The following is a 56,351-nucleotide window of genomic DNA, read 5'->3' as shown; positions in this document are numbered from 1 at the left end:
CAACGGGTCGTCGAGACCATGCTCGCCTACGGCACGTAGCGTGCGCGGCTCTGACCTGCGCTCACCAGAACGCGGGTCAGGGCTGCCACCTTGGTTGTTCAGCGCGGCCCGATCACCGATCTCACGGCGCTTGAACGCGATCCCAGGTTCGGGATCGGGTTCGTTCTCAGCCTTGCGGGCACCCAGCACCCGGTCAACCCACGGTCACAAACCCAACCCCGCCACCAGCGAAAGCTGAACCCGCACCACACAAACACACAGATCAACGCCTCGCCCACCACGGAAAACGCCACATAGTGAACACAATGAACGCGGAACCGTCGCGAATGATGACCAGCGCTAGACACCACCGACCACTGCCGGCTGATCCACCCCGAGGACTGCCCAGGGTTCGGTTGACACTCTGACCTGCCCCAGAGTTTCTTACCCGTTTCGGTGTGAAGATCGGGCCTTGCTGAAAGGCTGCGATCCATGCCCCGACCGTATCCACCGGAGTTCCGCTTTCGGGCCGTCGCGCTCGTCCGTGCCGGGAAGCCGATCACTGTCGTTGCCACTGAGCTGGACATCAGCGCCGGCGCCCTGCACAACTGGGTCCGCCAAGACCAGATCGACCGCGGTGAACGCCCCGGGACCACCAGCCGTGAGAATGCCGAGCTGACGAAGGCCAACAGGCGTATCCGGCAGCTCGAAGAGGAAGTCGAGATCCTCCGCAAGGCCGCCAAATTACTCGGGGAAGACCGTCCCGACCCAAAAGGATTCACCCGGTGATCGATGCTCTCGTCGAGGCCGGACACCCGGTCAAGGTCTGCTGCCGCGTGCTCGGGGTCAGCAGCCCGGGCTATTACCAGTACAAGAACCGGCCGATGTCGCCGACGAAGATGCGCCGCCAGTGGCTGACCGGCTTGATTCGGGAGGTCCACGACGCCTCACGCAAGACCTACGGGTCCCGTCGCGTGCACGCCGAACTGACACGCGGCATGGGCATCGCGGTCAGTGTGAACTTGGTCGGCGAACTCATGCGGCTCGCCGGGATCGCCGGCCTTCCAGGTCCGGTCAAGGTCAAGCGGTTGAAAGGCGTTGCCACAGCGGACGATCTCGTCCATCGGAAGTTCCATCGACTGTCACCCAATGAGTTGTGGGTCACCGATATTACCGAACATCCCACCCGCGAAGGAAAAATCTACTGCTGCGCGGTGATGGATACGTTCAGCCGCAAGATCGTCGGATGGTCGATCGACAACTGCCAGGACACCACCCTGGTCATCAACGCGCTCGACATGGCCATCAACAACCGCACACCACCACCCGGCGGCATCGTCCACGCTGACCACGGCGTCCAGTTCACCTCGTGGGCCTTCACCAACAAGGTCCGCTCCGCCGGCCTGATGCCCTCGTTCGGCACCATCGGTGATGGGCTCGACAACGCGATGATGGAGTCGTTCTGGTCGTCAATGCAGGTCGAACTGCTGAACCGGAAGAAGTGGCGTACCCGGCTTGACCTGGCGAACGAGATCTTCACCTACATCGAGATCTTCTACAACCGCCAGCGGCGACACTCCCAGCTCGACTACGTCTCGCCGATCGAGTACGAGCTATCCTCCGAGAGCCCATCCATCCCCGCCTGAGCTTCACACCGGCCGGGGTAACGGAGTCTGGGGCAGGTCAAGGTGTCAACCGAACCCTGGGCAGCCCCCATCGATTTGCCAACCACCTTGGAGTGCGGTCAGGTCGAGGCCCCGTGGGCTATCCGTGCCAGGGGGCGCGCGGCCTTGGTCTTGCGTTCGATGCGCGGTCACCGGCGGTCGCTCCCCGTGAAGTGGAAGGTTCGGTTGTGCAGATGCCGCATGCCATGCAGCCACCTGTCGGTGTCGGTGGCGCGGGCCGCGTAGTAGTCGGCAACTTCGGGGTGAGGCAGGGTGAGGAAGCGGCCTGCCTGCATGTCTGTGACGACCGCGGCGGCGACTGCATCGGGTGGAAGTGCCGTGTCACGGCTGAGCAGTTGCTCGACCGCGCCCGAGTTGCGCAGCATCTGGCTGTCGACGCCTTGGGGGCATACCGCCTGTGCGCTGATGCCTCGGTTGCCGTACTCGATGTCGAGCCACTCGGCGAACGCCACTGCCGCGTGTTTGGACACGGAATACGGGCCGTTGCCGATCATCGTGAGGAGGCCGGCGGCACTTGCGGTGACGATGTAGTGTCCGCCTCCGCTGTTCAGCCAGTGTGGGACCAGCGCCCGCGCGGCGCGCACGTGCGCCATCAGGTTCACGTTGAGGGCTCGCGCCCAGTCGGCGTCGTCGGTTTCGATTGAACCGCCGGCCGCGATACCGGCATTGCCGCAGAAGATGTCGATGCGTGAGAGCGCCTCGATGGATTGGGTGACGAGCTGTTCGGGTCCTTCAGGTGTGCCGAGGTCAGCAGGGATGCAGATGCCACCAACGTGGGAGGCGACCTCCTCGGCTGCTGAGGCGTCGAGGTCGTTGACGACCACGTGGGCGCCCTCTTCGGCGAGCCGGATTGCCAGTGCGCGTCCGATGCCATTACCACCTCCGGTGACCACCACCCCCTTGTCTTGCGCGCTGTCGATGCCTCGCGTTGGCCGAGCGGGAGCGCCGGGGATGTTCGCCATGTCAGTGCCCTCCCGCCAACGTCAGTCCACCGTCGATGACGATGGTCTGTCCCGTCACCCAGCTGGCGGCGGGCGAGGCGAGGAAGGCCACAGCCGGCCCGATGTCATCGGGTGTTCCGAGCCGTTTGAGGGGGTAGGTGGCCGCGACGTCTTCTTCGCGACCTTTGTAGAGCACGGCGGCGAACTTGGTCTTGACCACTGCAGGAGCGATCGCGTTGACACGAACCCTCGGTGCCAGCTCGATAGCGAGCTGCTCGGTCGAGTGCGCGAGCATCGCCTTGCTCGCACCGTAAAGACCGATTCCTGCAGCGGGAACCACACCGGCGGTGCTGCACACGTTCACGATTGAGCCGCCCGATTCAGCCATGCCGGCGGAGTACACCGTTTTGACCAGGCCAGCGCGGTGAGACAGTTCACCTCGATCACCTTGCGAGCGGCCGCCAGATCGAGTTCGATCATCGGTCCGTACACAGGATTGATTCCGGCGTTATTGACCAGGATATCGACCCGGCCGAAAGTGCCGGTGACCCGGTCTACCGTCTCGGCCTGGTGGCTCTCGTCATCGGTATTGCCCGCGACGGCCATCGCTTTTGTCGGTCCGCCAAGGTGCTCAACCGCCTTGGCGAGGTCGTCCTCGTTACGAGCGGTCAGGCAGACCCGCGCTCCATTGGTGACCAGGTGCTCGGCGATGCTGAAACCGATGCCGCGAGTGGAACCCGTGATGAGGGCTACCGAGCCGTCGAGTTCGCCGTTGAGGCTCAAGGGGCGCTCCTTGTGGGGCGATTGCGGTGGAGGGTGTGTGATCGGAACAGGCCAGATGCGCGGAAACGCTCAGCTGTCGAGTGGACGGAGGGCGTCCGCAGTGATCTGGTCCCGAAGACGGAACTTTTGCAGCTTGCCCATCGCATTCGTCGGCAGGCTGTCGGTCACGTACCAGGTCTTGGGAGTCTTGTGCGGCGCGAGACGATCGCGAACGAAGTCGTGCAGGTTCTGCACGGTGAGCGATGGGCGGTCAGGGACGGGTTGAACAACCGCAGCGACCGTCTCACCCCACTCCTGGTCGGGGACGCCGACTACCACGGCGTTGCCCACGTCTGGGTGCTCGAGCAAGACCTGCTCGATCTCGCGTGGGTAGATGTTCTCCCCACCGCGGATGATCATGTCCTTGAGCCGGCCCGTCACGGTGACATAACCACGCTCGTCCATCGAACCGAGATCGCCTGTGTGCAGCCATCCTTGCCCGTCGATCGTCGCCGCGGTCTCCTCAGGCATGTCGAGGTAACCGATCATCGTTTGATAACCGCGGGAGCAGATTTCGCCCTCGGTAGCGATGGGAGCGATTTTGCCCCCGATCACGTCGAGAATCGCGACTTCGGCGTTCCAGAGCGGTTTGCCGGCGCTGAAGCGGTTGTCGTGGTTGGTGTCGTGGGGGCTGGTCTGCGTGACGATCGGGCTCAGCTCGGTCTGCCCGTAGACGGTGCTGAAGCCGACGGTAAAGGTTTTCTCGCAGGCGTCGATGAGATCGGCCGGTACTGCGTCGCCGCCGGACACGATCACACGTAGTGAGGAGAAGTCGAACGACGCCAGTTGTGGGTGCGCCAGCAGCGCCCTGAGCATGGCCGGGACGCCGATGAGGACATCGGCCTTGAACCTGCTGATCGCGCTCAGCATTAGGCCAGAGTCGAAGTTCTGTGCCAAAACCAGGGTGCCCCGCTGGACGAGGTTGCCCAGTCCGGCCATTCCGCATCCGGCGGTGTGGAACAGGGGCATGGCGCTGACCCACACGGCACGGTCAGGCGAACTACACCGTGCACGGATGTAGTCGGAATTGGTCACCATTGCTCGGTGCTGCAGGACCGCGGCCTTCGGAGATCCTGTGGTCCCCGAGGTGAATTGGATTTGAGTCGGACCACCGGGGCTGACCTCCGGGAAGGTCACTTCGCCAGGATCGACCTCCCGGAGCTCCTCGAGCCAGTTCGTGAACGGAATAGCGACGACTCCCGGGAGGTTGGGCAAGACCTCGTTCACCAGGGATGCCATGTCGGTGCCGCGGAACGCTTCGGCGTAGGCGACGGCGACGGACTGGGACTGGCGCAGTGCGTATTCCAGCTCCCGCTCCCGCAGCGCCGGATTCGTCGTCACCAAGACCATGCCAGCCAGCGCCGATCCGTACTGGAGCACAAGCCACTCCGGCACGTTGGGCGCCCAGACGGCGATGTGGTCACCAGGTTGGAACCGCTCGAGCAGCCAAGCGGCGGCATGCTCGGCATCGCTGAGCAGCTCGGCATAGGTCCACATGACTGGCTCGCGGTCAGGTGCGATCGAGACGAGCGCCAGCTGATCCGGAACCTCGCGGGCGGCGTCACGGAGGAGCTGACCGACTGAGAGGTCCAAGACAGGCCGCGACGTATCCGCAGGGTAAAGCGACTGAGTCAGCCGAACCGATCCTCTTTCGGGCATGGCGGCTCACTCCTTCCGGCCGGTGGAGTCAGTGAGCTCATCGACGGCCGGGATGGGGCCGCCGCCGTCGGGGATGAACCTGCCTTGGTCGCGCCAGCGGACGGCAGCGTCGAACCCGTGTTGCTGGGCGAACTCGACGAACCAGCGACCCTCCGGGGAATGCCGGGTGATGCCGTCGAACAGGATTGCTAGGTTCTGCGTTGTCTGGAGACCCATGTTGTCGTAAGCCTGGTTAATCATCATCTTCTGCATGACCAGCTGGTTGATGGGAACGCCAGCCATACGGTCGGCGAGCTTTTCGACTTCGCCGTCGAGGTCGGCCTCGGGGACCGCGTCGATGACGAGCCCCCATTCCTTGGCTTGCGCTCCGGTGATGGTGTCGCCGGTGAGCAGCATGCGCTTGGCTCGCTCGGCTCCGAGCCGGTACACCCACATCGCGGTTGTTGGGCAGCCCCAGACCCGCGCTGGCATGTACCCGATTCGGGCATCGTCGGCCATCACCACCAGGTCGCAGGACAAGGCGATATCGCTACCTCCGGCCACGGCATATCCCCGCACCTTGGCAATGGTCGGTTTGGATGAACGCCACAGGGAAAAGAAGTTGTCCGTATTCGCCTTCATCATCTGGAAGTCCTGGATCGGGTCCCAGACCTCGGGCTGCACGTCCTCGCCCTGCTCGGCGTACTGCTTCAGGTCGTAGCCGGCACTGAATGCGCGCCCGGCGCCTTGGACGACGATGACGCGCACGTTGTCGTCGGCATTAGCCTCAGCCACGGCGCCGGCGATCTCGCGGCCCATCTCGGCGGTGATGGCGTTGAGCCTGTCCGGACGGTTCAGCGTGATGTACGCCCCGTGGTTGCGCACCTCGTAGCTGATCGTGGTCGTACTGAGGACCATGGGCTGCTCCTTTGCGGCTTTCGTGCCTGCTCGGACGAGATCAGTCGATGCGCAGAACAGTTCCACAGTCCGTATGGACTGTCAACGAATGTGGCAGGAAGGTCCGGTCGGCCTGGTGGTTACACTGCGGCAGGTGACGGCACTAACCCGTAGAGAGCAGCGCGAGCAGACGCGTGAGCGGCTGCTCGACGGCGCGATGATGGCGCTGGTCGAGCACGGCTACGCCGGTACGACGACGCAGCGGGTCCAAGAGCGTGTCGGAGTCTCCCGGGGTGCGTTGTTGCATCATTTCAGTTCGAAGGCGGAGCTGTTCGCCGCCGCGGTCCACCACATCGCCGACATGCGCATCGAAAACATCCGGGCAGTGGCGCAACGTGTGGGGGATGGCCCAAACTCTCTGCGGCAGATCGTTTTCGCGATGCACGACTCGATGACGGGTCCAGCATTTCTCGCCGCGATGGAGCTGTGGACCGCATCCCGGACCGACGACGAGCTGCGTGAGGCATTGCTGCCGGCCGAGCGGCGTCTCGGACGTGCCCTTCGCGAGGTGTTCGACCGCGCCGCCCGGATCGACGACCCCGAGACCGCTCGAACCGAGCTAGAGTCACTGCTGGCGCTCCTGCGCGGACTGGAGCTGGGCAGAATCATGCGGCAAGACGACGCGGTCGCCGTCGCGGTCATCGAGCAGTGGCTGGATCGCTTCGAGCGCGATTACCAATGACAAGGCGTTGGTTTGGCTCCCAGGGCTTTGACGCCTACCCACGTCCACCGTCGGCTGTTGGCTGGGATGCTGCCCGATGAGACCGCGACAGGTTGCCTCTAGAAGCCCGGCACGATCACCAGGGCCCAGAATAGGGCGGGTACGAGCGCGACGACGGTGATACCCCAGCGCAGGAGGTTGCGAAGTACGGCATCGCGTTGGTCGGCTGTCGTATTGGCTACCACCACGGCGCCGTGGGTGGAGAAGGGCTGACGTCGACGATGGTGCTGGCTACGGCGATGACGGCGACGAGGCTGATCGGGTTGAGGTCGCCGTTCTGGAGCAGTGGCACTGCGAGGGGGACGAGGGCGGCGATGACGCCACTCGAGGTGGCGAAAGCCGAGACGATGCCACCGACGTAGGCAAGTGCTGCTGCGGCGATCAGGGGGATACCGATGCCAGCGACTGCGTCGCCGAGGAAGGCCACGGTGCCGATGTGTTCGAGGACTCCGACGTAGGTCAGCACGCCGCAGACCAGCAAGACCACGCCCCAGGGCACGGCATTGATGGCCTCGCGGTGATGCTTGGAGTTGTAAAGGCCGATTCCGGGCCTCACCCGAACCCGTCTCGCGCGGCTGACGGATACCGGCTGAAGGTGCTCGCGATCGACGACGAGGTCGTTGACGTGGTGCGCCGGATCTTCGCCGAGTACCTCAGTGGTAGGGGCGACCGGGCGATCGCCAACGGGCTGAACCGCGACGGCATCCCGTGCCCCTCGGCCCGTCGGCCGGAGCAGAACCGGCACCGGCTGGCTGACGGTTGGCAGGGCAGCACGGTCCGGGCGATCTTGGACAACCCGCGCTACACCGGCTATGCGTTCTTCGGCCGGTGGACGCGGCAGGAGACGCTCCTCGACCCTGATGATGTAGCCGCAGGCCACGTGATCAGGTTCAGACGATCGGGCTCGGAGTCGGTGGTGAGGTCACGCAAGCCAGCCCACCCGGAGATCGTGTCGGTGGAGACCTTCGTCGAGGTTCAGCTGCGGCGGCGTTGCAGGGCAGCCGGAGGACTGGCTGCCCGGCGAAAGCTCGAACGCGGGCCGAAGAAGTCGACCAAGCGGGCCTACCCGCTGCGCGGGTGTGTCCGCTGCGTTTACTGCTCGCGGCGGATGGAGGGGACACCACGGGAGTCGCGCACCTACTACCGCTGCTCGGCTCGCACGCTCGTACCGGGTTCGCCGATGCTGGAGCGCCACCCGAAGAATGTCTACTTCGTCGGTCCTGTTGGTCCTTGATGTTGGTCTCGGTGTTCTCAGCATGTGGTCCGCGTGACAATGAAGATCGACGTCGTGGCCGTCATCTGCCGGGCCGCGGGTTTGGCGCTTTTGTGGCGACGTGAAGTCCTGGTCCGCCGCGGGCAGTGCGGCGGGCCAGGGCAGGTGTTCGTGAGCAGGTGCAAGTCGAGGCGTGGGAGACAGCAGTGTTGGCTGTGACCTGCGCGGTACCGGTACACCTCAGCCGTTGATGTCGAGCGCTGTTCCGTACAGCCGGTCCACTTTCAGCCGGATGACCATGCGACGTTCGGCGACCGAGTTCTCCAGGAACGCTGCTTCTTCCTGCGGCTTCGCGGCCTCCGGGATCATGGCCAGCAGTTCCCGCCCGACCACGTCGCCTGGAACCGTGGTCATCTCGGAGACCTCGGCCTCGCCCTCAGCGACAGCGAACGACCACACGTCGCCGCCCTGCACGTGCAGCGCCGCACGCGGGTCATGGCGCAGATGCTTGACCTTGATGCGGTCGGCCGTCGTCGAGAACCGCACGATGCGGGTCTCGGGGTCCCAGCTGTAGAGCATGGTGGTCAGGTGGGGGCGGCCACTGCGCTTGATGGTGGCGAGGGTGCCGAACTGCTGCTTGTCGAGCAGGTCCGAGAGGGCTTCATCGGACAACGGTCGGGGTTCCGGGCCTTGATTCATGACCTGACCAACCTCCGTGCCGCCCCAGGAATTCCAGGGAGCCCGCCCAACCACGACTTCCGACGCCCCTAGACGCGTCATCAATGTCCTGGCCCACGACTGCGGGCGGAGAGGTTGTTGACGGCGTGGCCGAGATCGAGGTGTTCCGAGCAGTGTCCCGGCGGCTGCGCGCGTGACGGGCCGGGGCGAGGTCGCCACTGAGGCCGGCCGCCGCGATGGATCCTTCAGCGAGCGGGAAAACCGGTCCAACCACTGCCAGCCCGGTCGCGTTGGGCCGGTGGTGGAACGCCTGCTTGTGTGACCGGACTTCGGCTCGCACCTCCGCCGATGACGGTCCGAGTTCGCTGTGGGCATTGATCCAGGCACATCCTCAGAAGCAGTTGGAGACGTAGATCCATCCGGTGCCGTCCGCGAAGCACGCGCCGCCATCGGGGGCGCTGTGCCAGGGGTAGCCGGTGTTGGGGACGGTGTGGGTGGAGCGGGCGATCACGCGGCTGGTGAAGCCCGCGGGCAGCTCGAGCCCGTAGGCATCAGCGACTTGCAGTGCTCGGGCCGGTCTTGGCTGGATAGGCGATGGATTCGCGGGTGACGCTGAAATCCCAGGGTCGCCACAGTGCCACCGACGACGGCGGCGCGGAGGAAATCCCGACGTTCCACGGCGTTCTCCTTCAGTCAGAAGCCGGAACAAGGTGAGCAGCAGGCGAAAAGCGCTGCGGCCATCGGAAAATCTGTGGCGGAAAAGGTAGCCGAAGAGTGCCTGCACCATGAACACTTTCAGGACGGTGCGTGATCGCAGGAGTCGCGTATCGAAATGGAGCTATTCTTTCCGATTCGTGCGTCGAAACTAGAGGGAGCACTGCTTTGGCCGTCTTTGGGCTCGGCGAGCTCATCTAGGACCTGTCGAGCGTATGGGCCGACGCTCGCACGATGAGCCAGGCTGAACCAAAGATGGGAATGCCCGCTGGCTCTTCCACGTCTCATCGCGGTGGGGTCTTCGTCGCCGCGAGTGGCGAGGGCCCGACGCAGATCGGGCGCCGGTCGGCCGAGGCGGCCCAGTCACCCGTTGCTGGGCGCTGACGTGGCGGAGCCCTGCTTGCCATACGCGGCGGAACGACTTTCGGCCCATCCCAGACCGGGAATTCCCGGCAACAGCGATGCAATCCACGAGTGAGAGGCGGTGCCAGCTCGATCGTTCATCGGTGTTGACTCCCTGGTGGCCTGGTTCATCGGCACTTATGAGTCCACCAGGTAAGCGGGGCGAACACGACTACAGTGAGTGAGCCTTTTCCACTTGAGATCAGCCTGCGTGGATGAGGCTCTGCACCGCGTTGACGAGCAGTGTCGCGTGGTGCGGGCATCCTCGGATGCGGCGGAGGATCTTCCAGCTCTTGAGTTGGGCGTTCGCGCGTTCACCGGGTCCGCGTAGCCGGGCGTGCGCGACGTTGACGGCCTTCTGGTTCGCAGACAGGCGAGGACGGTCATCGAGTTCGTTCTCGCGTGTTCGGCGGCGTTGCGGGAGTTCGACATTCGTGCCCGCGCCGCGATAGGCGCTGTCGGCAACGACCCGGATGCCGGCGGTGGTCAGGGCGTCGATGAGGCCGTGTTCCCGGGCGGCGCCCATGTCATGGCGGGCGCCGGGCAACGCGGGTGAGGCCCAGATCAGCCTACCTGCTGGGCCGGCGATGACCTGCACGTTCACGCCGTGTCTTTTGTGTTTTCCTGAGTAATACGGGCGATCTCGACCGATGGCCATCCCGACCCGATCGATCCGTAACAGGGTCCCGTCGATGGTGACGAACGCTTTCCGCGCCGCGACGGTGATCGCTTCGTCCAGGCTTCTCGCGCGGGTGGACAGGACGCCCAGGGCTTCACGGATTGGCTTTAGCAGCGATGTGTGGCGTCGTTTGTTCGTGAATGTTGATACCATGTTTGTTCGTGCGTTGGGTCATGTCAGCGAATTTTGGCGTCGCTCGGCTACTGCGGTGGAATGATCAGTGCTGCTTTGTGTGCCGCGATCCGCCGTGACGCCCGAGTCGGGTTGTCCTGCCGTGCGATCCAGCGAAAGCACAGTGTCGGGTGCCGGATGGCGGCCAGGGCGCTGGCCTCGCCCTGGCCTCGCGCTGGTCGGTGTCGCGGAGGAGGGACTGGTCGTCCGCGACGATGAATCCGTCGTGGACAGGACACCCCACTCATCCGGCCAGTCGTGGTAGAGCGCGGCCAGCTTCTCAGGTTGTGGTTCGGGCCGTGGTGGCGTTCGGTAGCAGGGCCAGGAGTTGTTGGGTGTGGCCGGGTATTTCCACTTCTGCGAGGCCGGTGATGAGGTCCTTGAGCGGCATGGGCTGGTCGACCAGGACGGTGTCGTGGGACAGGAGCAGGGCCGGTATCGGTGTGTCGAGTTCGGTCTGGCTGAGCATCGGTCCGGCGAGTGCGCACAGGGCGTCTGCCTGGTGGCGGATGCGGGCGCGGAGTCCGGTGTTGCCGTCGGCGAGTTTGATGACGTGGTCGATGGTCCAGGTGTCGAGCGCTGTGCGGTTGTCGTAGGTCGTGACTGTTCCCGAAGCGACAGTGGAGACGGCGGTGATGGTGGCGGCGTTGACGAGTGTGACGTGCGCGAGGATCTGGTCGGCGTTCCATTCACCGGGCGGGGCGGGGTTGGTGTCGTCGGCGTCGGCGACGGTGGCGGCCGCGTCCAGCAGTGCGCGGTAGGCGTTGCGAAGAGGGGTGGTGTCCAGCATGTTCTCTTGTTCTTTCTGTCGTTGTGCGGAGAAAGCTGTGGCGGTATCTGTCGTTGGTGTAGGGCTCACCGGGATGCGACGGCGAGCGGGGTGGGGGTCGCAGCGGGCTGCGTGCGGCGTGGGCGGAGACCGAGCCAGACCAGGCTCGCGGCGGCGAGGGTGATGGCCACGTCCACGGACAGTGCGAGGTGAATTCCGGTCAGCTGGACGCTGTGTGTTGTGGCGAGCGCGCTGAGGATCGGGATCCCGATGGTCATGCCCACCTGCTGGGTCAGCGAAGTGATACCGGTGGCCAGTCCCTGGTCCCGGTCGGGCAGACCCGAGGTGGCGGTGACGGTGAACGCCACGATCGCGGCGACGTGTCCGAAGAACCCGATGAACAGCGCCAGGATCAGGATCGCGAGCGCCGCCGGGCCGGTGCCGAGGAAGACCAGCGGCAGCGTCGCGGCTCCCTGCACGGCCAGGCTCGCGACCAGGACCATCCTGGCACCGAGGCGCCCGATGATTCGACCGGCCAACAGCCCGGCGGCGACCGACGCGAGGCCCGGGATGCCGAAGATCACGCCAGTGGCCAACGGCCCGAAACCGAGGACGTCCTGCAGGTACAGCGTGGTCAGGAAGATCATGGCGGGTTCCATCGCGAAGATCACCAAACCCGCGCAGGCACCCCATTTCACGGTTCGCCGGGCGAGGATGCGCACCGAGGCCAGCGGTGCCGGCGAGCGCAGCTCGATCATCCAGAACGCGGCCAGCAGCAGCACACCCACGACAGCGACGAGCACGTTCGCTTCGAGCACCGCGTAGATCACCGCGAGCAGACCGCCGGTCACGGTCACCGCGCCGGGCACGTCCATCCGCACCTTGCCGCCCGCCCTGCTCTCCTCCATCAAACGGGGAGTGAGCACCAGGATGACCAGGGCAACCGGGACGTTGACGAAGAATGCCGCCCGCCAGCCGAGCAGGCTCACCAGTGCGCCACCGAGCAGCGCGCCGACGGTGAATCCGGCCGACTGCAACGCACCGTTCAAGCCGAGAACCCGCTCGCGTGCTGTGCCTTCGGCGAACGTCGTTGTCAGCAACGACAATGCCGCCGGAGTGGCCATCGCGGTGGCGAGCCCTTGCAGCACTCTGGCGGTCAGCAACGTTTCCGGATCGGCAGCGAGGCCGCCGAGTACCGAACCGGCGATCAGCACCACCATCGCGGACAGGAACATCCTGCGCCGCCCGAACAAGTCCGCCAGCCGGCCGCACAGCAGGGTAAGGCCGGCGGCGGGCAGCGCGAAGGACGCGGTGATCCAGGGCAGCCCGGTGGAATCCAGGCCGACACCGGTACCGGCCTCCGGAAGCGACACGTTCAGGATCGAGAAATCGACCGACAGCATGAAGCCGGCCCCGAGCAAGACCAACAGAATGAGCCGTTGCTTCGGCGTGAACCGGGCAGGGGAGGTCGCAACAACAGACATGGGTGTCCTTGCTGTGAAAGGGAGAATTGCCGGAAGGGCTACTTCGGGTCCCGCTCGGCCGCCTCGGCGAAGCGTTTGATCTTGGCCAGGCGGCGGTCCCAGGCGGCTGCGAGCGAGGACATCCAGCGAGCAGTCGCGTCCAGCGCCTCGGAACGCACCGAGTACCGCACCTCGCGGCCGACCTTCACACTGCCGACCAGCCCGGCCGTCTCCAGGACGGTCAGATGCTTGACCACCGCCTGCCGCGAAATCGGCAGCTCGTCAGCCAGCGTCGTCGCGGTGGCCTGGCCGTGAGCCGACAACCGGTCCAGCAATTGTCGGCGGGTCGGTTCGGCCAGGGCATTCAGGACGGCGTCGACGACATCGGCGTCCGGACGGGGCGAGTCCACCATGGTGGATCACTCGGCGCGGGCGGCGAGCGCGGCCAAGCACTGCTCCCACCCGCCGGTGTGGTCCTTGATCACGTTGCGGCGGTTCTCCTCCGACGTCGGCAGCGCCGCGAACCCGCTTTCCACCACGCGCAGCCGGGTCCCGTCGCCCTCGGGCGTCAGGGTGAACTCCACCAGCGTGGAGTTGTCCTCGGTCAGGGCTTCGCCGGGGAACGCGCTCATCCACCGGTATGCCAGGTACTTCGGCGGATCGACCTTCTCCACGCGCATCGGGAAGTCTCCGTGCTGCGAGTGCCGGGCCACCAGGGTCTGGCCTTCGGTGGCCATCGTGCCCCGGATGCTCTCATCGTCGGTCGCCCAGAACCCCGGCTCGCTCACCAGCGGCCAGACCCGTTCCGGCGCTGCCGCGATCACGATCTCGCGCTCGATGCGGTCAACCATCATGGCGTACTCCTTCAGTTCCGCTTCGCTGTGCAACCCTAGGATTGCACAGCGATCTGCGCTGCGCAACCCTAGGGTTGCACTTTTCTCTTGCAGAAGTAGCCCAGGTGCCCGCGGGTGTCCGCGACAGGGCACGCATCCCGCCGCTGCTGGTCCTTCTACTCTGCGGCCGAGGGCAGCTTCAGGAGTCCAGCGCCATCACGAAGTGACGCCATCTCCCGCGAACATTGATCACCGTGAAGCCCGGGCAAGTGACGTCGGAATCGACCGACAAGTGACGTCACTTCACGCTGTCAAAGTCAACGGATATAGCGGAACACCGTGGTCACACCGATACCGAACCCGGTCGCCAGGTCCGCGTAGGTGTCACCTTTGCGCAGGTAGGCCAGCACGAGCAGTGCTTGCTGGCCCGCTTCCAGCCTTCTCCAGCGGGTTTGGCGTGTTCGTCGTTCGTGCCGTAACGCTTCGGCCAGCATGTTCAATGCGCGATTGGACACCGACATCCCCGACGGGTAAGAAAGCACCCTGAAGCTCCTGGTAGTGGCCGAGTTGATCTAGTCAATCCACTCGTCTACCAGGAGCTTCACCCGTCTGCACACCCGGCCTAATCAGCGCCGAGGCCCTACCGAGCCAAGTGGAAAAGGCTCACTGCCGGGCGCGGGAGGGCAAGACAATGGAGGCCGTGGCCGGGAGGCGATGGACACCGGTGGAATCGGGATAGATCACCAGCGCCGTGGAGGTCGCCTGGACTGAGACCGACTGGTGGGGTGGCCAGTCCAGGGCCCGCAGGATCGGGCGGGCCGAGACCCGGCCCGCCCGGTCGACATGGCCGATCCCGTAGAGGGGCGCCAGCGGTTCTGGTTCGGTGCGGATCGAGGGCACCGACAACGGCCGCTGTGCTTGCCGATCACCGCGGACCTGAAGCGGGGAGTCGACCCGGGGCGGGACCAACCCGCTGATGATCTGCTCGCTCACAGCACCCACCGCCTCAGCAGGAGGGTGCTGAACGCAGCAACACCGCAGCGATCAGAGGATCGCTGCGGTGTTAGAGTGCCTGCCGTGCGTTGGTGAAATTGCACGCATTTTTGTGTCCGAGGACGGACTTGCACACTATTCACCCGCCTTCTGCTTCCTGAAACAGGTTGAAGCAGAGGGCTTTTTGCTGTCCCAGCCGTCCCGGCGTTAGTCCATCGGGGACACCAGGCCGGGACAGGTCTGGGTGCAGTGTGAGCTGCGAAAACATGGAGTGACGGTAGGTGGGGACGCGTCGTGTGGGGTGTCCCGGCGTGTCCCGAAGTCGGCTCCCTGTACGGATTCCACGGGTGTTGGAGTGGCCTGTCGTAGGTGTCGCCGAGGTGTCGGTTCCTACATCCGTCAATATCGTTGATGGCTTCAGGGGTTGCTGAAATTAATCAGATGTGAGGAGCCCGCGGATATGACGGTCATGTCGTCTTGTGCGGGGGACGAGCTCCGGTCGGCAGCGCTGCCGCCGGTACCGCCCTGTCTCAGCGGGTGACCATGAGCTTGCGGACTCCGTAGTTGACGCCGGTGAAGTCCATGGGTCTCATCCAACGGTGTGGCGAGCCGCAGGTTGGGGAACCGAAAGCCTGTGCCCGCGAGGTTGTTGGGCGGTTGTTGTCGGGGTGGGTGTTTACGCTGGCGGTATGACCCCGGATGAGCTTAGGAACGCGTGTTTGGCCTTCGCCGGTGTCGGCGAGGAGTTTCCGTTCGACGAGGCCAACAGCGTGTTCAAGGTTCGTGGGAAGATCTTCGCGATCAGCCGGTTGGTCGGTGTGCCGCTGCGGGTGAGTCTGAAGTGCTACCCGGAGTTGGCGGTGCAGCTGCGGGCGACGTTCCCGGCCATCACGCCCGGTTACCACCTGAACAAGCGCCATTGGAACACGGTCGTGCTCGACGGTTCCGTTCCGGAACACCTCGTGCGGGAGATGATCGAGGATTCTTACGATCTCGTCGTCGCCGGGCTTCCGAAGCGCGAGCAGGTAAAGCTCCAGTGGGTGGGCCTGAGCCGTGGTGAATGAGTCCTAACGCGCGCTGGCGGGGCGTTTCGAGGCCGAAGGCTCGGTGGGAGTGCGAGGTCACCTCGTCCTGGTCGAGGCCAGGCTCCCGGGCGGTTTCCGGTGGGGATCGTGATCAGTGTGTTCGTCGAGGCACCAGGTCCGAGGAGTGTCTACGTCAGGGAGACACTTTCTCGACGGGCTCCGATCCTTGCCTCCCGAGCTCACCGGTGCCGGCGACCAGGATGTGGCCGACTATCTACGCGCGAATGGGTTGGTGATCGTCTACCTCGGCCCGGACTGGATACTCGAACAGCGCCAGCCGGAAGCGGCGCCTGCAGTGCTGCCACCCAGCGGAACACAGCGGGCCTTTCCGGTGCGCTGACCGATGCACCGGCCGGGTACCGCGGGGACATTGGCATTGTCGGCGTGTCGAGCGAGCACCGGGCAGGAGAGCAGCGAAAACGGTGTTAGACGCGACTGAGGCGAGACCGTAATCTCGCCTCAGCTGATGTCGAGGCCCCCAAGGTCAAACCCGTGGGGTAATTCTGTGTCCGAGCGAGTTGCGCACTTACCACACGGCTTCTGCTTTCCGAAACTGGTTGAAGCAGGTTGCTTTTGCTGTCCCATGTGTCCCGGGGTGGGGCCACCTGGGACACCGGGTCGGGACGTGGGTGGTCGGGTCTTGAACTGTGTGAACACGGATTGGTCATTGCCGAGGACGGGTTCCGTGGGGGTGTCCCGGGATGTCCCCACGTTGGCTCGGGTGGCATTCGGCAGGCGCGAGTATTCGGCCAGGTGTGTCCCGGGTGGCATTGCTGGCGAGACCAACTTGCCGGGTATCGCCTATCTCGACAACTTGGTAACCACGATCAGTTCAGCGACAAATGAAGCCAATGTCCGGAACGTCGGGGCCTGGTGGAAGCGCGTTGGTGGTGCTCGTCGGCGAGCTCGGCATAGTGGCGGCTGCATGGATGCCGCCCTGTTGCTTCATCGCGGCGGGCCGGTTCGCGGTGGCGTATTGCTCTCCACAGGTCGCGCTCCGGGTCCGGCGGGCGGTAGGTCGAGTGTGTCGCAGGTGATCGGCCCGAGTGAATCTTGCGCTGCATCGTCGCTGATAAACGAACACCCGCTCGTCTATATGTCCTCTGAGCTGCTGGGCTAGTCAAAAATGACAGTAGACGAGCGATCGCACGTTCGTTACGCTTCGTGGGTCCGAGTCGATGAGGAGGAGCTGAGATGGCCAAGGACGACGTTCCCGTTGTGACCCGGAGCGGCCAGGAGGACACCGGTACTGGGCAGTCGGGTGGCGCGGTGCGCATCTCGGGTGTCGGTCCGCAGCGCACGCCCGCCACGAAGATCTGGTACGGCAAGGTCAGCAACGAGCCGGGGTACCGGTCTCTGCCGCACCACCACGGCGAGGCCGAGACCGGCGGTTACGTCCTCAAGGGCAAGGGGCGGATCTGGTTCGGCCCGAACTACTCCGAGCACGTGGACCTGGCCGAGGGCGACTTCGTGTTCGTCCCCCCGTTCATGCCGCACGTCGAGGGCAACCTGAGCATCACCGAGGAGCTGGTCTGGCTGACCTGCCGGACGCCGGACAACATCGTGGTCAACCTCGACGATGTCGACGACAGCACCCTCGACGGTTATCGGCGCGCCTGACCAGGCCCCCTTCGGAACAATCGGCGTCGAACGCCGCACGGCGGTAGGCGGCAGAAAGGCTCGAGCATGCAGAGCGGCATGGCAGGCGGGCAGGTGCGACCCCCCGGATGGAAGGTCGACGTGGTGGGGACGGACTCACCGGATCAAGCCGAGATCCGGGAACTGATCCGGTCGATCCTCGCCGACCACGCGCCGGACGAGCACGTCGCCCGGCTCGACGAGTCGGAGACCTTCGACGAGGAGTTCTACGACCACCTCGGTGCCGCCGGGCTCATCGGCCTGGGTGCTGACCCGGCGACCGGCGACGATGCGGACCCCCGTCACGAGATCGTGGTGCTGGAGGAGCTCGGGGCCAGCCACACCTCGATGGCCGTCTGCTTGGTCGTGCAGTACATGGCTCTGCGCCTGCTCAGCCACTACGGCGACGACGAGCAACGCAAGCGTGTGCTCGTACCGCTCGCGGAGGGGCACCAGCGCCTCGCGTTCGCGCTCTCGGAGGAGGACGGCGGAACCGACATCGCCCGAGCCATGCGCACCAAGGCCGTTCGGGACGGTTCAGGGTGGGTGCTTTCCGGTCGGAAGACGTGGATCTCGGGCGCGGCGATGTCCGGGCACGCGATCGTGTTGGCCCGCACGGCGGAGGACGCGCGCTCCGCGATCGACGGCATCACGATGTTCCTGGTGCCGCTGGATGCTGACGGGGTTTCCGTGCGCGTGCTCGACACCGCCGGCATCCACGGCCTCGACACCTGCGAGGTCACCTTCGACGAGGTCCGGGTTGACGACTCGACTCTGTTGGGTGAGGTCGGAGCAGGGTTCCGGCAGGTCATCGGAACCCTCAACGGTGAGCGGCTCAACGCTGCCGCCGTCGCACTGGGCATCGCACGCGGGGCACTGCGCAGTGCAGTTCAGTATGCCTCCCAACGGCAGGCGTTCGGCCGGAGCGTCGGAGCTTTCCAGGCGCTGCAGCACAGCCTCGTCAACGGAGCGGTCCAGGTCGAATCGGCCCGCGGGCTGCTGATAAGGGCGGCTGATGCCGCCAGCGACGGGAATGAGCAGTCGGACAACTACTCCGCGATGGCCAAGATCGCTGCGGCTGTTGCGGCCACCGACATCACCGATGCGGGGATGCGAGTCATGGGCGGAGCGGGGTACAGCCGCGAGTACCCGATGCAGCGCTACTTCCGCGACGCCCGCCTCTACACCTTCGCGCCGCTGACCAACGAGATGCTGCGCAACTTCGTCGGCGAGCGCTGGCTCGGCCTGCCGCGCTCCTACTGAACCGGAGTCGTTGAGACCATGAAGCTACTGTCCTACCGAAGTGCTGATCGTCGGTCGTGGGGTGCGCTCGTCGATCGCGAGATCGTCGACCTGGGGCGCGCGAACCCGGCCTGGCCGACCCTGGCCTTCGCGCTTGGCGAGGCTGGAGCCGACGGCATCGGACGCGCGGTTACCGCGGCGGCGAACACCACGCACCGGGTCGCGCTCGACTCCGTCGAGCTCCTACCGGCGGTGCCGGACCCGCAGAAGGTCCTGTGCGTGGGGCTGAACTTCGAGAAGCACCGCATCGAAACCGGGCGAGAGCGAACCGAGCACCCGGTGATCTTCACCAGGTTCGCGGACACCTTCGTCGGCCACGGCGCCCCGCTGGTCCGTCCGGCCGCGAGCGAGTGCTTCGACTTCGAGGGTGAGGTCGCCTTGGTGATCGGGCGCGGTGGCCGTCGCATCGCGCCGGAGGACGCGCTGGCGCACATCGCTGGAATCACCTGTCTCAACGACGGTTCGATCCGGGACTTCCAGTCGCACACCCACCAGTTCACCCCGGGCAAGAACTTCCCGGCGACAGGGTCGATGGGGCCGTGGCTGGTCACGCTGGATGAGATCGCCGACCTGGCGGAGCTGGAGCTGATCACCCGTCTCAACGGAGCAGAGGTTCAGCGCGCGCCGCTGTCGGACCTGACCTATTCGATCCCGGAGATCGTCGCCTACTGCTCGTCCTGGACCGAGCTGCGACCGGGAGACGTCATCGCTACCGGAACACCCGGCGGGATCGGTGCCCGCCGAGAGCCCCCGCTGTGGATGGAACTCGGTGATGTCTGCGAGGTGGAGGTGTCCGGGGTCGGCGTACTGCGGAACACGATCCTCGACGAGGGCTGAGGACGCCGGCCTCGCACGGGCTGACGTGTCCAGTGTGAAAAACGTACGCACGTTCATAGGAGGTGTAGATGGACAGCCCGCTCGTCAGTGTTGCCGAGCTGGGAGCAGACCGACCGCTCCTGGAGATCGAGTTCTTCCTCGGACAGCGCCACCCGTCTTCGCTCTGAAGGGGCGAGCGTCTGGAGTCCCCGGCCTTCTCGCTCATCCCACTCCTGAGCGAACCGTTGCGAATCGGTGAGACGTCGTTTCGCAAGTAACGAACGGATGATTGTTCGTTTCCATGTGAACTTTGGCCTCCGCTGCGGTCGGCCACCCCAGTCCGAGCAGAAAAGACTTCCCATGTCTGAATTCACCGAATCGACAAGACAGGCAACCCAGCCAACCCAGCCAGTTACCACGGGGCCCGCAGACGAGCGGGCCGCGCGAAGAGCCGTGGCCAGCGGAACGTTCGGCACCGCCATGGAGTGGTTCGACTTCGCCGTATACGGCACGCTGTCGGCCACCCTGTTCCCGAGCCTGTTCTTCCCGAGCTTCGACGACAACACGGCCGTGCTGGCCTCCTTCGCCACCTTCGGTGCGGGCATGCTGGCCCGGCCGCTGGGCGGCATCGTTTTCGGTGTTCTCGGCGACAGGATCGGCCGACGCAACGTGCTCATGTTCACGCTCGTGCTCATGGGTCTGGCCTCGGTCCTCATCGGGCTGCTGCCCACCTACGCCGTCGCCGGGATCCTGGCGCCGGCCCTGCTCGTGGCGTTGCGATTCCTGCAGGGCTTCGCCCTCGGAGGTGAGGCCAGCGGCGCGCAGATCTTGGTGGTCGAGCACGCGCCTGACGACCGCCGGGGCATGATGGGCGGGATCCTCGCGATCGGTTCGCCCCTCGCGCAGACGATGGCTTCGGTCGTGCTGGCGGGACTCGCGGCGGTGCTGTCCCAGGAGGCCTTCGCCTCGTGGGGCTGGCGAGTTCCCTTCCTGATGGGTGTGTTGCTCCTCGGCGTGGGCATGTTCATCCGCCGGCGTATCGAGGAGACGACCGCGTTCAAGGAGAGCCAGCAGCGAGCCGAAGCCTCGGAGGTTCCGCAGGAGCGGGCGCTCGCCGTGCTGCGGCGCCGTCCGGGAACGGTGCTCAAGCTGGTTCTGTCCTGGGGCGCATCGACGGGTCTGTTCTGGATCTGTGTCACCTATGCCGTGAACTACATGACCAAGGAGCTGGGATACGCCAACTCCGTGACCTTCTCGCTGCTGGTCATGGCGAACCTCATCTCCGTGCCCGCCGCGATCTACGGTGGCAGGTTCAGCGACCGCGTGGGGCGCAAGAAGACGTTCATCGTCGGCTTGACGATGCAGGGCCTTGCGGCCGGCACCATGTTCCCGATCATGAACAGCATGAACTTCCCGGCGAGCGTCGCCGTGGTCGCGCTCGCGCTGTGCGGTATCCAGATCACCGCGGGCACCCAGGCGGCCTTCTTCTCCGAGGCGCTGCCGACGAACATGCGCTACACAGGGTCCGCGCTGGGCATGACCTTCGCCGGGCTCATCTTCGGTGCGCCCATTCCGTTCGTGGCCGCGTGGATCTTCCAGAACACGAGCAACGGGACTCTCGCGCTCTCGGCGATCGGCGTAGGGCTCGTGTTGGTGTCGATCACCGCGACGGTTCTCCTGCCGGAGCACTACAAGAGGGCGCTGCACGAGGACCTCTGATCGCCGGTGATGCCGGGAGCGGCGGTCCTCCAGCGGTCGCTGTTCCCGGTATCCAGTCTGCTTCGCGAACAATCGTTCGCCTATGTGGGTGCCGTGACCTGCATTTCTTGACCGGGAATCACGCGCAAGCCTAGATTGAAAAAACGAGCGCACGTTCGTCAACAAGGGAGAGATCGATGGGCCAGGTGCCGCGAGAGCAGGCAGGACGAGGAGCCGCTGGGGCTCTGTCGAAGGTGCTCGTCGCCAACCGCGGAGAGATCGCGGTCCGGATCGTCCGCACGTTGGCCGAGCACGGCATCGCCAGCGTCGCCGTGCACTCCGACGCCGATGAGAAGGCGCTGCACGTGCGCATCGCCGACGAATCGGTCGCACTCCCCGGAACGGCTGCGACCGAAAACTACCTCGACATCACCAGGATCGTCCGCGCGGCGCAGGACAGTGGTGCGGACGCGATCCACCCCGGTTACGGATTCCTCGCCGAGAACGCTGAGTTCGCTCGCGCGGTCACCGACGCCGGGCTGGTGTTCATCGGCCCGAGCGGCGACGCCATCGAGGTCATGGGGGAGAAGGTCGCCGCGCGCCGGGTCGCCGCGCAGGCGGGTGTTCCGCAGGTTCCGGGCACGACCGAGCCGGTCACCAGCGCAAACGAGGTCCGCGCCTTCGGTGCCGAGCACGGTTACCCGGTGGCGGTGAAGGCGTCCTTCGGAGGCGGCGGGCGGGGGATGCGCACGGTCGCCGGGCCGGACGAGGCCGAGGAGGCCTTGGCCTCGGCCCGTCGCGAGGCCGGAGCCGCCTTCGGCAACTCCGAGGTCTACCTGGAGCGCTACCTGTCGGCGGCGCGCCACGTCGAAGTGCAGATCTTCGCCGACGCTCACGGCAACGCCGTGTGGCTGGGTGACCGCGATTGCTCGGTGCAGCGACGCCACCAGAAGCTGGTGGAGGAGTCCCCGGCGCCAGGGCTGCCGGACGATTTGCGGGCGGAGATGGGCGAGGCCGCGGTGCGGCTGGCGAAAGCGGTCGGCTACGTCGGTGCGGGCACGGTCGAATACCTCGTGGAGGACGGGCGGTTCTACTTCCTGGAGATGAACACCCGCATCCAGGTCGAGCACCCGGTGACCGAGGCCGTGCTCGGAATGGACCTGATCGCAGAGCAGCTTCGGGTCGCGGCCGGCGAGCGGTTGAGCGAGCCCACATCGGGCCCCGCCCCTCGCGGACACGCGATCGAGTGCCGCATCAACGCCGAAGACCCGGCGGGTGGTCTGTTCGTGCCCAGCCCTGGGCCGATCCACGCACTGCAGGCTCCGATGCGTCCTGGAGTGCGGTTCGACTCCGGGTACGAGAGCGGCGACGAGGTCGCGCCGCATTACGACAGCATGATCGGCAAGCTCGTCGTGTGGGGCCCGGACCGCGCCACGGCGATTCGGCGCACGCTGGCCGCGCTCGACGAACTTGTCGTTGACGGGGTGCCGACCACTATCCCTGCCGCCAAGGCCGTTCTGGCTCACCGCGACTTCGCCGGTGTCACGTTCACGACCCGGTGGTTGGAGCGCGCGGTCGAGTTCCCCGCTGCGGTTGGCCTCGTGACCGAGGAAGCGTCCGATGCCGAGGACGACGAAGGCGGGCGGGACGAGGTCTGGGTCGGCGGCCGGCGATACGTCATCCCCTTCTTCGCAGGGGCAGGTACTGCGGCCCCGGCGGAACCGCCCGCACGTCGGTCGCGGGGGAGCGGGACCAAGCGGAAGGCCGCAGGAGGGCCCGGTGCTGGCAGTTCGGGCGCGGTGAGCAGTCCGATGCAAGGCACCGTCATCGCGGTCAAGGTTGTCGACGGCGACGTCGTGACGGTCGGGCAGGTTCTGTTCGTGGTGGAGGCGATGAAGATGGAGAACCCGGTTCGCTCGACTGCCGATGGAACGGTCGGCGAGGTCGGCGTGGCGGTGGGCGACGTCGTCACCGCCGGCGCGCCGCTGGCCGTGGTGGTGCCCGCATGAGCGCCGGAACAGCACTGATCACCGGAGCCGCAGGCGGTTTGGGGTCGGCCATCGCGCGCCGGCTCGCGTCCCAGGGGCGTCCCGTGGTTTGCCTCGATCTCGACCAGGAAGCCGCGCAGCGGACAGCCGAAACCATCGGCCAGAACGGGGGGAGTGCTGTCGGATACGGCGTTGACATCACCGATGAGGCGTCAGTGCACGAGCTGCGCGAGTCCCTTGCTGGTCGGAGCATGTTGCCGCAGCACATGATCAACGCGGCCGGGATCCTGTTCCGCGGCCAACTCGACACCACCGACACCGCGACCTTCCGCAAGGTGCTCGACGTCAACGTGACCGGCGCCTACACGGTGACTCGCGAGTTCGCCGCCGACCTGGCTTCCACCGGCGCTGGTCGGGTGGTCAACATTGCCTCGATCGCTGGGATGAACGGCTACGAGTTCACCGCCTACGCCACCTCCAAGGGCGCGCTGGTCAACCTCACCCGGGCTTTGGTCCTCGACTTCTGGGGCAAGGGCGTGACTGTGAACGCGGTCTGCCCCGGGCCGATGCGCACGCCCATGCTCAACTCGGCTGCCATGGAGGCGTTCCTCCGCAAGACACCCACCCGGCACATTCCGAGCGCGGACGAGGTCGCCGGTTGGTGTGCGTTCCTGCTGTCCGAGGAGGCCGCGAACATCAACGGCCAGACCGTTGTCGTCGACGGCGGTGCGACCGCGGTCTTCCGCTACACCGAGGAGGAGGCGTGATGAAGCCGTACCGCTCCTTGCTGTTCGTGCCCGGGCACAAACCCGACTGGGCCGACAAGGGTGTGAGATCCGGAGCCCACGCGCTCATCTTGGACCTCGAAGACGCCGTCCCGGCTGAGGCGAAGGACGACGCCCGCTCGGCGGCTGCTACCACTGTCGACCGACTCGGCAAGGGCGCGACCGGTCTGGTGGTCCGAGTGAACCCGCTCGAGACGGATCTGTTCGGCAAGGACATCGCGACGGTCGTCCGCCCCGGGCTCACGGCGTTGCTGCTGCCCAAGGTCTACGGACGCGACGATATCGTCGCCTACGACGCGCTGGTCACCGCTGCCGAGATCGAACGCGGCCTGCCGCGCGGAACGGTGGGCCTGATCCCGTCCCTGGAGACGGCGCGGTCACTGACCAACGTGGACGAGATCGCCTCGGCTCCCCGGGTGGTCAGCCTGATGGCCGCCGCCGCGAAGGACGCCGACATCTCCCGCGAAGTCGGATTCACCTGGAGCCCGGCCGGGCTGGAAACCCTCTTCCTGCGGAGCAAGGTCGTGCTGGCAGCCCGCTCTGCCGGGCTTGAGCACGTCGTGCTCGGGTTGTGGCAGGAACTGCGCGATCTCGACGGTTTGCGTGTCTTTGCCCGTGCCAACCGCGATCTCGGCTTCGGGGGACAAGTCGTCATCCACCCGTCGCACGTCGGACCGGTCAACGAGACCTACACCCCCGATGCGGCCGAACTGGACCGGTTGCGACGGCTCGTCGCGGCCTACGAGGACGGAGCCCGCGCCGGTCAGGGAGCGGTGTTGTTCGAGGGCGAGCACATCGACCTGGCCCACGCGCAGAGCGCCCGATCCGTCCTGGCCGTGGCCGGGCACAACGAGGAGGAATGAGCATGGCAGGCCTGTACTTCGAGGAATTCGTGGTCGGTGAGGTCCACCGGCACGCCGTGACCCGCACGGTGACCGAGACCGACAACCTGCTGTTCACGACGCTGACCATGAACCCGCAGCCGCTGCACCTCGACGAGGAGTTCGCCAAGGGCTCGATGTTCGGCACCCGGATCGTGAACTCGGTGTTCACCCTGGGGCTGGTCGCGGGCATTCACGTCAACGACCTGACGCTGGGCACCACGGTGGGCAACTTGGGCTTCGAGGACGTGCAGTTCCCGAAACCGGTGCTGATCGGCGACACGCTCCGCGTCGAGAGCGAAGTGCTGGAGGTGCGCGAATCACGGAGCCGTCCGGAAACCGGCATCGTGAAGCTCGAGCACCGCGCGCTCAACCAGCGCGACGAGCTGGTCTGCCGCCTGCGCCGCGCAGCCCTGATGAAGCGCCGGCCCGCCGAGGTGACGGCATGAGCGCGGTGACCGGGCAGGGCCGGGTGTTCTGGGAGGACCTGACCGTCGGGGACGCGCTGCGGGGGCCGGGGGTGACGATCACCGACTCGCACCTGGTCCAGTGGGCGGGCCTGACCGGGGATTGGGTGTCGTTGCACCTGGACGAGTCCTACGCCCAGGAAGCGGGTTTCGCGGGCCGGATCGCCCACGGGCCATTGTCGCTGTCCCTTTCGCTCGGGCTGCTCACGCAAACAGGCATCTTCGGCAACGTGCAAGCCTGGCTCGGGCTCGACGAAGTCCGGGCGACGGCACCGGTGTTCATCGGCGACACCGTCCACCCGGAAGCCGAGATCGCCGCAGCCCGCCCGACGAGCAAACGGGACCGGGGAATCTGGACGCTCTCCTACCGGACTGTCAACCAGCGAGGCGAGACCGTGATGACCTTCGCCAGCAGCTTCATGGTCCGCCGGCGCCCCGAAGGCGGTGAACGATGAGGCCGGGTCTGGTCGGCGTCGTGACCGGGGCCGGATCAGGACTCGGCCGGGCGTCCGCTGAGCTGCTGCTGGACCACGGTGTCCGCGTCGCGGGGTGGGACATCAGCGACGACGGCCTGACATGGCTGTCCCGCCGCGAATCCGCGCGCACGACGGTCGTCGACGTCACGGACGCGGCTCAGGTCGCCGCAGCAGCGGACGAGGTGCGTGGCACGTGGGGCCGGGTGGACTTCCTGGTGAACTCCGCCGGCATCTTCGTCCTCGGCTCACTGGCCGACGTCGAGGCCACTGACGTGCGGCGGCTGTTCGACATCAACGTCACCGGAACGACGCTGGTGACACAGTCGTTGCTGCCGGATCTGATCGCTGCCCGCGGCGCGGTGGTCAACCTCTCCAGCACGGTGGCGCTGAAGGCCTCGGTCTCCAACGCCCACTACGCGGCTTCGAAGGCGGCCGTCGCCCAGCTCACCCGCTGCTGGGCTCTCGAACTGGCACCCCACGGAGTCCGGGTGAACGCCGTCGCGCCGGGCCCGACCAACACGCCCCTGTTCGCCACGGCGGGCATGGACTCCGCGACCACGGAGGCATTCCTTGCCCAGCGCGCCTCCACCATCCCGCTGGGCCGCACCGGGGAGCCCGTCGAGGTGGCCAGGTGGATCACTCGCTTCATCGACGACGAGTGGATCACCGGTCACGTCCTGCCGGTCGACGGGGGCACGTCGATCGCCTGAGCACGACACGAGCGGGCTAACAAACGGCTGCTTGTTCGCCATCCGCTAGAATGGCGGATGAGGAACACCCAGCGAGGCCCTTCGGCCTCCCATTACGGATCGGAGCACCGCATGCCGCGCCCCACGAACGGCGTTCGCACGCCTGATGCCATCCGTGAGGCGGCGATCGAGCTCTTCTACGAACACGGCTACGAGGCCACGTCGCTGCGCGAGGTGGCGGCCAAGGTCGGCATCCGCGTCGGCAGCTTGTACAACCACATCAGCGGCAAGGACGAGCTGCTCAGCTCGATCATGATCGGCATCATGGACGACCTGCTGGCCGCTCTGCGCAGCGTGCTGCGCGAACACGAGGACGATCCGGTCGCGGCCCTGCGCGCCTGCGTGGACACCCACATCCGGTTCCACGCCCAGCGTGCCCGTGAGGTCTTCATCGGCAACTCCGAGCTGCGGGCGCTGCCCGCCAAGGAACATCGGCGTGTGGTCGGCAAGCGCGACCAGTACGAGAAGCTCATCCGCGGTGTCATCGAGAAACTGTCCGCGGAGGGGAAGGCCGAGGTCGTCGACGCGCGGCTGCAGACTTACGCGATCGTCGCGATGGGAACCCACGTGGCGTCGTGGTACAAGCCGCGCGGCGGCATGTCCCTCGAAGCGATCGTCCAGACCTACACCGAGCTGATCCTGCGCCAGGTCGGAGTGCCCACCGAGGCCGTGGCCGCGATCGACAACTGAAACCGCACCAACCGACGACCGGGGTGACCGGGCTGAACCCGGTCACCCCGGTCGTCGTTGCTGCACTAACCGCGTACCCGGCGTCGCCGCCGCCGTAGCGCCTGGTCGGACTCGGTCAGCGGCGCCCCGGCAGCGACGGGCTCCGGCAGGTCTGGATTGGCGATGCAGGGCCGTCCGAACACGACCGCATCGACATACCCGCTGACCGCCGCGGACTCCGCAGAAGCGTCTGGTAGCCGCCTGCGGCCACGACCTTGGCCGCACAGCGCGCTACGCGTCACGTCCCGAGTGCCGGCGAGGTTCTCCGAACCGTCGATGCCGGGCTCAACGATGTGCAGGTACGTGGGTCATCGGGGCCATCACGAACCGGCCGCACAGCCGCAATGCTCCCAATTCGACCGGCTCGAACAGGGAGCTGAGCGCCATGTGCGCGTCCTCCTCGGGCCCGGGCTCAGACGGGGGTGACGGCCTGGCGGCGCGCGGCGGGCGGGGTGGCGCGACGCCGGTAGACCGACAGGCGGCGGCGCAGCTCGCCGCGCAGCTCATTGGCAGGGACGACGGCCTCGACGGCGTTCTCGTTGGCGATCTTGAACACGTCGATGCCCTCGGCGTACTCGGCCTGCTTGTCGGCCACGAAGCGCTTGCGCTCCTCGGGATCCTCGATGGCCTGGATGCGGTTGTAGTGCACACCGTTGACGGCGGCGTCCGGACCCATCAGCGCAGGCTTGGCGGTGGGCAGCGCGATGACGGCGTCCGGTTTCATCGGTGCACCGGACATGGCGAGGTACCCGCCGCCGTAGGCCTTGCGCACGAGCACGGCGATGCGCGGCACCCGACTCTCGGCGACGGCGAAGAGCATCTTGGCACCGTGGCGGATGATGCCCTGCTTCTCGACCTCCGAGCCGATCATGTACCCGGCGATGTCGACCAGGAAGATGATCGGGATGTTGTAGGCGTTGCAGGTCCAGATGAACCGGGCGGCCTTGTCGGAGGAATCGGGGAACAGCACGCCACCGCGCTGGATCGGCTGGTTGGCGATCAGGCCGACGCTGTGGCCCTCGATCCGCGCGTAGCCAGTGACCAGCTCGGGAGCGAAGAGATCCTTGTAGGGCAGGAACGAGTCCTCGTCGACCAGGGCGTCGATGAGCTCGTGCACGTCGTAGACCTCGGACTCGCGCTCCGGGACCACTTCTTGGACGGTTCGAGCCGAAGCGGGCTCTGCTGCCGGGGCTACCGGCGGTTTCTCCTCCCAGTTTGACGGCAGGAACGACAGCCAGACGCGGATCGCCGCGATGGCCTCTGCGTCGTCTTCCACCAGGCAGTCGCCGAGCCCAGAGGTGCGGCAGTGCATCTCGGCGCCGCCCATCTCCTCCAGTGTCACGTTCTCGCCGGTGACCATTTCGGCCAGGCGGGGCGAGCCGAGGTAGGCCGTGGCGTGCCCGCGCACCATGATCGTGAAGTCGCACAGGGCCGGGACGTAGGCGGATCCGGCGGGGGAGGGGCCGAACAGCGCGCACACCTGCGGGACGCGTCCGGAGATCTGCACCTGGTTGTAGAAGATGTTGCCCCACGCGCGGCGACCGGCGTAGCTCTCGAACTGCTCGTCGATCCGGGCGCCGGCGGAGTCGAACAGGTAGACCAGCGGGATGCCGGTCTCGTCGGCGATCTCCTGGGTTCGGGTGATCTTCTCGAACGTCCGCTTTCCCCAGGTCCCGGCCTTGACGGTGAAGTCGTTGGCGATGACCGCCACCTCGCGCCCGTCGACCTTGCCGATGCAGGTGACCACCGCGTCGCCGGGCAGGCCCTCGTCGTAGCGAGCCAGGAGGCCGTCCTCGAACGACCAACCGTCGTCGAACAGCAGCTCGAGGCGCTGACGGACGAGCATCTTGCCGGACTCGAGCACCTTCGCGCGGTTCTTCTCCGAGCCGCCGAGCCGTGCCTGCTCCAGCCTGCGTCCGAGTTCGCCGTGCACGTCCTCGGCGCTGGTCGCGGGGCGGTCCTGGATGTCGGTCATCAGCACTCCTGGTTACGCAGTTAAAAACGAACGAGCGACCGTATGTTACCGCGACTTGCTGGGAAGACAAGAAGTCGAGATAGACAAACGTGCATTCGTTTCCTAGGCTCTCCGGCAAGTTCGGAGTGTGCGGAGGAGACAACGATGTGGACCCTTGCCGACTGTGTGCGCCTCAACGCCCGCAGGCACCCCGACCGGGACGCGGTGGTCGACGAGACCGGCCGACTGACCCATCGCGAGCTCAGTACCCGGGCGGAGGGCATCGCCCGCGGGTTGCGGGCCTCCGGGATCAGGCGCGGTGATCACGTCGGAATCCTGGCCGGTAACTCGATTTTCTGCGCCGAGGCGTTCCTCGGCGTCATCACCGCCGGTGCCGTGGCCGTGATGTACAACTGGCGCTGGGCCACTGCCGAGCTGGTTCAGGGCATCGCCTCCACGGACGCCCGCCTGGTCCTGGTCGAGGCGCAGTTCGAGGACGCCCTGGACGCGGCGATGGCCACCGGAGATCTCGACCCCGCGTTGAGCGTGGTCAGGCAGGGCGAGGGGTTCGAAGGGCTCGTCACCACGCCGGGGCCGGCCGTCGAGCCGGACGTCGGACCGGACGACCCGATGTGCGTGCTGTTCACCGGAGGAACCACGGGGTTCTCGAAGGGTGTCGTGCTGGCCCATCGTTCCGGCATCGTGAACTCGGTCAACGAGCGGCTCGACGTGGGAATCGCCAGCGCAGCGGAGAACGTCGGGCTCAACGTGACGCCGATGTTCCACTCGGCCGCGCTGCTGTGCGTGTTCGCACCGCACTACATGAGCGGCGGCACCAACGTGATGCTGCATCGCTTCGACGAGCAGCAGATCGGCGAGCTGGTCGAGCGCGAGCGGATCACCACGTCGTTCATGATCCCCAACATGGTGCGCCGGCTCTTGCAAGCGGGCATCTTCGAAACCCCGGGATTCCAGAAGTACCTCCGCCAACTTCACAGCGGTGGAGGGCTGCTGCGGATGCCGGACAAGCGAGCCGTGCGCGAGCTGACCCCGCAGGTGCGCATGTACTTCCGCTACGGGCTCACCGAGGCCGGACCGATGGTGACCCGGCTGCTCGACCGCGACATCATGCGACCCGAGCTCGACGGCTCCATCGGCCAGGAGTACTCCATGGTCGAGGCCCGGGTGGTCGACGTGGTGACGGGCGAGCCGCTCGGGCCCGGTGAGCTCGGTGAGATCGCCGTGCGCGGGCCGGCGGTGATGCTCGGCTACTACAACAACCCCGAGGCCACGGCCGCGGCCCTGCGCGAGGGATGGCTGCACACCGGCGATCTGGTGACCCAGGACGAACAGGGCTACTTCTACTTCCGCGACCGCGCGAAGGACCTGATCAAGTCGGGCGGGGAGAACGTCTACGCCTCGGAGATCGAGCAGGTCCTCTACACCCACCCCGCTGTCATGGAGTGTGGAGTGCTGGGCGTCTCCAGCACCGAGTGGGACGAGGAGGTTCGGGCCGTGGTGGCGCTGCGACCCGGTCAGAGCGCGACCGAGGGCGAGCTCCGCGAGCACCTGCGTCGTTCGCTCGCCGGGTACAAGATCCCGAAGCGCTTCGTGTTCCTCGAGCCGGGCTCCATGCCCGTCAACCCCAGCGGAAAGATCGTCAAGAGCAACCTGCGCCAGCTCGTCGGCTGGTAGCGGAAAGGACCCAGTGATGTCGGTCAAGATCGTCGCGATGTTGAAGGCGCTGCCCGGGTTGTCGCGGGAGGAGTTCCTCACCTACTGGCAGCAGGAACACCCCGCCCTGGTCTGGCAGCTGCCGGGCCTGCGCGCCTACCGGCAGAACCCGGCCATCGAACATCGCAAGTCCTGGCCTTACGACGGAATGGCCGAGCTGTACTTCGACACCGTCGACGACGTGCGCACCGCCTTCGCCTCCCCGCAGGCCGAACCCCTCCACGAGCACGAGAAGCACTTCCTCGACACCATCGACTGGTTCATCGCCACTGAGACGACCGTCGAACCCGTTGGCAGCGTCGATTAGTGAAGTTGGCACGGAGCGGACGTAAATCGGCGCACATCGCTACGGCTGGTCGATCGATCTCCTATCAGGATGAGTGCGCATCGAAGCGTCACGTCCGGAGAGGCAGAGGTGTCACGGCCGAGTGCGCCGCCGTCTCGAAAGCCCTTGTATTCCAATCGGAACCGTCGTGGACATAGGGCGCTGAGGGAACCGGGCGTCGATCCAGACGGTCTCGATGGCAGTCGCAGGTCTGAAACCACAGTTGTGCGAGGAGGCACACCCATGGGACGGATGGACAACAAGATCGCCTTCATCACCGGTGCGGCCAGAGGGCAGGGGCGAGCTCATGCCCTGCGGCTGGCCGGCGAAGGCGCGGACATCATCGCCACGGACATCGCCGGGCCGGTGGACACCGTCGGCTATGAGGCGGCGACCGCGCAAGACCTCGCCGAGACCGTGCGCGCTGTCGAGGCGCTGGGGAGGCGGGCGGTGTCCTTCACCGCCGACGTGCGCGATTTCAATACTCTTCAGGCCGGGCTCGACGCAGCCGTCGGTGAGCTCGGTGGTCTGGACGTCCTCGTCGCGAATGCGGGCATCCTCAATGACGTCCGCAACAGCTGGCAGCTCGACGAAGCCCAGTGGCAGACAATGATCGACGTCAACCTCGGCGGGGTCTGGCACTCCACGAAGGCGGCGATCCCGCACATCATCGATCGCGGGCCGGGTGGCTCGCTGATCCTCATCAGCTCCACCGGCGGGTTGCGCGGCATCCCCGGGATCTCGCACTACAACGCCGCCAAGCACGGCGTCACGGGACTCGCCCGCACCCTGGCCAACGAGCTCTCCCCGCACCGGATCCGGGTCAACTCCATTCACCCCACGAACGTGCGCACGCAGATGATCGACAACCCGAGCAGCGCGCGCATCTACTGTCCCGATCTGGAATCACCCACGCTCGAGGACGCGATGCCCACGCTCGCCAGGATCAACATGTGGGACGTGCCGTACGTCGACACAGACGACGTCGCCAACGCGGTGCTCTTCCTCGCCTGCGAGGAGTCCCGCTACATCACCGGCACCGCGCTGCCGGTCGACCTCGGTATGAGCATGAAGTTCTCGGGAGCGTAGACGCACCCCTGCCTCATCGCAGTTGATCGGCCGAAAACCCGCTCACAGCCTCAAAGGAGAAGCGTGGGATGCCAGAGATTTCGAAGTCGATCAGAAACCGATCGGTCCAAGAGGAACTCACCAAGGAAGATCACGCGAATGCCAAAAGCGCGGTCATGTCCAGCAAGTGCTGTCGGAGAGGTCGGAGGAGCGGACACCAGTATTGCGCGTCTTTCGAACGCATCCGATCCAAGTGGTCCGAACTGCGTTGGTGCTGTTCCAAGGTTTCGGGGTGACCCTGGTCTTCGGGTTCGGGCTGAGCTACGCGACCCAGCCCCAGTTCGGCATCGAACTGCCCTATTCCACGATGCTTTGGGTGGCAATCGTCTCCAATGCATCGGCACTGATCACGCGCCCGCTGTTCGGGATGCTCGCCGACCGGGTGGGGCGCCGACCGGTCATGGTCACCGGTCTTCTCGGGTCCGCCATCGTCGGGTTCGGATACTTCACAGCGATCGCGGACCGCAACGTTCCGCTCGTCTTCGTGCTGGGGATCCTTCTGGCCGGGGGTGCGCTCGCTGCGACGACCGGGGTCTTCATGGCGTTCATCGGCGAGCAGTTCGACACGTCGGTTCGAATGTCGGGCAGTTCCATCGGTTTCATGCTGGGAATCTCGGTCGGTGGATTTGCTCCGACGATCGCCGCGGCTCTGGTCACCGAAACCGCGTGGATTCCGGCGCCACTGCTGCAAGCGGCCGGGATGCTTGTCACCGCATCCGCTGTCTTCTTCGCGCCCGAGACCTGTCGCGTGCCCTTGCGCGACCTGGGTAAGGCCAGCCGTTGAAACGGGAGTTGGGTTCACAACCTCCAGGAGCGGATGCGTGTCATGACCGCGTGCGACGAAGTCGATGGGCTCGTCGATTTCAGGACGTACCAGCAGATCTGCCGGGTCAGTCCCAGTACTGCTTCTACGTCGACACCAAGGAGTGGGACCGGCTTCGGATGTTGTTCAGCGAAGAAGCCACTTTCGCCGGTTTCTCCTACACAACAGACGATCCCTATGACTTCGTCCGTGGCGTGTCTTCGTTCCTGGAGAGTGTGCGCTCCGTACACCACGCGATGATGCCGGAGCTGCGAGCGATCGACGAGCGTCGAGTCCGCGGCCGGTGGAGCATGCACGACATGCTCACGTGGGAGCCGGATTCCTTCGTCTACAAGGGAATCGAAATCCCCGGAATGCACGGCATCAACGGGTACGGGTACTACGACGAGGAGTACACGCGGGTCGGCGGCAAGTGGTACATCTCGCACATGCAGCTGACCCGTCTTCGGATCGACCCGCTCTTCGGCGGACTTGTCGAACCGCCCCGCTATGACGTCCCACCACCGGATACGGAGTGGTTTGTCCCGGATCGCTGAGGGGCTCCACCAGCTCGGCTGCCACGCTCACCCCAGAGGTGTACGGCAGCCGAGCGGGGCGCTCATCCCCAGTTTCTGGCGACGGCTGCGAGCTCGTCGAGCTTCCGCAGGGATTCCGCCTCGGGCATGGTGGGGAGCCGGAACGTGACGCGTTCTGCGCCGATTTTGGCCCAGGCATCGATCGTCGCCGGCCGCGGTTCGACGGCGGACACGGTCATCGGCACATCTGGCCTGCCCTTCTCTGCGAGAACCTCCCGCTGGCGCTGAACGTCGTCGATCGGGATGAGAGCTCGGGGCAGCCAGGCATCACCGTGCTCGACGACCCGGGCCAGGGCGGCATCGCTCTCCCCGCCGAGGTAGATCGGTGGGTGTGGGGACTGAACCGGCTTCGGCCAGCAGTAGAGCGGAGCGAAGTCGATGTGTTCACCGTGGTATTCGGCTTCGTCCTTGGTTCAGAGCTCCTTGAGCGCTGCCAGTTGCTCGGTCATCAGCCGTCCGCGCCGACGGGGATCGACACCGTGATTGCGCATCTCCTCGCGATTCCAGCCTGCCCCGACGCCGAAGAGGAGGCGTCCGCGGGAGATCAAGTCGAGGCTGGCTGCGGATTTCGCGGTGTGGATGATGTCCCGTTGCGGCAGCAGCACTATTGCGGTGCCGAGCAGCAGGGTGCTGGTGGTGGTCGCCATCGCGGTCAGAGCGACGAACGGGTCGAGCGTGCGGTAGTACTCGCGGGGGAGGTCGTCGCCCCCGGGAAACGGTGATGTCCGTTCCTTCGGGATGTGCGAGTGCTCGGCGATGAACACGGAGAGGCAGGGTCGATGGCTGGGGCGACAGGATGGCATGCACGGCATGTGCGGGAAGGTCGTGCTGATCGTCGCCATCGGTAGTCACGTCTCGTCCTGGTACAAACCCCGGGGCAAAATGTCGCTCGACACCATCGTCGACACCTACACGGAGATGATCTTCCGGCAGATCGGGTTCGCGTCGGTCGCCGCGCCTGCAGTTTCGAGCCCCTTCTGGTGATCGGCCGGTCCGGGGACGCCACGCCGCACCCGCGGCCGGCCGATCGCGGGTCATCAGAACGCGCTGTCGAAGCCGGCGAACAGTCGTGCGATGCGCCACACTCCGTCTTCGCCCTTGTGCAGGTCGCACCGGTAGAAGCCTGACGTGACGACGTGCACCGCTCCGTCGCTGCTGGAGGTGAGCATCAGGTACGAAACGGTGCTCGCGGTGGAGGCGTCGAGGTCTTCGACGATATCGGAGACGAGCATGTGGCGACGTTGGTCGTTCTGGACCGTCATGTGCCCTTCGAGGAACTCCGCGATCGCCGGCCATCCCCGGAACGGCCCGATGTCGGTCTTTCCTGCCACGCTTCCGAGGAATTCGGCGTCGTCGGTAAAGCAACCGCGCAGGACCTCGAGACGCCGTTCATCGTAGGCGAACCCGTATCGATGCAGCGTGTCGATGACGTGCGCGCGGTCAAGCTCCTGCTGGTTTTCCTGGACAGCCTGGGGCGGTTTCAGGTTCAGGATGCCTTCGGCATGTCCCCATGCGGGGGTGGTGTTGGTTCCGTTGGTCACCGATCCTCCTACGTTGTTGTACTGGATTGGTAGCCCGTGACGCGTTTCGGGGTGTTGGGCGAGATGCCGGCCGGATGGCCGTCTCCGGTCGCCCGGCACGCGCGTCATCAGCTGCTCGTCGTGGCTCGGTCGAGCGTCGGGTAGTCGATGTATCCCTCGTCGCCGCCTCCGTAGAAGGTGGCGCGGTCCGGTTCGTTCAGGGGCGCACCGGCGATGAAGCGCGCGGGCAGGTCGGGGTTGGCGATGTAGGGTCGTCCGAACGCAACCGCGTCGGCGTGGCCCTTGGTCAGGATCGCCCCGGCCGATGCGGCGTCGAAGCCGCCGGCCGCGATGATGTTTCCGCTGTAGTGGGTGCGGGCCCACGAGCAGTCCAACATGTCGGCCGGCCGGCTCGCGACGGACTCGGATCCGTCGATGCCGGGCTGCACCAGGTGGAGGTAGCCGAGGTTCGCCTCGTCGAGCATTTCGAGTACGTGGGCGAACAGCGCCTGCGGGTCCGAGTCGGCCATGTCCTGGTATGAGCTGCTCGGGGAGAGCCGGACACCGACCCGTTCCGCGCCGATCGTGGCGCTGACCTCTCGGACGATCTCGTTCAGGAGGCGTGCCCGGTTGGCGATGCTCCCGCCGTAGCGGTCCGTCCGGTGGTTGGAGTTGTCCTGGAGGAACTGGTCGACGAGGTAGCCGTTGGCGGCGTGCACTTCTACGCCGTCCAGGCCCGCTCGGACGGCGTTCGCGGCGGCGCGCGCGTACTGCGCCACGATGACCGGGATCTCCAGTGTTTCCAGGGCGCGCGGCTCCACGTGCGGGGTTCTCCCGCCGCGGGCGAAGGTGATGCCGTCGATGGCGATGGCCGACGGCCCGACCTGTGGCTGAGCGCCTGGCTGCAGGGATGGGTGAGAAGCACGGCCTGTGTGCCACAGCTGGGCGACGATCGTTCCGCCTTCCGCGTGCACCGCGTCGGCGACCTCCGCCCACGAGCGCGTCTGCTCGTCGGTCCAGATTCCGGGTACCTTGGGATTCCCGACGGCGACGGGCGAGATGCAGATACCTTCGGAGACGATCAACCCGGCCGTGGCCCGCTGGCGGTAGTAGACCGGAGCCGAATCCGGCAGCGTGCCGTCGTGCCGGGCGCGGCTTCGGGTCATCGGTGCCATCACGAACCGGTTGCGCAGCCGCAGGGCGCCGAAGTTGATCGGGTCGTACAACGAACTGTCAGCCATTTGCTGCTTCCTCCTGGGGCTGGGGTGGACGGAACAGGCCGGTGTCACGGACTGGCGGCGGTCGGCCAGCGGCGTGGCGCGGGATCGGTAGATGTTCAAGTGCGCGTGCAGTCCGCGCAGCTCGTTCGCGTACTCCTCCGGTCCAGCGAGACGGGCTTGCTCCAGTACGGGGGCTAGCCGTGCATGTCCTCGGCGCTCGTTGTGGGGGCTCGTGAACGAAAGTCATCGTGGCTCCGAACGGGTCTGGAAAAAACGAACGAGCGACCGTATGCTACCGCTACTAGCGGCCAAGGCAAGGTGTTTTGGCTGTGAAAAACGTACAACCGTTCGCCTAGGATTGCCGAGGAGGTCTGAGCGTTCGGAGGTGGCCCTACGGCGGAACGGCGAAGCTCTACTTCGACTCAGTCGACGACGTCCAGGCGGCGTTCGCCTCACGCAGCCCGAGCCGCTACGGGAGCACGAGGAGTATTCCCTCGACAGCATCGACTGGTTCATCGCGAGCGTCAGTGTGTGCCGATCGAGTCGTGAAGCCGACCGCGGGTCGGTGGTTTCTCGGACATGCGTGCCGCGAGATGGGCGGCCGGCAGAACAGCGACGACAAAGGAGTTGTCCGCATATGAAACGATTCGAAGGCAAGGTCGTTTTCGTCACCGGTGTGGCGCGTGGTCAGGCCAGGCAGCACGCGGTGCGCTTCGCCCGGGAAGGGGCCCACATCGTCGGCCTCGACCTCGCCGACGACATCTCCACGGTGCACTACCCCTCTGCCAGTCGCGCGGACCTCGACGAGACGGCCCGCCTCATCGAGACGGAAGGCGGGAAGCACGTCCTGCACCAGGGCGACGTTCGAGATCAGGCTGCGATCGACAAGGCGGTGCAGGACGGTCTCGAGCGCTTCGGGCGGATCGACATCGTTCTCCCTATGGCCGGCATCACCTCGCTCGGAGCGTTGTGGGAGCTCTCCGACGAGCAATGGAATGAGATGATCGGCATCAACCTCACCGGGGTGTGGCGGACGCTGCGCGCCACCATCCCGCACGTGATCGCGGGCGAGAGCGGTGGGTCGATCGTGCTCACCGGTTCGATCGCCGGCCTGATGGGCATGCCGTACCTCGGGCACTACACGGCGTCGAAGCACGGGATCAACGGGATCATGCGATCTCTCGCCAACGAACTCGCTCCGCATGCGATCCGGGTCAACAGCGTCAACCCGACCAACGTGGCCACCCCTATGATCCACAACGACGCGACCTACCAGCACTTCTGCCCGGACGTTCACGGAGCGACGCAACAGGACGCGATTCCGGTCTTCCAGTCCTACAACCTGCTGCAGACGCCCTGGATCGAACCCGACGACGTTTCGAACGCGGTTCTGTGGTTGTGCTCCGAGGAAGCTCGCTACCTCACCGGGGTCGCACTTCCCGTGGACACCGGGACGACCGTGAAGTGGCCCGGGAACTGAGGGCGCGGACTTCCGCTGAGAAATGTTGCGGGTCAACGACGGGAAGGAACATGACGGCGAGGACCAATGCGGCTGAAGGCCGATTGGCAAACAAGGTCTCGCTGATCACGGGGGCAGGGTCGGGCCTCGGGAGAGCCGCCGCCGTGCGCTTCGCCGCGGAGGGCTCGATGGTCGCGTGCGCGGACGTGGTCGAGGAGAACGCACAGCTCGCTGCGGAGGAAATCATCCGTGCCGGTGGTCAGGCGTTCGCGGTGAAGGTCGACGTCACCGCGGCTTTCGAGGTCGAGCGGATGACTGCGTTGACGATCGAGCGCTTCGGTCGGATAGACGTCGCGTTCGCCAACGCCGGCATCGCCGGTACCGGCAATGCGAAGGACCTCACGGAGCAGGATTGGGACCGAGTGATCGACATCGACCTCAAGGGTGTCTGGCTCACCTGCAAGTACGTTCTGCCTGAAGGTGACTCCTGTGACGGCGTTTTCGTGACGGCCGGGTCGGTCTGTTCGGGTGTCGAGCGGTTCCCGAACAGCCCCGACCCGCGGTACTGCAGCGTCGCGAGAGGGTAATGACGGCCCGCGTTGCTGCTCATCGACGGGTCACCCGAGCAGTGGGAAGCTCTTCAGGAGCTGCTGGAGTTGAATGACCTGTCGGGGGATGAACTCGGCGATAGTGGTACCCACTACTTCGGAGTTCGAGGTGATGTCAGCGGAGATGCGCTGCACCTCGGAACTGGTGAGTCCGCCAGGTTCGACGCCGAGCCCGAGGACGATCTCCTCGCTGTCGATGGCGTCGACGTCGAAGTGGATCGCCACTCGTGAGCATCCGGTGGCGGTGATCCAGTCGAGCAGTGGGCGGGTGGATTCGCGCAGCTGGTCCGGAACGAAGGTCTCGATACCCCATTCGGCCACGTTCGGGAAGTCGTCTTCGGTCCAGGAATGCAGGCCGACCAGGGCGATCTTGTCCGGCGAGATGGTGGCAGGCAACAGGTTCTGGACGTCGGGGTCGCCGTGGCCGGTCAGGGTAGCGACGGCCATGGCGTGGTAGCCCTTGTACTCGCTGTTGGGTGTGCCGATGTCGGGGTGGGCGTCGATCCAGACGATCGCGAGGTCGTCGCCGTAGCGGTGGGCGAGTTCGGCGAACGGAGCGATGCTCACGGAGCATTCGCCGCCGAGGGTGGTGATGCGTGCTGGGGCGTGTTCGCGGATGACCTCGAATGCGCCGGCGAGTTGGTCGAGGACGACTTGCTTGGCTTCGACGCCGTCGCGTTGTTCGAGCCCGTAATCGGACATGGTGACGGGTGCGGTGGCGGTGGGCCCGTGATGTGGTGGCAGGACCGCTTCGAGTACGGCTGTGCCGGTGGCGTAGCCGCGGCGGGCCACGTCGAAGGGGAACTCCGGGGCGAACGCCTCGACGCTCGAGGTCCCGGCACCTTGCCACTGTGGCCAGACGAGTCGCAGGTGCGTGTCGCGTTCGGAGTGGGGCATGGGTAGCTCTCCAGTCGTGTGATTTTTGCGGTCGGGCTAAGCGGTGGGGATTCGAAGGCCATGTCCGAAGGAGAATGTGGGCGCGTCGGTGTCGAAGGGAACGTCTGACCGGCTTTCCGCGACGGCCTCCATCGATGATGGGAGATCGAAGGGCAATGTGCCTTCCGGTCGGCGGTGTCCGAACAGGACGTCGAGCACTGCGCGGTCGGAGGCGCCGTAGTTCGCGATGACCGCCGCGGCTTCACCGAGCAGCTCGGGGATGACGGCGGGCCGGTCGAGGTAGATGTCGACGATCGTCGGGACCTGGCGGCACACGTTCAGGATGTCATCGCGTTCGTGCTGGGAGAATTCCAGGCTTCCTGCACGGAAGAACTGTTCGAACTTGCCGCTGCGCCTTTCGAACGGTGCTTTCACTCTCAGCAGCGCGAGGTCGGCGTCGGCCAGATCGTCGACGAGGTCGGCGTACTCGGACGCGGCGCCGTCGATCCCGGGTGCGTAGAGCCGGGGACGCCCGGGCACAGGAAGGACCGGCGAGTCGCCCCCATTGGTGAGCACGGTGATAGACCGGCACTGGGCGTCATAGCCGGCCTCGACGAATTCTCTGGCCGATACCACCGATTCGGCCTGGGAGGGGTCGACGAGGGGATCGTCGAACAGACCGAGGACGAACTTCTCCCGCAGCAGTCGTTGAGCGGATTCGTCGATCCGCGACATCGGGATGCGTCCGGATTCGACGAGCCGGACCACGAGTTCGGTGCAGTGCTCGCCACCGAATTGGTCGACACCGGCCAGCAGCGCACGTTCAAGGCGTTCCAGCGGCGTGCGGTCTTCCAATCCCCAGGCGCGTGCCGCGTGGCGCTCGCCCCACACGGTGCTGTCGTTGATGAGGCTCCAGTCGGCGCACACGATTCCGTCGAAGCCGCACTTCTCGCGGAGCAGCCCGGTGATGACGCCCTTGTTGAAGCCGAAGCCGACCTCTTCGTGGTCCGTCCCGACAGGCATCCCGTAGTAGGGCATGACCTGGGAAGTTCCGGCCTCGAAGGCGGCTTCGAAGGGCCGCAGGTGATGCTCGAAGTTGTTGCCGGGGTAGACCTGCTCGCGGCCGTAGGGGAAGTGCGCGTCCTCTCCGTCCTTCTGCGGACCGCCACCGGGGAAGTGCTTGGTCATGGTGGCCACGCTGGACGGGCCGAGTCGGTCGGTCTGGAAGCCTCTGATGTAGGCGGCGAGCATCCGGCAGGTCAGGCCGACGTCCTCCCCGAAGGTGCCGTTGATGCGCGCCCAGCGCGGTTCGGTGGCGAGGTCGACCTGGGGGTGCAGGGCCACCCGAATGCCGACGGCGAGGTATTCCTGGCGCGCGATGTCGGCGAACTCCCGGACGGTCCGCTCGTCGCCGATCGCGGCCAGGCCGAGGGGTTCGGGCCATTGCGAGAAGTAGCCGGCGGTGAAGCTCGTGCCCGGGTTGTCGGTGAAGGCGTGTCGCGGGTCGGTGGACAGCGTCACCGGGATTCCGAGGCGTGTCGCGGCGGCAGCCTCCTGCAACCGGTTGTGCCAGCGCGCCATCGTGGCGGGATCAGCGCTTCCCACCACGTTGAAGTGGGTGAGGTGATTCTGGCCGATCATCTCCAGCGTGGGTGGCAGTCGGTATTGGCTGCTGGCTCCGGCGAGGGCGCCGCCTTCGCCGATCTCGACCATCTGGTGGAACATCAGGCCCGCCTTTTCTTCGAGCGTCATGCGCTCCAGCAGGTCTGCAACGCGTTCCTCCACGGTCAAGGCGGGGTCGAGGTAGTCGGGTGCGCGCTCGTCGACGCTGGTCATTCGGTTGTCTCCTTGTGTTCGCTCATGAAGGTCCCGAGTTCGGTCAGGGGGAGTGTGAGCACCGACGGCCAGTCCATGAACCGTCCGGTGTCCTCGTCGAGCGCGATGCCCTCCGGTGACCGCCATGCCACGGCCGCGTCCTGTTCGCTGTTGAAGGTGTATTCGGAGTACGCGGCGTAGTCGCCAGCGTCGGCGCCCCGGAACCCGTCCTTGCGGATTCTGGTCTGGCGGTATGCCAGGAGTCCGGGGAGCTTCTGCGCCAGCGGGCGGTGAACGTCGCGGTAGTGGACGAAGAACTCGTCCTCGGTGATGCCCGGTTTCGGTCGGGTGAGAAACGCCAGCGTGTAGACCATGGGCCCTTCCTTTTTCGAACGCGACATGATCAGCGGGAACGGCGGATGAAGGCGATGGGAACGGCTCCGACGACGGCGAAGGCCGCGGCGAAGAGGTAGAGGGCGGTAAAGTTCTGGCCACCCAGCGTTGCGAAGAGCACGGCGGCAAACGCCGGGGCGACCGACTGGGGAAGCACGTTGGCGATGTTGAACACTCCGAGGTCCTTGCCCGCGTCGGATTGATCGGGCAGGAGTTCGGTGACGAGCGCGAGGTCGACGGCCATGTGGACGCCGATGCCGAGCCCCACGACGGCCACACCGATGTGGAACGTGCTCAGGTCGTAGGCGAAGGCGATCGCCGGGAACCCGACAGCGGCGAGCAGAGCCGCGACGACGATGAAGATCTTACGGCGACCCGTCCGGTCCGAGAGGTATCCGCCACCGGCCGAGCCGACGAGGATCCCGGCGACGAGCACCAGGGAGGCGAGTGACACGGCGTCGGCCACGGTGTAGTTGCTGAACCCGAAGCGGTTGATGAGCAGGAAGGACTGGTAGGTCAGCAGGGTCATCCACGCGAGGCAGATGAAGAACCTGCTCAACCAGGCCCATGCGAAGTCGGGGTTCTTGACCGGGTTGACCCAGAACGTCATCAGGAAATCGCGGACACCGATCGGCTCGCGGGTACCGGTGTTGGCGGGCTCGCGCAGCACGGGAGCGAACGCGCACACCAGGACCAGCCCGATGAGGGCAGGAGCGAGGAACATCAACAGTGTGCTCGAGGCGAAGAAGCCTGCCACGTAGGCGGAGCCAGCCAAAGCGGCGTAGTTGCAGACACCGGTGACGCCCGCGACGCGGCCTCGCTGCTGCGGCGGAACGTAATCGGCGAGCACGGCCATCAAGGCCGCCATCGCGGCGTTGTAGGCGAGCTGCGCCGCGCACCAGGCGGCCATGATCGCCGGTACCGATTCGGCTATCCCGACGAGCCCGACCGCGGCGGTCCCGGCCAGCATGCCCCCGACGAAGTAGGGACGGCGCCTGCCGAACCGGGAGCGAGACCGGTCTGAAAGGCGTCCGAAGAGCGGATTGCCGAGCAGGGCGAACACGGCGCCTGCTGCGGTTACCGTCCCGTAGACGGTCACGGCGTCGTCCGGCCGGACTTCTCGGATCCGGATCGAGATCGTCACGAGCGCGGGTGCGTACACGGCCAGCCAGAGGCCGAGGTTCGCGATGGCGAGCATGACGACTAATCCGGTGGTCCTGGCTCTGGAGGGCACCGGCGATGCCAGCACGGTGTTTGAGGCCATTGGTTCTCCTTCAACGGCTACCGCATCCATGCGCGGAAGGTGCGAGCAACCGTAACCCGAACACCGACCAAATGGTAGGGATTCGCGTTGTAAACGTCTCGTGACGGACTGTGCACCTCCGGTGCCGCGGTGCGTCGGGCCTATGCTGGGACGGTGACGAGTGAGCAGGAGGCGACGACCGGACGCGGCCCGTACGCGCAGGGCGTCGCCGCGCAACAGCGGATCTTGCGAGAAGCGGCGGAGCTGTTTGGACGGCACGGCTTCCGGGGCGCCTCGCTCGATGAGATCGCGAAGCGGTCCGGGATCACCAAGCAGGGTCTGCTGCACCACTTTCCGAACAAGAAGTCGCTGCTGATCTCGGTGCTGAAGTATCGGGACGAAGCCGACCTCGCGAGCTGGCCGGGCACACCCGACTCGCTGGTCGGCAGCGCCGTGCTCGATGCTTGGGACCGCACGGTCGAGCGCAATGCCGAGCAGGCCGGCCTGGTGCGGTTGTCGCACGTGCTCTGCGCGGAGTCTGCGGGGGAGGATCACCCGGCCCGCGAGTTCTTCCTCGATCACTTCAAACTGGGGTACGACTCGCTCGTCGGCGCGTTCGAGGCCGGCGTGGAGGCCGGTGAGCTTCGACCGGACTTCGACTACGGAATCATCGCCCGACAGGTGATCGCCATGCTCGAGGGGCTGGAGAACCAGTGGCTCGTTGACCCCGCCAACGTCGACATCGTCGCACTCTTCCACGCCTACACCGCACAGCTGCGAACAATCATCTCGGCCTGATGCGGCGATGCTCGGCATGCCAGCGATGCGGTGAACCGCAGTAATGAAAACCAGGCCAGCGCGGCGACCGGACGGAGTGTGGCGATGGCCACTAGCAGTGCGGGTCGGGCCGATAGCGTGGCCTGGTGCTGATCGCAGCAGGGGTGATCGTCAGTGCGCGACGGTGAATAGCCGTTGGTTGTGCTGCGGGCGTTCGACCTCGTCGATCACTGCCACGGCGAAGTCTTCGGTGGAGATCGAGCTGTTGCCGGATTCGTCGGTAACAAGGCTGTCGAGCGCGCTGCGGTAGGCGCCGGTGCGTTTTCCTGGGGCGATGTGGGCGGCGGGACTGATGTTCGTCCAGTCCACGTCGGTGACCGTGCGGTAGTAGTCGAGGGCGTCGCCGTGGGCATGCATGATCTGCAACAGGTTCTCCGGTAGGTCGGGTGCGTCCCAGACCTGCTGGCCCTGTGTGGTCTTAAGTGAGCCGGCTCCACCGACGGAGATCAGCCGGGGCGCCTTGTCACCGAGGGCTCGCATCGCCTCGACGAGTGCGATCGCGGAGGGCTTGATCGTTGCCTGGTGCGCGGCGCCGTTACCGCCTCCCACGGCACTGATGACTACGTCGTGCTCCTCGGCGACCTTGGTTACTGACATTGTTTCCAGGACATTGCCAGTCGTGATGGCTTCCTTTCCTGGAACATCTCGATCGTGTTCCGGAAGATTGACGGCGAGTGGAAGATCGTCCATGGCAACTGGGCGCAACGCCGGACGCGGTGATGAGCTTGCCAGTGCCCGGCCGTTACCCCTCGATGCTTGATGCCGGGGGCTCAGAGCGGCACCGGATATGTGTCCTGTGCGATTGCAACGGCTTGGCACCGAACCGCAGCAGCCTAATCCGGCAGGGTGTCCAAGTTGTGGCGTGGACATCGTTAAGCCAATCACGCACCGCGCATCACCCGTCAGCTTCGTGACCATTGCCATAGGTCAATAGTCCAATGTGGAGTCATGTATAGTCCGCATTGTTTTCGCGCCGAGTTTCATGTGTTGCACGGCGTACAAGGGTGACGCGTGTCGTTGGGCAGGACACGGCTGGATGGCACGCGCTGCCCTGGGACGCGTGCCATCCAGCCGTGGGAGTTGGTTGCTGGTTCGTGTCGCGGTGTTAGCTTGCGATCCATCTTCTATCGACGTGGATGATCTCGCCGTAGCTGTAGGCAGCGCCAGGGCTGGCCAGGATTACTCACCGGCTGGGTCCGGGTGAAGGTCGGCTCTGTTGTTGGAGTTGGCGACGTCCCCGGGGAGTTGGACGGGTTTGGGTAGCGGGCCCGGGCGCCACCATCCCCAGTGAACCTCGCCGTGCACCTGCATCGCGGCAGCTGCCGGTAGGGCTTGTGGTTCGTAGGGGTGCACGGCGTACAGCGATCCCCAATCGCGGTTGATGTCGTTGGCCAGGTAGGTCGGCAGCTCGACCATGCTCGTGGCCACGTTGAGGTAGCCGAAGGGTCCTCCGCTGTCCGGTGAGGACCAGCCTTGGCCGATGTCTCGGACTTCGCCGCCTCCTGAAACGCGGAAGCGCGGTAGCTCGGCGATGCCGTGGTGGATGCTGGTGATTTGCAGGCAGGGGTGGGCCAGTGCGGCGGTCCATTCCACGAACGTTGGTGCTTCACCGACGAAATCGGTCATGCGGGTCAGGTGCGGAGCGCGTGGTGCGCTGACTGCCAGCCAGCCGTCCTTGCCGAGCGTGCGGTCGTGCGCGGTGATTCGCACCTTGGTCGCGCCGCGCGCTGAGCCGTCGATGCTGATCCGGTGATCGCGCCAGCTCGGGTCGGGTCCCTGCGCCACGCGGGCCCGGTGCACGACCTCGAATCCCTGCGGGGTGTCCCGGCCGAACTCGACCACCAACGAGTTGGGTGCGGTGGTGGTGCCGGCCGCGCTGACCACGAGGGGAGTCTCGCCTGCAGTGGCCGATCGTGGGAGGTCGTACCAGGGAGTTCGGAGCTCGGCGACGCCGGCGGGCGCGCCGTGGCTGCCCCACACGGGTGCGCGGTCGGAACCGAATCGGTGTGGTGGTGTCCAGTTCGGCGTACCGGAGGCGTTGGTGGTCGAGGGCAAGCCGTCCCGGCGGAATCCCGAGTTCGTATCCCCGTTGATATCTGTCGGCTGGTGTGCGGAGATCGTGAGGACTGCTGCGAGTGGATCGCGTTCGACGTCGATGTAGTCGGAGAGTCCGCGGCTGCGGCCGAAGAGCTGCCGCACGTTGTCGGTGGCCATGTTGTAGGTGTGCCACCGTTCGGGCATGACCTTTGCCAGCGACGCGAGCTCGGCGAGCATCAGCAGTGCGCACACGAGCGACAGCGGCGCGGTCCCGAGGCGGAGTGCCCGGGATCGGTCGGACTCGGCGGGGTTGGGTGTGCGGGCGGGGTCGAAACGCAGGTGTTCGATCAGTGCGACCACGGCCGCCCCTGCTGCGATCAGTAGTGCGATCCTGCTGGCGGCGTAGCCCTTGATCGAGGGTGGTTTGTCGAACCACGGCACGCCCCAACCGGAGACGTACCACCAGGAGTTGTTGCCGGTGAAGCAGAAGGCGAGCACGACCATCAGGCCTGCGAAGAACCCGGCGCGGTTGCGCCGTGATCGCAGGACCGTCCCACCGGTGGCCAGCGCGGCCAGGGCCGCGACGGCGCCACCGACGGCCGCGAGCACACCGAAGTGGTGGGTGTGCTTGGTCGGGGTGAGCGCGAGCGCCACGAAGTACAGCCCCGTGACGGCGAGCAGCCGTCGGCTCGGCCTGAGCGCGGCGCCGCGAATACGCCCTCTCCGCAGGAGCACGACCGCACACGTGGCCGCGCACAGCATGATCAACAGTACCGCGAACGGCGCGTGAGGGAGCCATCGGCGGTCTGCCCGAACAACAACGTGTAGCGGCTCAGCTCCTGGTACCAGCTCTGCGACGGGCCGATGTCAGTGCGCACAGCGGTGGCATCGGCGACGGAACCCCAAGTCTGGTCGCCGAAGGCCGCGGCAAGCACCACAAGACCGGTTGCCGCGATGGGGGCCAGTATCGCAGACCACCCGGACTGCTCGGCCCGTCGGCGCACCAGCTGCAGCAGCGGTTTCGCACCGGCCAGGAACGGAAGAGCCGCCACCATCCCGTGCGGGTTGACCGCCACCGAGAACGCGGCCACGATCAACCCCAGGGCCAGCGGGGTGAGGCGGCGGGTTGCAATGGCGTTCTCGGCCGCACATAGGGCCAGCAATGTCGGCACCACCACGATGGGCTCTGGGCGCAGCCCGTTGTCGTAGGGCAACCAGCAGGCGAGGAACACCGCCGCGGCAGCCCACCCGGCGGCGCCGCTGCGCCGCACCTGGCCTCCGAGGCGTGGGAGCACGCCCCGGCTGATGAGCGCCCAGCTGGCCATGCCCATCGCCAGAGCTGGCAGCCGCACCCACGGCGTGGCGGTCGAGATCGATACCCACCACGCCTGGATCTCCACGAACCAGCCCATCGGGGCGCCGGTGCCGGAGAACCACCGGTAGAAGTCGTTGACGTAGCCGAGGTCGTCGCGCGTGCGGGCCATGGTCAGGAAGTGGCCGTCGTCGGCGGTCATCGCGCCGATCAGCCACCACGCCACCAGGGCTGCGGTGACGACCACGTCCCGAGCGGTGGGTCGCCACCGCGCGCGGGTCAGTGCCCGGGGACGGTGGGCCGCGGTGACGTCATGCGGCGGAGGGCGATTAGGGACCCGGCGCAGCCCAGCAGCGCGAGTGCGATGACACCGACCTTGAGCCCGGTGGGGCTGGTGTCGTAGCGGTTGTCGACCTCGGCGGTGAACGCAACTCCCCGCACGTCGTCGACTGCGGAGTCCAGCTGTGAGTAGATGCCGGTCAGCTGCGGGCGGGAGTCGCCCGTGACCTCAGCGATCCGCTCGTTGCCGACGACGGCGCTGGTCTCGTTGCCGTCTGAGCGCACGGCGATCGTGCAGGCGCCCGGGGGCAGGTTGCCCGCGCCGAGCTGCTGACCGCGCACGATCAGGCGCAGCTGCCCATCGTGCACGTCCAGTCGGAGGCCGGTCAGATCGCCGTAGGGTGATTCCGGAGGGTTGGTGCTCAGCAGCGCGGCCGGGCCTGCGCTGCGGGCGTCGAGTCCGCGCGCGGTCGCGCACGGAACACGGAGGTCGAGGCTCAGCGGTGAATAGGCGACCAGGGGAGCCGATACCGCACGGGTGCCCTGCGCGGTAGGCCATTCCAGCGTCGTGCTCTGGTGCTCGACCGGCATGAAGGGGACGGCCAGCGCGGCCACCGAGCCCAGGAGCCCGAACAGGATCGCCCACCCGCGGGCGCTTCTGAACAACCGCACGGTCAGTTTCCCAGACGAGGTCGCACGGCGGAGGAAGTCGCGGCAGCGCAGCAGGCGAGCGCGACCACGACGATCATCGCCCGCTGCAGGCCGAAGTGGTCCCCGAGGAAGCCCAGCAACGGCGGCCCCACCAAGAAAGCGATGTAACCCGCGGTCGCCACCGCGCTGACGCGCCTGGCGGCGTCACCGCCACCGTCACCGGCGGCAGAGATCGCCAGCGGGAAACCGAGGGAACCGCCCAGTCCCCACAGCACCACGCCGGCGACCGCGATGCCGGGATGGGAAGTCGAGATCACCAGCACGATGCCCAGCGCGGTGCACAGCGCGCTAGTGCGCACAACTGGGGAGCGCCCGAAACGGGAAACGAACCTGCCACCCAGGAAGCGTCCTGCGGTCATGGACGCGGCGAAGACGGTGAAGATCAGCGACCCGGCAGTGGGCGAGTAACCGTGTGCGTCGACGACCAGCAGTGCGAGCCAGTCGTTGGCCGCGCCTTCGGCGAGCGCCATGCCCAGCACGACGCACCCGATGAGAACGATCCGACGCTCGGGCCACACCGCGAGCTGCCGACGCGTCGCGTCCCCGAAACCGCGCCTCGGCCCGCCGCGTTCGACACCGAGGCCACCGGGGATCGATGGCAGGACCAGCACCGTCGCGATACTCGCGGCCACGGCGACCCCCAACAGGTTCCACACGACTCCAACACCGACGTGGGTGAAGGTCAGCCCGAGCAGCGAACCGACGACCGTTCCGGCGCTATAGGTGCCATGCAGCAACGGCAGTAGCGGTCGGTCTTCGACGCGCTCGACGTCGGCCCCATCGACGTTGATCGCGATCTCCGAACACCCCATGCCGAGGCCGAACAGCAGGAGACCGGCGAACGCCGACCACGTCGAACCGATCGCGGTGGCCACTCCGAGGACGGAGATCCCGGCGATGACGAGCGCGGTGCTCATGGCGATCACGCTCTTGGTGCCGAACCGGCGCACGAGCAGTCCGGACGCGAGAATCCCGGTCATCGAGCCGATGGAGAGCCCGAACAGCACGAGCCCCATGCGCCCGGTGGAGGCTGACAGAGCATCGCGAATTGCGGGTGTGCGCACGACCCAGGAGGCCAACGAGGCTCCGAGCAGAAAGAAGATCACTTGCAAGGCTCGTCGACGCCCATTGGTGCCGCTTCGGTCGAGGATCGGAGAGGTGGCGTGAGTGGTTCCGGGGTGTGCAGGCATGGCTTCCGTCGTTGCTTAGCGGTGGAACGTGTGATGTGTACGAGCGTACATTTGATGAGTACGATCGTACTCATCGGGGGTTGTGCTGGCAGATCACACCGGGTAAGCACCGCTGTGCCCGGCAGGGGGAGAGGTGCTGCCAGGTAGAGTGTGTGGGCTTGATCAGAGTTCGTCGGCCAAGTTGCGGGTCGCGCTGGTCCGCCGGGGCGTGACAGGACGCCGCGATGGAGGTGGTGGAGGACATGTCGGGGAGCCGTCGCTTCGACCCTGAGCGGCGGACGCGAATCATCGATGCGGCGCTGGAGCTCATCGCGGAGGAGGGCGTGTCCGGAACGTCGCATCGCAAGGTCGCAGCGCGCGCCGATGTGCCGCTGGGGTCGATGACCTACCACTTCGCCAGCATGGACGAGCTGCTGCGAGAGGCGTTCAGTCGCTTCACGTACGCGGTCATCGCCAAGATCGAACGACGACTCGCTGCGGCGCGTGACCTCGAGGAAGCCCGCGAGGCGGTGGCCGACATCGTTCACGAAGACTTGTTCGCCACCGATCACGACCTGGTACTCACCCACGAGCTGTACGCCCTCGCCGCCCGCGAACCGGCCTACCGGGAACTGATCACCGAGTGGATGCAGCGCAGCCAAGAGGCTCTGGCGCGCCACTTCACTTCGGAAACGGCCCGCGAACTCGATGCCCTCATCGAGGGGCTCACGATCCACCGCGCCCTCGGAGCCGGTGAGCACGACCGCCAATTGACCCTCGATGCCATCCGCCGTCTCACGTCCGCACAAGAAGAGGTAGCACCGCGTCCAGGGCTGGCCTGACCATGCGCTTCGGTGTCACTGTGGATGGCTGAAAGGCTTGCTGGTGCTGATCCACTGCGTTTCCTGCGGACCGGCGGCTTCATCGGATGACGAGCCGCCGGGCGGCCTAGCGTCTTAATGTGGAGCTAAGGTGCAGCGGCGTTCCTGCCGCGGGGGTGCGCCGGCCGTCGCCCGAAGCACGGGCGATTGTGCGATGGGCGACGAGGAACTCCACTCGAGCTCGACCGCAGGCCACGAGCCGCTCGAACGGTGCCTTCCGTTCGGCAGTCGACCGTACTCCGGTTCGGCCTTGACGGTGATGATGAGCTCGTCCAAGTCGTCGGTGATGATCAGGAAGACCTTGCCTGCCATCTTGTAGACGTCCAGCTGTTCGGTGAACGGGCGCCCGTGGGTGACCGCCGGCAGTGCACGGGCCGCTTCACGCGCGGTGTCCTGGAGCTGCTCGCCGGTCGTGGTCATGACGCAGGTCAGGAGCCGTGGCCGTAGGTGTGCGGGTCGATGGGCTGCCGGTACTTCGGGAGTCCGGCGACCACGAGGCGGTAGGACCCGGTCACCAGCTCCCTGACCAGCTGTTCTTCGAGGGCGTCTGCGCTGTCCATGGTGATCCAGTGCTTCTTGTTCATGTGGTAGCCGGGGGTGATGTTCTCGTACTGCTCGCGAAGGGCGAATGCTTCTTCGGGGTCCGATTTGAGGATCACGACGGGACGCCTGGGGACCTCGGTCATGAGCATGAAGACCTTGCCGCGCACCTTGAAGACGTCCCAGTCATCACCGAAGGGATGCTCCAGGCCGGCCCCGGGCAGCTCGTCGGCGCAGTCGGCCGCGGTCTTCAGCAAGGTCTCTCCGTCCAAGGTCCTCAACTCCCTCCTGCCCTGGCCATTGACGGCATCTTCCGACGGGTTGTCCGGTCTGCCCTCCCATTGTTTCCCGACGTCAGGCGCCCCAACCAGTAAACTGCGGACACATGATGGTCACCAGGCGACAGACCTTGAGATCGAAGCAGCGTTCTTCCAGGCCGGACGGTTTCGTCGCCCGTGCTGATGCGGCCTCCGTCCCGCTGTACAGCTTCCAGCCACCGGTCGGGACTCCGTACGGCCTGGAAGTGACCACGATCGAGGATTTCTACGCCCACCACGACGACTGGCCGTGGAATCCCGCCCGTCCGGGACGGGCGACCTTCCACTACCTGATCCTGGTCACCGAAGGTGCGCTGCGGCACGAGGTCGATCACATCACTCACCGCGTCGCTCCAGGTCAGTGGCTGTGGGTGCGGGCAGGCCACGTGCAGTGCTGGCACGAGCCAAGCGCCGCACGAGGGCCCTTCATCCTGTTCGAGCCGGAGGTGGTCCGGCCCGATACGGCCCGCTTGTTGACCTCCCTCACCTCGCCCGGCGCCCCTGCCGTCCTGGTACCGCATGGTGACGATGTCCCGTGGCTGGAGCAGACGGCGTTCCAGCTTCTCGACGAACACCGGGCGCTGGGACGTCGTTCACTCGCGGCGCACCACGCCTTGCGTTGCAGCCTCCTGGAGGCCTTGCTGCTGCGTCTCGCTCACTCGCCAGGCGTCCCGAAGTCTCCGGCTGACACTGGAAGCGGTTCCAGCAGCACCCCAGGCACTGCAACCAAGAGCGCCCTCGATCGGCATCACACCTACGCGCGATTCCGGGATGCCGTGGAGCTCCACTTCCGCGAGCTTCATCGAGTCGACGACTACGCGGCGATGCTCGGCTGCTCGGCCCGCACGCTCAGCCGCGCCGCCCGGACGGCGACCGGAACGGGAGCGCGGGAGGTCATCAATGAGCGGCGACTGCGCGAAGCGCGCCGTCTCCTCAGCCACTCCGGGTGGAGCCCCCAGGCGATCGCCGCTCACCTCGGCTTCACCGATACCGCCAACTTCGGCCGCTTCTTCCGCCACCGCACCGGACTCACCCCCGCCGACTACACGGCTCGGGGTTGCTCCTAGTGCTCCTGCCATGCGGCGGGGTCGGGGCAGCCAGGTAGGACAGCAAGGGCTCAGGTGCGGTTGTCGATGAGCTTCGGTGGCTTGTCCACGGTGATGGGTGGATGTGCTCGTTCCCATAGTTCGACTTCTACGAGGGCGTGCTGGGCGGTCGTTCCTTGGGAGAGGCTCGAGGAGGGCCTGTCTGCGGTCAGCACGTTCGGATTGCCGTGGCGGCAGAAGGAGGGGTCCGACGGGTCGGGGTCGTACCAGGCTCCTGTCGAAATCTGCACGACCCCAGGGCGGATGGCATCGGTGATGATGAGCCCGGCCAAGCACGATCCTCGATCGTTTCGGATTCGTACGACGTCGCCGTTCCGCAGTTCGCGAGCGGCCGCGTCGACGGGGTTCATCCGGGCCGGTTCACGTCCGTGGAGTTTGCCTTGCTTGCTCGTGGCGCCGACGTCGAGTTGGCTGTGCAGTCGCGTCTTGGGCTGGTTCGAGATCAGGTGCAACGGATACGGCTGATCGCGCCATTCGCGTGGTTCGAGCCAAACGGGGTGACCAGGACAATCCTCGTAGCCGAAGGAGTCAATCTTCTCCGAGTAGATCTCGATCCGACCCGATGGCGTCCGTAGACGGTGGTTCACGGGGTCGTTCCGGTAATCCGCATGAAGGACCTGTCCGGGATCCAGCACGGGAATCTCGATGTGGTCGCTGTTCCAGAAGTCCTCGAAATTCGGAACGGTATGGCCCCTCGACGCCAGCCGCTCCCGCCACTCGCTGTACAGGTGCTCGAGCCACTGCTTGACCGTCCTGCCCTCGGTGAACGCTTGATTCAACTCGAGTCGTTCTTCGAGCGCCCCGAAGATGGCGTAGTCGTCGCGCGCCTCGCCGGCAGGTTCGGTGAGTGCCGGCATCGGGAAGAACAACGGATCGTTGCGACCGGCTCCGAAATCGTCCCGCTCGATCGTCATCGTGGCCGGCAGCACGATATCGGCGTTGCGAGCTGTGCTCGTCCAGAACTGCTCGTGGACGACGATCGTCGAGGGGCGCTGGAAGGCGCGGCGGAGCCTCGCGAGATCTTGGTGATGGTGGAACGGGTTACCTCCGACCCAGTAGACCAGGTCCACTTGCGGGAAGGTGAGCTCTCGTCCGTTGAACGGGATGACGTCGCCTGGGTGGAGAAGCATGTCCGCGATCCGCGCGACCGGGATGTAGGACTTCTCCGGGTTCGTTCCCTGCGGAAACCGCGGCGGGCTCGTGACTCTCTTAGCGAGCCCCACGTCCGCGGACGAACCGTACCCGTGTTGGAACCCGCCGCCCGGCAGACCGATCTGGCCCAGCATCGCGGCAAGGGTGACGCCGAGCCACACGGGTTGCTCGCCGTGATCTTGTCTCTGCATCGACCAACTGACGTTGATCATCGTGCGGGACCCGGCCATCCTGCGGGCAAGAGCGACGATCGTGTCGGTGGAGATCTCGGTGATCTCGGATGCCCACTCAGGAGATTTGGGCTGACCGTCGCTGCTGCCGCGGACATAGGCGATGAAGCGGTCGTAGCCAACCGTGTGCGTCTCGAGGAAATCGAGGTCAGCGAGTCCCTCGGCGTCCAGGACGTAGGCGATCGCCAGCATCAGGGCCGCATCTGAGCCAGGCCGTGGCGCGATCCATTCCGTGCCCGACTCCGCGAACGCGTCGTCGCGGATCGGCGTGATGTCGACGAAGTGGCAGCCTGCCTCCCGCGCGCGCTCGACTTCCGAGCGAGTGGAATGTCGGGCGATGCCTCCGGGCCCGACGGCGGAGTTCTTCTCGGACAGCCCGCCGAAGGAGATGAACAGCTCGGTGTGCTCACGGATGACACTCCAGGTCGTAGCGTCCGCCATGATCTCGGTGACCGAACCGATCACGTGGGGGAGGAGCGCCCCGGACGTGCCGTAGCTGTAGTCACCGACGGCGGAGACATAACCGCCCAGGCAGTTCAGGAATCGATGGAGCTGGCTTTGTCCGTGGTGGAACCGCCCGGCGCTTGACCATCCGTAGGAGCCGCCGTACACGCCAGACGAGCCGTGCGTGTCGTAGACGCGCCGGAGCTCGGCGCTCAAGAGATCGAGTGCTTCGTCCCAGCTGACCTCGACGAACGGCTCATCGCCTCGCCCGCTGCCGCCTGGGCCTCGTTGGAGCCATCCCTGCCGGATGGCCGGGAGCTTGATGCGGGCGGGATGGTGCTGGCTGCTCGCGACGTTGTGGATGATCTGGCGCGGGTCGGGATCTCCGTGCCACCCGGTCACAGCGCTGAGCGATTTCCCGTCGGACTTGGCCTCGAGGACGCCGAAGTGCGTCAAGTGGGAAGACCTCATCGTTCGTGGTGCTCCTTGCTGGTGTGAGCTCCAATGTTTACATCCGAGCCTGCTCGCGGAAGTCGGGTCCTGGACGAAACATGGTGGAGATTCCCCGGAGCCTCGGTGGCATCAGTGTTCGAGGCGGGTTCGGAGTTCGTCGAGGAGTCCGGAGGCGGCGTCGGCGATGACGGTGCCGGGGGGGAAGATCGCCGAGGCTCCGGCTTGGCGGAGTGCGTCGAAGTCGGAAGGTGGGATGACGCCGCCGACGACGATCATGATGTCCTCGCGGCCGATGGCGGCCAGTTCCTCGCGCAGCGCGGGCACGAGGGTGAGGTGTCCGGCGGCGAGGCTGGAGACGCCGATGATGTGCACGTCGGCTTCGGCGGCTTGGCGGGCGACTTCGGTGGGGGTTTGGAACAGCGGGCCCACGTCGACGTCGAAGCCGAGGTCGGCGAAGGCGGTGGCGATGACCTTCTGGCCGCGGTCGTGGCCGTCCTGGCCCATCTTGGCGACCAGGATGCGGGGTCGGCGGCCTTCGGTCTCGGCGAAGGCCTCGACCTGCTGGCGGGCGGTGTCGAGCTGTTCGGACGGGCCGGATTCTTCCCGGTACACGCCGGAGATCGTACGGATCTGGCCGGAGTGGCGGCCGAAGACCTTCTCCAGCGCGTCGGAGATCTCGCCGACGGTGGCCTTGGCGCGGGCGGCGTCGACGGCCAGGGCGAGCAGGTTGTGGGCGAGGTCGTTGGGGCGCTCGTCGGACAGCGAGGCCTCGGCGGCGGCGGTGAGCCGCCGCAGGGCGTCCTCGCACGCCTGGGTGTCGCGTTCGGCGCGCAGCCGCTGGAGTTTGTCGAGTTGCTGGTTGCGGACGTCGGCGTTGTCGACCTTGAGGACCTCGATCTGCTCGTCGCCGTCGTAGCGGTACTTGTTGACGCCGATGAGGGGCTGGCGGTTGGAGTCGATGCGGGCTTGGGTGCGGGCGGCGGCTTCTTCGATGCGCAGCTTGGGGATGCCGGCGTCGATGGCCTGGGCCATGCCGCCGGCGTCTTCGACCTCGGTGATGTGGGCCCAGGCGCGTTCGGCGAGGTCCTGGGTGAGTTTTTCGAGGTAGTAGCTGCCGCCCCAGGGGTCGATGACGCGGGTGGTGCCGGATTCTTGCTGCAGCACCAGCTGGGTGTTGCGGGCGATGCGCGCGGAGAAGTCCGTCGGCAGCGCCAGTGCTTCGTCGAGGGCGTTGGTGTGCAGGGACTGGGTGTGTCCCTGGGTGGCGGCCATCGCTTCCACGCAGGTGCGGGCGACGTTGTTGTAGACGTCTTGTGCGGTCAGCGACCAGCCGGAGGTCTGCGAGTGGGTGCGCAGCGACAGCGATTTCGGGTTGGCCGGGTCGAACTGCTTGACCAGCTTCGACCACAGCAGCCGCGCGGCGCGGAGTTTGGCGACCTCCATGGCGAAGTTCATGCCGATGCCCCAGAAGAACGACAGCCGGGGCGCGAAGGAGTCGATGTCCAAACCGGCCTGCTTGCCCGCGCGGAGGTATTCGACGCCGTCGGCCAGCGTGTAGGCGAGTTCGAGGTCGGCGGTGGCTCCGGCTTCCTGGATGTGGTAGCCGGAGATGGAGATGGAGTTGAACTTCGGCATCTTCTGCGACGTGTAGGCGAAGATGTCGGAGATGATCCGCATGGAGGGCTGCGGGGGGTAGATGTAGGTGTTGCGGACCATGAACTCCTTGAGGATGTCGTTCTGGATGGTCCCCGCGAGTTGTTCGGGTGCGACACCTTGTTCTTCGGCGGCGACGATGAACAGCGCCATGATGGGCAGCACCGCGCCGTTCATGGTCATCGACACGCTCATCCGATCCAGCGGGATGCCGTCGAAGAGCTGCCGCATGTCCAGGATCGAGTCGATCGCCACGCCCGCCATGCCGACGTCCCCGCCGACGCG

The 56,351-nt window shown here is 66.2% G+C and carries 53 protein-coding genes and 5 pseudogenes; 27 read left to right on the top strand and 31 right to left on the bottom strand.

The window, feature by feature from the left end:
* Nucleotides 1-471: 471 nt before the first annotated feature.
* Nucleotides 472-1,625, top strand: a pseudogene (locus tag R4I43_RS30650) (IS3 family transposase).
* A gap of 167 nt (nt 1,626-1,792) precedes the next feature.
* On the opposite strand, the gene R4I43_RS30645 reads toward R4I43_RS30650, so the two are convergent.
* The 4 genes and pseudogenes from R4I43_RS30645 to R4I43_RS30630 form a co-directional block, all read right to left on the bottom strand.
* Nucleotides 1,793-2,626 carry an SDR family oxidoreductase gene (locus tag R4I43_RS30645; protein ID WP_324269190.1) on the bottom strand — a complete coding sequence of 278 codons (834 nt, stop codon included), beginning with the start codon at nt 2,624-2,626 and terminating at the stop codon, nt 1,793-1,795.
* Between the two features lies 1 nt (nt 2,627).
* Nucleotides 2,628-3,388 (bottom strand): annotated as a pseudogene (locus R4I43_RS30640) (SDR family oxidoreductase).
* Nucleotides 3,389-3,457: 69 nt separating this feature from the next.
* Complete coding sequence (locus R4I43_RS30635) at nt 3,458-5,086, bottom strand: class I adenylate-forming enzyme family protein (protein WP_324269189.1); 1,629 nt, start codon at nt 5,084-5,086, stop codon at nt 3,458-3,460.
* A gap of 6 nt (nt 5,087-5,092) precedes the next feature.
* Nucleotides 5,093-5,983, bottom strand: a complete 891-nt coding sequence (locus tag R4I43_RS30630; RefSeq protein WP_324269188.1) for a crotonase/enoyl-CoA hydratase family protein — start codon at nt 5,981-5,983, stop codon at nt 5,093-5,095.
* Between the two features lie 88 nt (nt 5,984-6,071).
* Here R4I43_RS30630 and R4I43_RS30625 point away from each other — a divergent pair, with 88 nt between their 5' ends.
* Complete coding sequence (locus R4I43_RS30625; RefSeq protein WP_324269187.1) at nt 6,072-6,704, top strand: TetR/AcrR family transcriptional regulator; 633 nt, start codon at nt 6,072-6,074, stop codon at nt 6,702-6,704.
* Nucleotides 6,705-6,921: 217 nt separating this feature from the next.
* On the opposite strand, the gene R4I43_RS30620 is transcribed toward R4I43_RS30625, so the two are convergent.
* Nucleotides 6,922-7,299, bottom strand: coding sequence for an SLC13 family permease (locus R4I43_RS30620; RefSeq protein ID WP_324269186.1), 378 nt, complete (start codon nt 7,297-7,299; stop codon nt 6,922-6,924).
* A 39-nt stretch (nt 7,300-7,338) separates the two neighbouring features.
* On the opposite strand from R4I43_RS30620, the gene R4I43_RS30615 reads away from it, so the two are divergent.
* On the top strand, nt 7,339-7,977 hold the full coding sequence (locus R4I43_RS30615) for a recombinase family protein (protein WP_324269185.1): 639 nt from the start codon (nt 7,339-7,341) through the stop codon (nt 7,975-7,977).
* Nucleotides 7,978-8,196: 219 nt separating this feature from the next.
* Here R4I43_RS30615 and R4I43_RS30610 read toward each other — a convergent pair whose 3' ends face one another.
* The 9 genes and pseudogenes from R4I43_RS30610 to R4I43_RS30570 form a co-directional block, all read right to left on the bottom strand.
* Complete coding sequence (locus tag R4I43_RS30610; protein WP_324269184.1) at nt 8,197-8,628, bottom strand: PPOX class F420-dependent oxidoreductase; 432 nt, start codon at nt 8,626-8,628, stop codon at nt 8,197-8,199.
* Nucleotides 8,629-9,025: 397 nt separating this feature from the next.
* Nucleotides 9,026-9,427 carry a hypothetical protein gene (locus R4I43_RS30605; protein WP_324269183.1) on the bottom strand — a complete coding sequence of 134 codons (402 nt, stop codon included), beginning with the start codon at nt 9,425-9,427 and terminating at the stop codon, nt 9,026-9,028.
* Between the two features lie 525 nt (nt 9,428-9,952).
* Nucleotides 9,953-10,582: a transposase family protein gene (locus tag R4I43_RS30600; RefSeq protein WP_324269182.1), complete on the bottom strand. Its 630-nt coding sequence runs from the start codon at nt 10,580-10,582 to the stop codon at nt 9,953-9,955.
* A gap of 298 nt (nt 10,583-10,880) precedes the next feature.
* Nucleotides 10,881-11,390 carry a hypothetical protein gene (locus tag R4I43_RS30595; RefSeq protein ID WP_324269181.1) on the bottom strand — a complete coding sequence of 170 codons (510 nt, stop codon included), beginning with the start codon at nt 11,388-11,390 and terminating at the stop codon, nt 10,881-10,883.
* Nucleotides 11,391-11,455: 65 nt separating this feature from the next.
* Nucleotides 11,456-12,853 carry an MFS transporter gene (locus R4I43_RS30590; protein WP_324269180.1) on the bottom strand — a complete coding sequence of 466 codons (1,398 nt, stop codon included), beginning with the start codon at nt 12,851-12,853 and terminating at the stop codon, nt 11,456-11,458.
* 38 nt (nt 12,854-12,891) lie between these two features.
* Entirely contained in the window at nt 12,892-13,245 is a 354-nt protein-coding gene (locus R4I43_RS30585; protein WP_324269179.1) for an ArsR/SmtB family transcription factor, read from the bottom strand.
* 6 nt (nt 13,246-13,251) lie between these two features.
* Nucleotides 13,252-13,686: an SRPBCC domain-containing protein gene (locus R4I43_RS30580; RefSeq protein WP_324269178.1), complete on the bottom strand. Its 435-nt coding sequence runs from the start codon at nt 13,684-13,686 to the stop codon at nt 13,252-13,254.
* A 302-nt stretch (nt 13,687-13,988) separates the two neighbouring features.
* Nucleotides 13,989-14,207 (bottom strand): annotated as a pseudogene (locus tag R4I43_RS30575) (helix-turn-helix domain-containing protein); the annotation flags it as partial.
* A 121-nt stretch (nt 14,208-14,328) separates the two neighbouring features.
* Complete coding sequence (locus tag R4I43_RS30570; RefSeq protein WP_324269177.1) at nt 14,329-14,658, bottom strand: hypothetical protein; 330 nt, start codon at nt 14,656-14,658, stop codon at nt 14,329-14,331.
* 689 nt (nt 14,659-15,347) lie between these two features.
* Between R4I43_RS30570 and R4I43_RS30565 the strand changes: the two genes are divergently transcribed.
* The 13 genes from R4I43_RS30565 (at nt 15,348) to R4I43_RS30505 (ending at nt 27,233) form a co-directional block, all read left to right on the top strand.
* Nucleotides 15,348-15,722, top strand: coding sequence for an MmcQ/YjbR family DNA-binding protein (locus R4I43_RS30565; protein ID WP_324269176.1), 375 nt, complete (start codon nt 15,348-15,350; stop codon nt 15,720-15,722).
* Between the two features lie 187 nt (nt 15,723-15,909).
* Nucleotides 15,910-16,083: a hypothetical protein gene (locus R4I43_RS30560; RefSeq protein WP_324269175.1), complete on the top strand. Its 174-nt coding sequence runs from the start codon at nt 15,910-15,912 to the stop codon at nt 16,081-16,083.
* An 854-nt stretch (nt 16,084-16,937) separates the two neighbouring features.
* Nucleotides 16,938-17,363, top strand: a complete 426-nt coding sequence (locus tag R4I43_RS30555; protein WP_324269174.1) for a cupin domain-containing protein — start codon at nt 16,938-16,940, stop codon at nt 17,361-17,363.
* A 120-nt stretch (nt 17,364-17,483) separates the two neighbouring features.
* The gene (locus tag R4I43_RS30550) at nt 17,484-18,644 is read left to right on the top strand and encodes an acyl-CoA dehydrogenase family protein (protein WP_324269173.1); all 1,161 of its coding nucleotides are present in this window, start codon (nt 17,484-17,486) and stop codon (nt 18,642-18,644) included.
* Nucleotides 18,645-18,662: 18 nt separating this feature from the next.
* Complete coding sequence (locus R4I43_RS30545) at nt 18,663-19,520, top strand: fumarylacetoacetate hydrolase family protein (protein WP_324269172.1); 858 nt, start codon at nt 18,663-18,665, stop codon at nt 19,518-19,520.
* 432 nt (nt 19,521-19,952) lie between these two features.
* A complete protein-coding gene (locus tag R4I43_RS30540) occupies nt 19,953-21,218 on the top strand; it encodes an MFS transporter (RefSeq protein WP_324269171.1) in 1,266 nt (421 codons plus the stop codon).
* Between the two features lie 176 nt (nt 21,219-21,394).
* Nucleotides 21,395-23,206 (top strand): ATP-binding protein, encoded by a 1,812-nt coding sequence (locus tag R4I43_RS30535; RefSeq protein WP_324269170.1) that lies wholly within the window; start codon nt 21,395-21,397, stop codon nt 23,204-23,206.
* Complete coding sequence (locus R4I43_RS30530) at nt 23,203-23,952, top strand: SDR family NAD(P)-dependent oxidoreductase (protein WP_324269169.1); 750 nt, start codon at nt 23,203-23,205, stop codon at nt 23,950-23,952. Before R4I43_RS30535 ends, R4I43_RS30530 begins: the two co-directional genes overlap by 4 nt.
* Entirely contained in the window at nt 23,952-24,833 is an 882-nt protein-coding gene (locus R4I43_RS30525; RefSeq protein WP_324269219.1) for an HpcH/HpaI aldolase/citrate lyase family protein, read from the top strand. Before R4I43_RS30530 ends, R4I43_RS30525 begins: the two co-directional genes overlap by 1 nt.
* A gap of 2 nt (nt 24,834-24,835) precedes the next feature.
* Nucleotides 24,836-25,300 (top strand): MaoC family dehydratase, encoded by a 465-nt coding sequence (locus R4I43_RS30520; RefSeq protein WP_324269168.1) that lies wholly within the window; start codon nt 24,836-24,838, stop codon nt 25,298-25,300.
* Nucleotides 25,297-25,773, top strand: coding sequence for a MaoC family dehydratase (locus R4I43_RS30515; RefSeq protein ID WP_324269167.1), 477 nt, complete (start codon nt 25,297-25,299; stop codon nt 25,771-25,773). The genes R4I43_RS30520 and R4I43_RS30515 overlap by 4 nt, the downstream gene beginning before the upstream one ends.
* Nucleotides 25,770-26,504: an SDR family NAD(P)-dependent oxidoreductase gene (locus R4I43_RS30510; RefSeq protein WP_324269166.1), complete on the top strand. Its 735-nt coding sequence runs from the start codon at nt 25,770-25,772 to the stop codon at nt 26,502-26,504. Before R4I43_RS30515 ends, R4I43_RS30510 begins: the two co-directional genes overlap by 4 nt.
* Nucleotides 26,505-26,615: 111 nt before the next feature.
* Nucleotides 26,616-27,233 (top strand): TetR/AcrR family transcriptional regulator, encoded by a 618-nt coding sequence (locus R4I43_RS30505; protein WP_324269165.1) that lies wholly within the window; start codon nt 26,616-26,618, stop codon nt 27,231-27,233.
* Nucleotides 27,234-27,684: 451 nt separating this feature from the next.
* On the opposite strand, the gene R4I43_RS30500 is transcribed toward R4I43_RS30505, so the two are convergent.
* On the bottom strand, nt 27,685-29,247 hold the full coding sequence (locus R4I43_RS30500; RefSeq protein ID WP_324269164.1) for an acyl-CoA carboxylase subunit beta: 1,563 nt from the start codon (nt 29,245-29,247) through the stop codon (nt 27,685-27,687).
* A 144-nt stretch (nt 29,248-29,391) separates the two neighbouring features.
* Between R4I43_RS30500 and R4I43_RS30495 the strand changes: the two genes are divergently transcribed.
* The 5 genes from R4I43_RS30495 to R4I43_RS30475 all read left to right on the top strand — a co-directional run bounded on the left by R4I43_RS30495 (nt 29,392) and on the right by R4I43_RS30475 (nt 33,772).
* A complete protein-coding gene (locus R4I43_RS30495) occupies nt 29,392-30,921 on the top strand; it encodes a class I adenylate-forming enzyme family protein (protein ID WP_324269163.1) in 1,530 nt (509 codons plus the stop codon).
* Between the two features lie 16 nt (nt 30,922-30,937).
* Nucleotides 30,938-31,267, top strand: a complete 330-nt coding sequence (locus tag R4I43_RS30490; RefSeq protein WP_324269162.1) for an EthD family reductase — start codon at nt 30,938-30,940, stop codon at nt 31,265-31,267.
* Between the two features lie 261 nt (nt 31,268-31,528).
* Entirely contained in the window at nt 31,529-32,374 is an 846-nt protein-coding gene (locus R4I43_RS30485; RefSeq protein ID WP_324269161.1) for a mycofactocin-coupled SDR family oxidoreductase, read from the top strand.
* A 166-nt stretch (nt 32,375-32,540) separates the two neighbouring features.
* On the top strand, nt 32,541-33,197 hold the full coding sequence (locus R4I43_RS30480) for an MFS transporter (protein WP_324269160.1): 657 nt from the start codon (nt 32,541-32,543) through the stop codon (nt 33,195-33,197).
* A 50-nt stretch (nt 33,198-33,247) separates the two neighbouring features.
* A complete protein-coding gene (locus R4I43_RS30475) occupies nt 33,248-33,772 on the top strand; it encodes a nuclear transport factor 2 family protein (protein WP_324269159.1) in 525 nt (174 codons plus the stop codon).
* A gap of 62 nt (nt 33,773-33,834) precedes the next feature.
* Here R4I43_RS30475 and R4I43_RS30470 read toward each other — a convergent pair.
* Nucleotides 33,835-34,623: pseudogene (locus R4I43_RS30470) on the bottom strand (LLM class F420-dependent oxidoreductase).
* On the opposite strand from R4I43_RS30470, the gene R4I43_RS30465 reads away from it, so the two are divergent.
* Nucleotides 34,622-34,795: a hypothetical protein gene (locus R4I43_RS30465; RefSeq protein ID WP_324269221.1), complete on the top strand. Its 174-nt coding sequence runs from the start codon at nt 34,622-34,624 to the stop codon at nt 34,793-34,795. The pseudogene R4I43_RS30470 and the gene R4I43_RS30465 overlap by 2 nt on opposite strands.
* 53 nt (nt 34,796-34,848) lie before the next feature.
* Here R4I43_RS30465 and R4I43_RS30460 read toward each other — a convergent pair whose 3' ends face one another.
* Both R4I43_RS30460 and R4I43_RS30455 read right to left on the bottom strand, forming a co-directional pair.
* Nucleotides 34,849-35,352 carry a nuclear transport factor 2 family protein gene (locus R4I43_RS30460; RefSeq protein ID WP_324269158.1) on the bottom strand — a complete coding sequence of 168 codons (504 nt, stop codon included), beginning with the start codon at nt 35,350-35,352 and terminating at the stop codon, nt 34,849-34,851.
* A 107-nt stretch (nt 35,353-35,459) separates the two neighbouring features.
* Nucleotides 35,460-36,572: an alkene reductase gene (locus R4I43_RS30455; RefSeq protein ID WP_324269157.1), complete on the bottom strand. Its 1,113-nt coding sequence runs from the start codon at nt 36,570-36,572 to the stop codon at nt 35,460-35,462.
* Between the two features lie 616 nt (nt 36,573-37,188).
* Between R4I43_RS30455 and R4I43_RS30450 the strand changes: the two genes are divergently transcribed.
* Both R4I43_RS30450 and R4I43_RS30445 read left to right on the top strand, forming a co-directional pair.
* A complete protein-coding gene (locus R4I43_RS30450; protein ID WP_324269156.1) occupies nt 37,189-38,031 on the top strand; it encodes a mycofactocin-coupled SDR family oxidoreductase in 843 nt (280 codons plus the stop codon).
* A gap of 50 nt (nt 38,032-38,081) precedes the next feature.
* On the top strand, nt 38,082-38,597 hold the full coding sequence (locus tag R4I43_RS30445; protein ID WP_324269155.1) for an SDR family NAD(P)-dependent oxidoreductase: 516 nt from the start codon (nt 38,082-38,084) through the stop codon (nt 38,595-38,597).
* A gap of 30 nt (nt 38,598-38,627) precedes the next feature.
* Here the strand turns inward: R4I43_RS30445 and R4I43_RS30440 are convergent, their stop codons facing one another.
* Genes R4I43_RS30440 through R4I43_RS30425 form a run of 4 tightly spaced genes read right to left on the bottom strand, consistent with a single transcriptional unit; the run spans nt 38,628 to nt 42,966 of the window.
* Complete coding sequence (locus R4I43_RS30440; RefSeq protein ID WP_324269154.1) at nt 38,628-39,515, bottom strand: arginase family protein; 888 nt, start codon at nt 39,513-39,515, stop codon at nt 38,628-38,630.
* 36 nt (nt 39,516-39,551) lie between these two features.
* A complete protein-coding gene (locus R4I43_RS30435) occupies nt 39,552-41,330 on the bottom strand; it encodes a glycoside hydrolase family 3 protein (protein WP_324269153.1) in 1,779 nt (592 codons plus the stop codon).
* Nucleotides 41,327-41,683, bottom strand: a complete 357-nt coding sequence (locus R4I43_RS30430) for an EthD domain-containing protein (RefSeq protein ID WP_324269152.1) — start codon at nt 41,681-41,683, stop codon at nt 41,327-41,329. The genes R4I43_RS30435 and R4I43_RS30430 overlap by 4 nt, the downstream gene beginning before the upstream one ends.
* A gap of 29 nt (nt 41,684-41,712) precedes the next feature.
* Nucleotides 41,713-42,966 carry an MFS transporter gene (locus R4I43_RS30425; RefSeq protein WP_324269151.1) on the bottom strand — a complete coding sequence of 418 codons (1,254 nt, stop codon included), beginning with the start codon at nt 42,964-42,966 and terminating at the stop codon, nt 41,713-41,715.
* 153 nt (nt 42,967-43,119) lie between these two features.
* On the opposite strand from R4I43_RS30425, the gene R4I43_RS30420 reads away from it, so the two are divergent.
* Nucleotides 43,120-43,743 carry a TetR/AcrR family transcriptional regulator gene (locus R4I43_RS30420; RefSeq protein WP_324269150.1) on the top strand — a complete coding sequence of 208 codons (624 nt, stop codon included), beginning with the start codon at nt 43,120-43,122 and terminating at the stop codon, nt 43,741-43,743.
* A 150-nt stretch (nt 43,744-43,893) separates the two neighbouring features.
* Here R4I43_RS30420 and R4I43_RS30415 read toward each other — a convergent pair whose 3' ends face one another.
* The 5 genes and pseudogenes from R4I43_RS30415 to R4I43_RS30395 form a co-directional block, all read right to left on the bottom strand.
* Complete coding sequence (locus tag R4I43_RS30415) at nt 43,894-44,472, bottom strand: NAD(P)-dependent oxidoreductase (RefSeq protein ID WP_324269149.1); 579 nt, start codon at nt 44,470-44,472, stop codon at nt 43,894-43,896.
* Nucleotides 44,473-44,961: 489 nt separating this feature from the next.
* Nucleotides 44,962-45,996: an arabinosyltransferase C-terminal domain-containing protein gene (locus R4I43_RS30410; RefSeq protein ID WP_324269218.1), complete on the bottom strand. Its 1,035-nt coding sequence runs from the start codon at nt 45,994-45,996 to the stop codon at nt 44,962-44,964.
* Nucleotides 45,997-46,212: 216 nt separating this feature from the next.
* Nucleotides 46,213-47,378: pseudogene (locus R4I43_RS30405) on the bottom strand (arabinosyltransferase domain-containing protein); the annotation flags it as partial.
* A gap of 32 nt (nt 47,379-47,410) precedes the next feature.
* Nucleotides 47,411-48,082: a hypothetical protein gene (locus R4I43_RS30400; RefSeq protein ID WP_324269148.1), complete on the bottom strand. Its 672-nt coding sequence runs from the start codon at nt 48,080-48,082 to the stop codon at nt 47,411-47,413.
* A 2-nt stretch (nt 48,083-48,084) separates the two neighbouring features.
* Nucleotides 48,085-49,311 carry an MFS transporter gene (locus R4I43_RS30395; protein ID WP_324269147.1) on the bottom strand — a complete coding sequence of 409 codons (1,227 nt, stop codon included), beginning with the start codon at nt 49,309-49,311 and terminating at the stop codon, nt 48,085-48,087.
* A 224-nt stretch (nt 49,312-49,535) separates the two neighbouring features.
* Here R4I43_RS30395 and R4I43_RS30390 point away from each other — a divergent pair, with 224 nt between their 5' ends.
* Nucleotides 49,536-50,132, top strand: a complete 597-nt coding sequence (locus tag R4I43_RS30390; RefSeq protein WP_324269146.1) for a TetR/AcrR family transcriptional regulator — start codon at nt 49,536-49,538, stop codon at nt 50,130-50,132.
* A gap of 114 nt (nt 50,133-50,246) precedes the next feature.
* Here the strand turns inward: R4I43_RS30390 and R4I43_RS30385 are convergent, their stop codons facing one another.
* Nucleotides 50,247-50,591 (bottom strand): MmcQ/YjbR family DNA-binding protein, encoded by a 345-nt coding sequence (locus R4I43_RS30385; RefSeq protein ID WP_324269145.1) that lies wholly within the window; start codon nt 50,589-50,591, stop codon nt 50,247-50,249.
* 8 nt (nt 50,592-50,599) lie between these two features.
* Nucleotides 50,600-50,968: an MmcQ/YjbR family DNA-binding protein gene (locus R4I43_RS30380; RefSeq protein WP_324269144.1), complete on the bottom strand. Its 369-nt coding sequence runs from the start codon at nt 50,966-50,968 to the stop codon at nt 50,600-50,602.
* 128 nt (nt 50,969-51,096) lie between these two features.
* On the opposite strand from R4I43_RS30380, the gene R4I43_RS30375 reads away from it, so the two are divergent.
* Nucleotides 51,097-52,095 (top strand): helix-turn-helix domain-containing protein, encoded by a 999-nt coding sequence (locus R4I43_RS30375; protein WP_324269143.1) that lies wholly within the window; start codon nt 51,097-51,099, stop codon nt 52,093-52,095.
* A 50-nt stretch (nt 52,096-52,145) separates the two neighbouring features.
* On the opposite strand, the gene R4I43_RS30370 is transcribed toward R4I43_RS30375, so the two are convergent.
* A complete protein-coding gene (locus tag R4I43_RS30370; RefSeq protein ID WP_324269142.1) occupies nt 52,146-54,416 on the bottom strand; it encodes a molybdopterin-dependent oxidoreductase in 2,271 nt (756 codons plus the stop codon).
* A 126-nt stretch (nt 54,417-54,542) separates the two neighbouring features.
* On the bottom strand, nt 54,543-56,351 hold a 1,809-nt coding region (gene scpA / locus R4I43_RS30365; protein ID WP_324269141.1), incomplete at its 5' end, for a methylmalonyl-CoA mutase.

It is taken from the genome of Saccharopolyspora mangrovi (assembly GCF_035320975.1).
In the GTDB taxonomy this organism is placed as follows: Bacteria; Actinomycetota; Actinomycetes; order Mycobacteriales; family Pseudonocardiaceae; genus Saccharopolyspora; species Saccharopolyspora mangrovi.
This window is presented reverse-complemented; position numbering and strand designations above follow the sequence as displayed.

Excerpts from the sequence above, each read along its gene's own strand:
- R4I43_RS30645 (WP_324269190.1), bottom strand. The coding sequence starts at position 2,626 with ATGGCGAACATCCCCGGCGCTCCCGCTCGGCCAACGCGAGGCATCGAC.
- R4I43_RS30635 (WP_324269189.1), bottom strand. The coding sequence starts at position 5,086 with ATGCCCGAAAGAGGATCGGTTCGGCTGACTCAGTCGCTTTACCCTGCG.
- R4I43_RS30630 (WP_324269188.1), bottom strand. The coding sequence starts at position 5,983 with ATGGTCCTCAGTACGACCACGATCAGCTACGAGGTGCGCAACCACGGG.
- R4I43_RS30625 (WP_324269187.1), top strand. The coding sequence starts at position 6,072 with ATGTGGCAGGAAGGTCCGGTCGGCCTGGTGGTTACACTGCGGCAGGTG.
- R4I43_RS30600 (WP_324269182.1), bottom strand. The coding sequence starts at position 10,582 with ATGGTATCAACATTCACGAACAAACGACGCCACACATCGCTGCTAAAG.
- R4I43_RS30595 (WP_324269181.1), bottom strand. The coding sequence starts at position 11,390 with ATGCTGGACACCACCCCTCTTCGCAACGCCTACCGCGCACTGCTGGAC.
- R4I43_RS30590 (WP_324269180.1), bottom strand. The coding sequence starts at position 12,853 with ATGTCTGTTGTTGCGACCTCCCCTGCCCGGTTCACGCCGAAGCAACGG.
- R4I43_RS30585 (WP_324269179.1), bottom strand. The coding sequence starts at position 13,245 with ATGGTGGACTCGCCCCGTCCGGACGCCGATGTCGTCGACGCCGTCCTG.
- R4I43_RS30580 (WP_324269178.1), bottom strand. The coding sequence starts at position 13,686 with ATGATGGTTGACCGCATCGAGCGCGAGATCGTGATCGCGGCAGCGCCG.
- R4I43_RS30565 (WP_324269176.1), top strand. The coding sequence starts at position 15,348 with ATGACCCCGGATGAGCTTAGGAACGCGTGTTTGGCCTTCGCCGGTGTC.
- R4I43_RS30555 (WP_324269174.1), top strand. The coding sequence starts at position 16,938 with ATGGCCAAGGACGACGTTCCCGTTGTGACCCGGAGCGGCCAGGAGGAC.
- R4I43_RS30545 (WP_324269172.1), top strand. The coding sequence starts at position 18,663 with ATGAAGCTACTGTCCTACCGAAGTGCTGATCGTCGGTCGTGGGGTGCG.
- R4I43_RS30535 (WP_324269170.1), top strand. The coding sequence starts at position 21,395 with ATGGGCCAGGTGCCGCGAGAGCAGGCAGGACGAGGAGCCGCTGGGGCT.
- R4I43_RS30530 (WP_324269169.1), top strand. The coding sequence starts at position 23,203 with ATGAGCGCCGGAACAGCACTGATCACCGGAGCCGCAGGCGGTTTGGGG.
- R4I43_RS30525 (WP_324269219.1), top strand. The coding sequence starts at position 23,952 with ATGAAGCCGTACCGCTCCTTGCTGTTCGTGCCCGGGCACAAACCCGAC.
- R4I43_RS30520 (WP_324269168.1), top strand. The coding sequence starts at position 24,836 with ATGGCAGGCCTGTACTTCGAGGAATTCGTGGTCGGTGAGGTCCACCGG.
- R4I43_RS30515 (WP_324269167.1), top strand. The coding sequence starts at position 25,297 with ATGAGCGCGGTGACCGGGCAGGGCCGGGTGTTCTGGGAGGACCTGACC.
- R4I43_RS30510 (WP_324269166.1), top strand. The coding sequence starts at position 25,770 with ATGAGGCCGGGTCTGGTCGGCGTCGTGACCGGGGCCGGATCAGGACTC.
- R4I43_RS30505 (WP_324269165.1), top strand. The coding sequence starts at position 26,616 with ATGCCGCGCCCCACGAACGGCGTTCGCACGCCTGATGCCATCCGTGAG.
- R4I43_RS30500 (WP_324269164.1), bottom strand. The coding sequence starts at position 29,247 with ATGACCGACATCCAGGACCGCCCCGCGACCAGCGCCGAGGACGTGCAC.
- R4I43_RS30495 (WP_324269163.1), top strand. The coding sequence starts at position 29,392 with ATGTGGACCCTTGCCGACTGTGTGCGCCTCAACGCCCGCAGGCACCCC.
- R4I43_RS30490 (WP_324269162.1), top strand. The coding sequence starts at position 30,938 with ATGTCGGTCAAGATCGTCGCGATGTTGAAGGCGCTGCCCGGGTTGTCG.
- R4I43_RS30485 (WP_324269161.1), top strand. The coding sequence starts at position 31,529 with ATGGGACGGATGGACAACAAGATCGCCTTCATCACCGGTGCGGCCAGA.
- R4I43_RS30465 (WP_324269221.1), top strand. The coding sequence starts at position 34,622 with ATGTGCGGGAAGGTCGTGCTGATCGTCGCCATCGGTAGTCACGTCTCG.
- R4I43_RS30455 (WP_324269157.1), bottom strand. The coding sequence starts at position 36,572 with ATGGCTGACAGTTCGTTGTACGACCCGATCAACTTCGGCGCCCTGCGG.
- R4I43_RS30450 (WP_324269156.1), top strand. The coding sequence starts at position 37,189 with ATGAAACGATTCGAAGGCAAGGTCGTTTTCGTCACCGGTGTGGCGCGT.
- R4I43_RS30445 (WP_324269155.1), top strand. The coding sequence starts at position 38,082 with ATGACGGCGAGGACCAATGCGGCTGAAGGCCGATTGGCAAACAAGGTC.
- R4I43_RS30440 (WP_324269154.1), bottom strand. The coding sequence starts at position 39,515 with ATGCCCCACTCCGAACGCGACACGCACCTGCGACTCGTCTGGCCACAG.
- R4I43_RS30435 (WP_324269153.1), bottom strand. The coding sequence starts at position 41,330 with ATGACCAGCGTCGACGAGCGCGCACCCGACTACCTCGACCCCGCCTTG.
- R4I43_RS30430 (WP_324269152.1), bottom strand. The coding sequence starts at position 41,683 with ATGGTCTACACGCTGGCGTTTCTCACCCGACCGAAACCGGGCATCACC.
- R4I43_RS30425 (WP_324269151.1), bottom strand. The coding sequence starts at position 42,966 with ATGGCCTCAAACACCGTGCTGGCATCGCCGGTGCCCTCCAGAGCCAGG.
- R4I43_RS30415 (WP_324269149.1), bottom strand. The coding sequence starts at position 44,472 with ATGGACGATCTTCCACTCGCCGTCAATCTTCCGGAACACGATCGAGAT.
- R4I43_RS30410 (WP_324269218.1), bottom strand. The coding sequence starts at position 45,996 with ATGGCCACCGACAACGTGCGGCAGCTCTTCGGCCGCAGCCGCGGACTC.
- R4I43_RS30395 (WP_324269147.1), bottom strand. The coding sequence starts at position 49,311 with ATGCCTGCACACCCCGGAACCACTCACGCCACCTCTCCGATCCTCGAC.
- R4I43_RS30390 (WP_324269146.1), top strand. The coding sequence starts at position 49,536 with ATGGAGGTGGTGGAGGACATGTCGGGGAGCCGTCGCTTCGACCCTGAG.
- R4I43_RS30385 (WP_324269145.1), bottom strand. The coding sequence starts at position 50,591 with ATGACCACGACCGGCGAGCAGCTCCAGGACACCGCGCGTGAAGCGGCC.
- R4I43_RS30375 (WP_324269143.1), top strand. The coding sequence starts at position 51,097 with ATGATGGTCACCAGGCGACAGACCTTGAGATCGAAGCAGCGTTCTTCC.